Origin of the sequence: uncultured Sphingomonas sp., from assembly GCF_937871615.1 — a bacterium.
Taxonomy (GTDB): domain Bacteria; phylum Pseudomonadota; class Alphaproteobacteria; order Sphingomonadales; family Sphingomonadaceae; genus Sphingomonas.
On sequence record NZ_CALMPA010000038.1, the window covers coordinates 55,302 to 112,778 of the forward strand.

General features: G+C 60.6%; 55 protein-coding genes and 3 pseudogenes (2 of these 58 running past the window's edge). 14 read left to right on the plus strand and 44 right to left on the minus strand.

Annotated elements, in window-relative coordinates:
• The 14 genes from traU to Q0316_RS09590 all read right to left on the minus strand — a co-directional run.
• On the minus strand, positions 1-618 hold the 5' portion of the coding sequence (gene traU, locus Q0316_RS09525) for a conjugal transfer pilus assembly protein TraU (protein ID WP_238564980.1). 369 nt of this gene lie to the left of the window's left edge; the window shows 618 of its 987 coding nt (coding positions 1-618); the start codon lies at positions 616-618; its stop codon lies off the left edge, out of view.
• Positions 619-641: 23 nt separating this feature from the next.
• Positions 642-917: a hypothetical protein gene (locus tag Q0316_RS09530; protein WP_022684036.1), complete on the minus strand. Its 276-nt coding sequence runs from the start codon at positions 915-917 to the stop codon at positions 642-644.
• A complete protein-coding gene (gene traW / locus Q0316_RS09535; RefSeq protein WP_028056193.1) occupies positions 917-1,543 on the minus strand; it encodes a type-F conjugative transfer system protein TraW in 627 nt (208 codons plus the stop codon). The genes Q0316_RS09530 and traW overlap by 1 nt, the downstream gene beginning before the upstream one ends.
• A 17-nt stretch (positions 1,544-1,560) precedes the next feature.
• Positions 1,561-2,082: a S26 family signal peptidase gene (locus Q0316_RS09540; RefSeq protein ID WP_022684034.1), complete on the minus strand. Its 522-nt coding sequence runs from the start codon at positions 2,080-2,082 to the stop codon at positions 1,561-1,563.
• The gene (locus tag Q0316_RS09545; protein ID WP_022684033.1) at positions 2,066-2,635 is read right to left on the minus strand and encodes a TrbI F-type domain-containing protein; all 570 of its coding nucleotides are present in this window, start codon (positions 2,633-2,635) and stop codon (positions 2,066-2,068) included. Before Q0316_RS09545 ends, Q0316_RS09540 begins: the two co-directional genes overlap by 17 nt.
• Positions 2,632-2,991 carry a hypothetical protein gene (locus Q0316_RS09550; protein ID WP_022684032.1) on the minus strand — a complete coding sequence of 120 codons (360 nt, stop codon included), beginning with the start codon at positions 2,989-2,991 and terminating at the stop codon, positions 2,632-2,634. The genes Q0316_RS09545 and Q0316_RS09550 overlap by 4 nt, the downstream gene beginning before the upstream one ends.
• A 2-nt stretch (positions 2,992-2,993) precedes the next feature.
• Positions 2,994-5,579: a type IV secretion system protein TraC gene (gene traC, locus Q0316_RS09555; RefSeq protein ID WP_022684031.1), complete on the minus strand. Its 2,586-nt coding sequence runs from the start codon at positions 5,577-5,579 to the stop codon at positions 2,994-2,996.
• Complete coding sequence (locus Q0316_RS09560; protein ID WP_191229160.1) at positions 5,579-6,289, minus strand: TraV family lipoprotein; 711 nt, start codon at positions 6,287-6,289, stop codon at positions 5,579-5,581. The genes traC and Q0316_RS09560 overlap by 1 nt, the downstream gene beginning before the upstream one ends.
• Before the next feature lie 32 nt (positions 6,290-6,321).
• Positions 6,322-7,122 (minus strand): DsbC family protein, encoded by an 801-nt coding sequence (locus Q0316_RS09565; RefSeq protein ID WP_367179676.1) that lies wholly within the window; start codon positions 7,120-7,122, stop codon positions 6,322-6,324.
• A gap of 55 nt (positions 7,123-7,177) precedes the next feature.
• On the minus strand, positions 7,178-8,476 hold the full coding sequence (locus Q0316_RS09570; RefSeq protein WP_022684028.1) for a TrbI/VirB10 family protein: 1,299 nt from the start codon (positions 8,474-8,476) through the stop codon (positions 7,178-7,180).
• On the minus strand, positions 8,473-9,276 hold the full coding sequence (locus tag Q0316_RS09575; protein ID WP_022684027.1) for a type-F conjugative transfer system secretin TraK: 804 nt from the start codon (positions 9,274-9,276) through the stop codon (positions 8,473-8,475). Before Q0316_RS09575 ends, Q0316_RS09570 begins: the two co-directional genes overlap by 4 nt.
• Complete coding sequence (locus tag Q0316_RS09580) at positions 9,276-9,842, minus strand: type IV conjugative transfer system protein TraE (RefSeq protein WP_022684026.1); 567 nt, start codon at positions 9,840-9,842, stop codon at positions 9,276-9,278. The genes Q0316_RS09575 and Q0316_RS09580 overlap by 1 nt, the downstream gene beginning before the upstream one ends.
• Before the next feature lies 1 nt (position 9,843).
• Positions 9,844-10,134 carry a type IV conjugative transfer system protein TraL gene (gene traL, locus Q0316_RS09585; RefSeq protein WP_006960957.1) on the minus strand — a complete coding sequence of 97 codons (291 nt, stop codon included), beginning with the start codon at positions 10,132-10,134 and terminating at the stop codon, positions 9,844-9,846.
• A 63-nt stretch (positions 10,135-10,197) separates the two neighbouring features.
• Complete coding sequence (locus tag Q0316_RS09590) at positions 10,198-10,518, minus strand: TrbC/VirB2 family protein (RefSeq protein ID WP_022684025.1); 321 nt, start codon at positions 10,516-10,518, stop codon at positions 10,198-10,200.
• A 326-nt stretch (positions 10,519-10,844) separates the two neighbouring features.
• On the opposite strand from Q0316_RS09590, the gene Q0316_RS09595 reads away from it, so the two are divergent.
• Together Q0316_RS09595 and Q0316_RS09600 are read left to right on the plus strand one after the other, a co-directional pair.
• Positions 10,845-11,267 carry a hypothetical protein gene (locus Q0316_RS09595; protein WP_022684024.1) on the plus strand — a complete coding sequence of 141 codons (423 nt, stop codon included), beginning with the start codon at positions 10,845-10,847 and terminating at the stop codon, positions 11,265-11,267.
• Between the two features lie 222 nt (positions 11,268-11,489).
• Positions 11,490-11,918: a helix-turn-helix transcriptional regulator gene (locus tag Q0316_RS09600; RefSeq protein WP_298671702.1), complete on the plus strand. Its 429-nt coding sequence runs from the start codon at positions 11,490-11,492 to the stop codon at positions 11,916-11,918.
• A gap of 6 nt (positions 11,919-11,924) precedes the next feature.
• Here Q0316_RS09600 and Q0316_RS09605 read toward each other — a convergent pair whose 3' ends face one another.
• The 13 genes and pseudogenes from Q0316_RS09605 to Q0316_RS09665 all read right to left on the minus strand — a co-directional run bounded on the left by Q0316_RS09605 (position 11,925) and on the right by Q0316_RS09665 (position 24,552).
• Positions 11,925-12,818: a lytic transglycosylase domain-containing protein gene (locus Q0316_RS09605; protein ID WP_037504815.1), complete on the minus strand. Its 894-nt coding sequence runs from the start codon at positions 12,816-12,818 to the stop codon at positions 11,925-11,927.
• 103 nt (positions 12,819-12,921) lie between these two features.
• Positions 12,922-13,149, minus strand: a complete 228-nt coding sequence (locus Q0316_RS09610) for a hypothetical protein (RefSeq protein ID WP_022684021.1) — start codon at positions 13,147-13,149, stop codon at positions 12,922-12,924.
• Between the two features lie 348 nt (positions 13,150-13,497).
• Positions 13,498-14,315: pseudogene (locus Q0316_RS09615) on the minus strand (FAD-dependent oxidoreductase); the annotation flags it as partial.
• 29 nt (positions 14,316-14,344) lie between these two features.
• On the minus strand, positions 14,345-15,613 hold the full coding sequence (locus tag Q0316_RS09620) for a pyruvate dehydrogenase complex dihydrolipoamide acetyltransferase (protein WP_022684020.1): 1,269 nt from the start codon (positions 15,611-15,613) through the stop codon (positions 14,345-14,347).
• 18 nt (positions 15,614-15,631) lie between these two features.
• Positions 15,632-17,017, minus strand: a complete 1,386-nt coding sequence (locus Q0316_RS09625) for a pyruvate dehydrogenase complex E1 component subunit beta (protein WP_022684019.1) — start codon at positions 17,015-17,017, stop codon at positions 15,632-15,634.
• Positions 17,017-18,099, minus strand: a complete 1,083-nt coding sequence (gene pdhA / locus Q0316_RS09630; RefSeq protein ID WP_022684018.1) for a pyruvate dehydrogenase (acetyl-transferring) E1 component subunit alpha — start codon at positions 18,097-18,099, stop codon at positions 17,017-17,019. Before pdhA ends, Q0316_RS09625 begins: the two co-directional genes overlap by 1 nt.
• 108 nt (positions 18,100-18,207) lie before the next feature.
• Positions 18,208-19,179 (minus strand): aldo/keto reductase, encoded by a 972-nt coding sequence (locus tag Q0316_RS09635; protein ID WP_367179677.1) that lies wholly within the window; start codon positions 19,177-19,179, stop codon positions 18,208-18,210.
• An 11-nt stretch (positions 19,180-19,190) separates the two neighbouring features.
• Positions 19,191-20,147 (minus strand): Gfo/Idh/MocA family oxidoreductase, encoded by a 957-nt coding sequence (locus tag Q0316_RS09640; RefSeq protein ID WP_022684016.1) that lies wholly within the window; start codon positions 20,145-20,147, stop codon positions 19,191-19,193.
• A gap of 21 nt (positions 20,148-20,168) precedes the next feature.
• Positions 20,169-21,014 (minus strand): class III extradiol dioxygenase subunit beta, encoded by an 846-nt coding sequence (locus Q0316_RS09645; protein WP_022684015.1) that lies wholly within the window; start codon positions 21,012-21,014, stop codon positions 20,169-20,171.
• Entirely contained in the window at positions 21,014-21,418 is a 405-nt protein-coding gene (gene ligA, locus Q0316_RS09650) for a protocatechuate 4,5-dioxygenase subunit alpha (RefSeq protein WP_022684014.1), read from the minus strand. Before ligA ends, Q0316_RS09645 begins: the two co-directional genes overlap by 1 nt.
• Entirely contained in the window at positions 21,415-22,440 is a 1,026-nt protein-coding gene (locus Q0316_RS09655) for an amidohydrolase family protein (RefSeq protein WP_022684013.1), read from the minus strand. The genes ligA and Q0316_RS09655 overlap by 4 nt, the downstream gene beginning before the upstream one ends.
• A complete protein-coding gene (locus tag Q0316_RS09660; RefSeq protein WP_022684012.1) occupies positions 22,437-23,318 on the minus strand; it encodes an NAD(P)-dependent oxidoreductase in 882 nt (293 codons plus the stop codon). Before Q0316_RS09660 ends, Q0316_RS09655 begins: the two co-directional genes overlap by 4 nt.
• A gap of 64 nt (positions 23,319-23,382) precedes the next feature.
• Positions 23,383-24,552: a LysR family transcriptional regulator gene (locus tag Q0316_RS09665; protein ID WP_022684011.1), complete on the minus strand. Its 1,170-nt coding sequence runs from the start codon at positions 24,550-24,552 to the stop codon at positions 23,383-23,385.
• A 103-nt stretch (positions 24,553-24,655) separates the two neighbouring features.
• Between Q0316_RS09665 and ligK the strand changes: the two genes are divergently transcribed.
• The 3 genes from ligK to Q0316_RS09680 are packed head-to-tail and all read left to right on the plus strand — an operon-like array spanning position 24,656 to position 27,258.
• The gene (gene ligK / locus Q0316_RS09670) at positions 24,656-25,330 is read left to right on the plus strand and encodes a 4-carboxy-4-hydroxy-2-oxoadipate aldolase/oxaloacetate decarboxylase (RefSeq protein WP_022684010.1); all 675 of its coding nucleotides are present in this window, start codon (positions 24,656-24,658) and stop codon (positions 25,328-25,330) included.
• On the plus strand, positions 25,323-26,375 hold the full coding sequence (locus tag Q0316_RS09675; RefSeq protein ID WP_022684009.1) for a 4-oxalomesaconate tautomerase: 1,053 nt from the start codon (positions 25,323-25,325) through the stop codon (positions 26,373-26,375). Before ligK ends, Q0316_RS09675 begins: the two co-directional genes overlap by 8 nt.
• A 1-nt stretch (position 26,376) precedes the next feature.
• Positions 26,377-27,258 (plus strand): amidohydrolase family protein, encoded by an 882-nt coding sequence (locus Q0316_RS09680; RefSeq protein WP_022684008.1) that lies wholly within the window; start codon positions 26,377-26,379, stop codon positions 27,256-27,258.
• 201 nt (positions 27,259-27,459) lie between these two features.
• Here Q0316_RS09680 and Q0316_RS09685 read toward each other — a convergent pair whose 3' ends face one another.
• Both Q0316_RS09685 and Q0316_RS09690 read right to left on the minus strand, forming a co-directional pair.
• Positions 27,460-28,821 (minus strand): hypothetical protein, encoded by a 1,362-nt coding sequence (locus Q0316_RS09685; protein ID WP_119593179.1) that lies wholly within the window; start codon positions 28,819-28,821, stop codon positions 27,460-27,462.
• Entirely contained in the window at positions 28,818-29,423 is a 606-nt protein-coding gene (locus Q0316_RS09690; RefSeq protein ID WP_021226800.1) for a recombinase family protein, read from the minus strand. Before Q0316_RS09690 ends, Q0316_RS09685 begins: the two co-directional genes overlap by 4 nt.
• A 146-nt stretch (positions 29,424-29,569) precedes the next feature.
• On the opposite strand from Q0316_RS09690, the pseudogene Q0316_RS09695 reads away from it, so the two are divergent.
• The 4 genes and pseudogenes from Q0316_RS09695 to Q0316_RS09710 all read left to right on the plus strand — a co-directional run.
• A pseudogene (locus Q0316_RS09695) lies at positions 29,570-31,588 on the plus strand (Tn3 family transposase); the annotation flags it as partial.
• A gap of 124 nt (positions 31,589-31,712) precedes the next feature.
• Positions 31,713-34,622, plus strand: coding sequence for a Tn3 family transposase (locus Q0316_RS09700; RefSeq protein WP_006961814.1), 2,910 nt, complete (start codon positions 31,713-31,715; stop codon positions 34,620-34,622).
• 142 nt (positions 34,623-34,764) lie between these two features.
• Entirely contained in the window at positions 34,765-35,631 is an 867-nt protein-coding gene (locus tag Q0316_RS09705) for a recombinase family protein (RefSeq protein ID WP_006961816.1), read from the plus strand.
• Between the two features lie 41 nt (positions 35,632-35,672).
• Positions 35,673-36,612, plus strand: a pseudogene (locus tag Q0316_RS09710) (Tn3 family transposase); the annotation flags it as partial.
• Positions 36,613-37,021: 409 nt separating this feature from the next.
• On the opposite strand, the gene Q0316_RS09715 reads toward Q0316_RS09710, so the two are convergent.
• The 12 genes from Q0316_RS09715 to Q0316_RS09775 all read right to left on the minus strand — a co-directional run bounded on the left by Q0316_RS09715 (position 37,022) and on the right by Q0316_RS09775 (position 49,090).
• Positions 37,022-37,894, minus strand: coding sequence for an HAD hydrolase-like protein (locus Q0316_RS09715; RefSeq protein ID WP_006961053.1), 873 nt, complete (start codon positions 37,892-37,894; stop codon positions 37,022-37,024).
• Entirely contained in the window at positions 37,894-39,378 is a 1,485-nt protein-coding gene (locus Q0316_RS09720; protein ID WP_006961055.1) for a biotin carboxyl carrier protein, read from the minus strand. The genes Q0316_RS09715 and Q0316_RS09720 overlap by 1 nt, the downstream gene beginning before the upstream one ends.
• Positions 39,371-40,708: a biotin carboxylase N-terminal domain-containing protein gene (locus Q0316_RS09725; protein ID WP_006961056.1), complete on the minus strand. Its 1,338-nt coding sequence runs from the start codon at positions 40,706-40,708 to the stop codon at positions 39,371-39,373. Before Q0316_RS09725 ends, Q0316_RS09720 begins: the two co-directional genes overlap by 8 nt.
• Positions 40,705-41,145 carry an acetyl-CoA carboxylase gene (locus Q0316_RS09730; protein ID WP_022684415.1) on the minus strand — a complete coding sequence of 147 codons (441 nt, stop codon included), beginning with the start codon at positions 41,143-41,145 and terminating at the stop codon, positions 40,705-40,707. Before Q0316_RS09730 ends, Q0316_RS09725 begins: the two co-directional genes overlap by 4 nt.
• Before the next feature lie 29 nt (positions 41,146-41,174).
• Positions 41,175-42,407, minus strand: coding sequence for a Tm-1-like ATP-binding domain-containing protein (locus tag Q0316_RS09735; RefSeq protein ID WP_022684416.1), 1,233 nt, complete (start codon positions 42,405-42,407; stop codon positions 41,175-41,177).
• A gap of 56 nt (positions 42,408-42,463) precedes the next feature.
• Positions 42,464-43,351 carry a 3-keto-5-aminohexanoate cleavage protein gene (locus Q0316_RS09740; protein ID WP_022684417.1) on the minus strand — a complete coding sequence of 296 codons (888 nt, stop codon included), beginning with the start codon at positions 43,349-43,351 and terminating at the stop codon, positions 42,464-42,466.
• Positions 43,348-43,806, minus strand: coding sequence for a thioesterase family protein (locus tag Q0316_RS09745; protein ID WP_220474117.1), 459 nt, complete (start codon positions 43,804-43,806; stop codon positions 43,348-43,350). The genes Q0316_RS09740 and Q0316_RS09745 overlap by 4 nt, the downstream gene beginning before the upstream one ends.
• Positions 43,807-43,839: 33 nt before the next feature.
• A complete protein-coding gene (locus Q0316_RS09750) occupies positions 43,840-44,523 on the minus strand; it encodes a nuclear transport factor 2 family protein (RefSeq protein ID WP_022684419.1) in 684 nt (227 codons plus the stop codon).
• A 39-nt stretch (positions 44,524-44,562) separates the two neighbouring features.
• A complete protein-coding gene (locus Q0316_RS09755; protein ID WP_022684420.1) occupies positions 44,563-45,960 on the minus strand; it encodes an aldehyde dehydrogenase in 1,398 nt (465 codons plus the stop codon).
• Positions 45,961-46,020: 60 nt separating this feature from the next.
• The gene (locus Q0316_RS09760) at positions 46,021-46,365 is read right to left on the minus strand and encodes a hypothetical protein (RefSeq protein WP_147367397.1); all 345 of its coding nucleotides are present in this window, start codon (positions 46,363-46,365) and stop codon (positions 46,021-46,023) included.
• Positions 46,366-46,367: 2 nt separating this feature from the next.
• Positions 46,368-47,807, minus strand: coding sequence for a carotenoid oxygenase family protein (locus Q0316_RS09765; protein ID WP_022684422.1), 1,440 nt, complete (start codon positions 47,805-47,807; stop codon positions 46,368-46,370).
• Between the two features lie 917 nt (positions 47,808-48,724).
• Positions 48,725-49,090 carry a transposase gene (locus Q0316_RS09775; protein WP_216635596.1) on the minus strand — a complete coding sequence of 122 codons (366 nt, stop codon included), beginning with the start codon at positions 49,088-49,090 and terminating at the stop codon, positions 48,725-48,727.
• A 277-nt stretch (positions 49,091-49,367) separates the two neighbouring features.
• Here Q0316_RS09775 and Q0316_RS09780 point away from each other — a divergent pair, with 277 nt between their 5' ends.
• The gene (locus Q0316_RS09780) at positions 49,368-50,015 is read left to right on the plus strand and encodes a TetR/AcrR family transcriptional regulator (RefSeq protein WP_159368312.1); all 648 of its coding nucleotides are present in this window, start codon (positions 49,368-49,370) and stop codon (positions 50,013-50,015) included.
• A 199-nt stretch (positions 50,016-50,214) separates the two neighbouring features.
• Here Q0316_RS09780 and Q0316_RS09785 read toward each other — a convergent pair whose 3' ends face one another.
• Entirely contained in the window at positions 50,215-51,090 is an 876-nt protein-coding gene (locus Q0316_RS09785; protein WP_022684425.1) for a helix-turn-helix domain-containing protein, read from the minus strand.
• A 131-nt stretch (positions 51,091-51,221) separates the two neighbouring features.
• On the opposite strand from Q0316_RS09785, the gene pobA reads away from it, so the two are divergent.
• Positions 51,222-52,403, plus strand: coding sequence for a 4-hydroxybenzoate 3-monooxygenase (gene pobA / locus Q0316_RS09790; protein WP_022684426.1), 1,182 nt, complete (start codon positions 51,222-51,224; stop codon positions 52,401-52,403).
• Positions 52,404-53,265: 862 nt separating this feature from the next.
• Here pobA and Q0316_RS09795 read toward each other — a convergent pair.
• Complete coding sequence (locus Q0316_RS09795) at positions 53,266-54,414, minus strand: integrase (protein ID WP_022684427.1); 1,149 nt, start codon at positions 54,412-54,414, stop codon at positions 53,266-53,268.
• 167 nt (positions 54,415-54,581) lie between these two features.
• Here Q0316_RS09795 and Q0316_RS09800 point away from each other — a divergent pair, with 167 nt between their 5' ends.
• From Q0316_RS09800 to Q0316_RS09810, 3 genes are all read left to right on the plus strand, one after another.
• On the plus strand, positions 54,582-55,553 hold the full coding sequence (locus Q0316_RS09800) for a hypothetical protein (RefSeq protein ID WP_037504944.1): 972 nt from the start codon (positions 54,582-54,584) through the stop codon (positions 55,551-55,553).
• Between the two features lie 373 nt (positions 55,554-55,926).
• Positions 55,927-56,613 (plus strand): ParA family protein, encoded by a 687-nt coding sequence (locus Q0316_RS09805; protein ID WP_022684429.1) that lies wholly within the window; start codon positions 55,927-55,929, stop codon positions 56,611-56,613.
• Complete coding sequence (locus tag Q0316_RS09810) at positions 56,606-56,995, plus strand: hypothetical protein (protein WP_022684430.1); 390 nt, start codon at positions 56,606-56,608, stop codon at positions 56,993-56,995. The genes Q0316_RS09805 and Q0316_RS09810 overlap by 8 nt, the downstream gene beginning before the upstream one ends.
• A 40-nt stretch (positions 56,996-57,035) precedes the next feature.
• Here the strand turns inward: Q0316_RS09810 and Q0316_RS09815 are convergent, their stop codons facing one another.
• Positions 57,036-57,477, minus strand: the 3' portion of a protein-coding gene (locus Q0316_RS09815; protein ID WP_022684431.1) for a replication initiation protein. The gene runs 677 nt beyond the window's last position; only the last 442 of its 1,119 coding nucleotides appear in the window; its start codon lies beyond the right edge, outside the window; its stop codon occupies positions 57,036-57,038.

The window sequence follows — 57,477 nt, forward strand, 5'->3', positions numbered from 1 at the left end:
GTCGAGCGGCAAATTGACGGTCGAGGTGACGCAGTCGCCGGCACAGGCGGCGACTGCGAGTGGATTGGCAAACACCACCGCCTCGGGATTGATAAGCGCGGTCAGGGTATCGTCCTGCCAGAGCGGATCGATCTCCGTCATATAGGCGATATCGAACGACGCCTGCTCGAAGCAGAGGAAGTCCGTCAAAATCTCCATCCAGTAGAGCAGCGGGTAAACGTACCAGTGGACGTGCCACTTCGCCGTGTTCTGGCTCTTGCCGCCGACCTGGCTCGGTCCCGCAAGCATGCCCTGGCCGATGTCGAAGCCGGGCGCGATCTTCTTCCCGCCGAGGTTTACGAAGCACCATGGCTTCATAGTCACGTCCGCCAGCCTGACCGGCTCCCAGAACCCGACCGAAATCCCGATACGCGGCAAAGGATCGGCACACGCGCAGATTGGCGACGCTGGATTGTTGGTGTCGGGCCTGCCGCTCGGCCAGATCTTGAGGCCACCGACCGACAGCGGGAACAGGCAAGACCAGCAGACGTCCGTAACAGGATTGACGAACTTGCCCGAGCATCCGACCGCTTCCGCGCGGCCCGGCAGGAGCGCAACCGAGCCGAACAGGGCCAAGATGGCGGCAAGGAGACGGAGCGGTCTCACGGCTCGACCTCTCCATGTCGACCGGCAAGCCAGGCATCGTCGGCGGCGTTCTTTGCCCGGAAGTAGCGGATGCCACAGAGAAGTGCGGCGAGCAGCAGCACGGCGCAAACGAGGCCCGCGGCATTGCCCGCGAGCGCGCGAAGCGGTTGCAGGCAGAGGATCGAGGCCGCAAGCGCGATGCACAGGAGTTGCCACAAGTGGCGCCTGCGGCGGAGCATCCTTGTCTCGGGCGCTGCCATCGGTGTGCGCAGCATGTCGAGCCAGATCGGCATCACTTCGCCCCCTGCCGCGCTAGGACATGCTCGCGCACCTGCATGACCTTGCCTTGCTGGCTCACGACTGCCGGCGTGTGGCGAATGCCGAACCGCTCGGTCAGCACGCCGTTCTGATCGAAATAGAAGCGGCGCTTGCGGTTGGTCATTTCATCGATCGGAGAGCCGGCAACGAGGATGATCTTGGCGTCCGTTGCGTTCCAGCGCCCGGTCGCCCACGCCATCTGCCTGGCATCGTCGCCATCGACGAAGACGAGTGCCTGGCGCACCGTCACGAAATCGAGAGGGTTCACGCGCTGCCCAGCGGCTGCGATGAGATTGCCCTTCTGGTCGCGGATGTCCCGCTCGACGACCATCGCCGGATCGAATTGCCAGCTCCGCTCCCGGATCGCCGGGGTTATCCCGGCGACCGGCTTAGGCCGACGCACGGATTGCTCGACGCGGCGCGCGAACTGTTGATTGAGCGCGTCGATCTGGCCCGATGACTGGAGCCGGGCCAAGCGGGCCTCGATCGTCGCCAGCAGGTCTGGCTCGATTATCGGAAAGGCTTGTGCCTGCGTCCCATAGTCGCGCGCCTGGGTGGACGCGGTGGCGCCGACGGCGACGAGAAGGCCTGTCCCAACTATGCGAAGGACGGGAGCTCTCACAACACCGCCTCCCCGGTGCCGAGGATTTGCGGGCGGCAGATGAACCCGATTTCGCCGTAGCGGCTGTCAAAGCTGTCGGGATGCGGAGTTCCCACGAAATAGCAGCCCTCCGGCACCGTGCCGATCGGCCCAGGTGTCAGCTTCTCGCCGCGCCGCGTCACTTCCTTCATCGAGCCGACGAGATGCCCGTTCACCAGGACTTCTGCGCCTCGATGCTCGACGAGATCGCCGGGCATGCCATAGACGATCTTTCCGAATGCCCCTGGGTTCTCGCCGAAATGCGCGCGCACGAGCGCGTTCACGGGCGGGACGAAGAAGAGATAATCGCCGCGCTTGGGCGCTCTGCCCCGGTCGATGGTGAAGGCCCAGTTGGGCAGGGATTCAGAGGCGTTGATGAACAATGCGTGGTTCTCGCGCCAGGACGACAGCGCGCTCGCGGCGATGCCGCCAATCCCAATGAGGCCGAGCAGCAGCCAGCGCCGCCTAGCCGGTCCGCGGGTTTCAGTTGGCGGGGCCATCGGGCGCGCTCCCGAAAGGTGAGGCCGTTGCAGGTGCGGTCTGCGGTGCAGCCGGTGCGGGAGCGGGAGAGCCACCACCTATCCTGGCCTGGAGTTCGGCAGGTGAGGCAGGACGCGGAATAGCGATGCCACTCGCATAAACCGCCCTTCTCACTTCATCGGTGATATCCGGGACATTGCGCGTGAGGACCGCTTCCGCGACCAGGACCGTCTCGCCCTTGGCGGCGCGCACAGCCATCTGGCCATCAAGCGATGCCATGAAGGCACGCATCTCGTGCTCGACCTGATCGGGCGGCGACGCGCTACGGGCCTGTGCCTGGATATACTCGCCGACAAGGCCGGACAGCTTTACCGCAACGATGCGCTGTTGCGATGGCGGTGAGAGTAAGGAGCGCGTCACCCACATGCCCCAGGCGAGAGCGGCAAGGAGGATCGCCAGGGCTGCGAGCTGCAGCACCGACAGGCCTGCAAACGCGGTCCGGCGCTTGCGCGGCTGCTCCGTGCCGACAGGGCGTGGGAGATCGAGCTCAGGTTCGTGTGAAAGATCGGTCATGTCGTCTCTCCCCCCGATGATCCGGATTGCCGCAGGGCATGCCAGCGGAGCACACCGACGATCAGGAACAGAATGGCAACCAGCCCGACCAGCAGCAGTTGGAACGAGCCTTGCCGCTGTGCACCCGCCTCGAGATAGCGCGCCGAAAGATTGCTCAGCTGGAGGAAGAAGCCATCGAAGCTGAGATTGCCGAGCAGAGCCAGGAAGCAGACGAACAGGCCGAGGACTACGAGCATGTTGGTTGCAGCCCATCCCGCTGTGCGAAGCCCATGATAAATCACCGCTTGCCAGTTCAGTACACGGCGACGCCGTGGAGGACGGTGGCGGTGCAGCACGATGCGTTCGGGGACCGGCATGGCTATTCCGCCGCGAGCGTAACCTTGCCGCTCGCCTCCTGTCCGTTTGCTTCTATCGCCGGTTCGAGCAACCGTTCGATTGCTTCCTCGATCGTGAGTCCCTCGCGTACCCCCGCTTCGATCGCCGCGAAGGTGCGTGGGCTCGACGAATAGACCGCCGCCGAGAAGGGATCGAGCACGAGCCGGCCCAGCGCCAGCGTGTCAGGGCCTTTGATCAGAAGGTCGGAATATTCCGTGCCGTTGCGTTTCAATGATCGGAGCAGCGCGTCGGTATGGCTGTCCATGTCGAAACGGTCGTGTTTTTTGAAATCGGCGATGGTTTCCGGCTTCTGCTGAAGAATGACGAACCAATCGCTGTTCTCAAGCGCGGCCTTTGATCCGTCCGACTTGTAGTAGTCGTTCAATGACTGGGTCGCGGTGATGAGCGACGCGCCATATTTGCGGCATGTCCGGCTGTAGGTCTCGATGAAATCGGCCATCGCGCCGCCGCGCAGCATCTGCCAGGCTTCGTCGAGGAGCAGCGCCTTGGGGATCGCGCGGTCGATTCGGCGCATCGCCTGCGATGACATGAACATGATCGCGGTCAGCACGACCGAACGCAGTTCCTCGCGGGATGCAAGGTCGGAAAGCTCGAACACGGTGAAATCGGCCTCGAGACGGAAGCTCACGTCCCCGCTGAAGAAGCGGCCATAGGTGCCCGCGCTCGAAAATGGGCGCATGGCGATGGCGAGATCTCCGGCAAGCATGTTGCCGGTGGCATCGAGCGCGGCGATCACATCGTCGACGCTGCCCGCCCTGCCCTTCTCGTTCCAGATCTGGTTGACAGCGCCGTCGATCAGTCCCCGCTCGGTATCATTCAGCCGGTCCATATGGCGCGCCATCTGCGAGACGATCGCCTTCAGCATCGCCATGCAGTCGAGCAGATAATCCTCGTCCTCTTCCGCCCGCGTGCCGTCGATCATGGCAAAGGGATTGAGGCAGAAGCCGGACGACATGGTGAATTCGACGAAGGCACCGCCCTGGAGCCTTGCAGAGTGCTCAAAGGAACGTCCGTCGTCGATCACCACCACTTTCGCCCCGGCACCGCATAGCGATGCGCACAGTTCCTGAAGCGCAACCGATTTGCCTGAGCCCGACTTACCGAACACTGCGACATTATGATTGCCGGCGGCATTTTCGAACGGCGACCAGAAGAAGGGCTGTCCACGCCGGCCCACCAGCAGGAGATGCGGGATCGGACCGCCCAGATACTCGCCCTGCAAGGGCGCGAGATTGCAGGCCGTGGTCGTAAGCATCGTGCGCATGCGCTTCATGCGCTCGAGATCGCGTGAGAGACCATCGGCGAGTGTGATCGGCATGGCGCAGAGCAGGCCCATGATCTGCAGATAGCGATCGTCGTGAAGGTCCCAGCCTGCGGCGCGATAGACGGACTTCACTATTCTCTCATGGGCGTCGCCCTGCCCCTTGGGCGAGAACGACGTCAGCGAGTAGAAGCAGCGCACAAGCTTGCGGCCCTGTCGGAGCTCATCCTGGACATACTGCCATTCGCGCGACTGTTCGCGCAGCTGCGGCAGGAAGCGCGCCGATTTAGAATCGGCGAGGCTGGTGGTCCGCATGAACTTGTAGCCCGCCTTGCTCGCGGACGCCTGTTCGTCGGGATATTGAAGACAAAGCACGGTCGCAACCGGACAGGGCATCCGCAGCTTGTCCGTGAACAGGTCGCCGATTAGCCTCGCCACATCCCAGGGCGCCCAGCGGCTCGGCAGGTTGCGCACCGAGAAGGAGCGCAGGTCGAACGTGTCGGGATAGATTTCGCCGATCTCGGGCGCACCATCGACATCCGCACCCGTCGGACGGAAGCGCTCGGTACGCAGCAGGAGCCGGTCGGGCTCGATCCTGAGCTCGATGTCGCGCCGGACGGCCTGGTCGGCGATCGGGTCGAACGGACTGTAGCTGGTCGGATCGTCACCCGCTGCCGTTGTCGGAGACGTCATGTCGTCAATGAGCGCAATGAGTGCGACGGGATCGAGGACGCGGGTCGGCACATCGATCGACTGGAGCGTCGAGACGAGGCCCTCTCGTACCGAAACCAATGCGTCGGTCGTTACCGATGCAGTATCGGGGACGCTCACCGAAATCACGATACGGTGATTGCGAAGATGGAAGGGGGCATCGGCCGACAGCGACCGCCAGACGCCGGCGCTCAGATAATCGGCGCGGTGTCGTGCCATGCGCTCGTAGATGCCACGGGCCCGGTAGCGGGGCACGAACCATTGCGAAACCCGGTCCCCGATCCGGGGCGACATCCAGTGAAGGATCTGGACGCAGCATTGCGCTGGGATGGCCTCCGAGAGGAACTGGGTCAGGATCTCGGCCGTCCGCTCGTCTCCGCCGACCAGCGGCGCCGCCTCGATTGCAAAACCCCGCGACCCGCTGTTGAAGAACAGCGACGTTTTCTGGTCGAAACTGCGATAGGGCAACCAATGTGCGAGCATTGGGACTCCGTGACTGGGCGGGCGCGTATCGGGCTTGCCGTCCGCGCCAAGAACCCGCTCGACGATCCCGCTGAAAAGACCGGGTCCAGTCATCAATCTTCCTCCGGAGCGCCCGGCAATCCCGGCGCGCGTATGGGTACCGCGCCCGTAGCGCTGGCCTCGGGCGAAACGGCTTGCGAAGGAATGGAGGGGGACGGCTTCGAATCAGGGTCAGTATCGTGCTTGGGCCTTGCAAGCACCGCTTCGACTTTCGCGCGGACCTCTTCGACAGAAGTAGGTTGGCGCACAGCTTCCGTCGCGACCTGCCCCGGTATCTCGGCATCGGCGGCTGATAGGGTATTGCCGTACCGCAAGGGCGGAGCTGCCATCGCCGTGCCGGCGAGTGGTGCAGCGACGCGTGGTGTTGCACCACTTATGGCATCCGGGACGTGCGCCACCTCGCCTGCCGGCACCCAGTCTCCACTCTCGACGACGGTGTGAATCGCGCTCGCTTCATGGAGGCGGCCAAGGTCGTCGATATAGGACGGGAACATGATGCGCAGCACCTTTTCCCCGGAGCGGCGCTGCGGTGCGTTGACGGCTCTCGCCAGGGTGTTGCTGCACTGCCCACCGGCGCAGCGGGTGGCCGCCGGCTTGGCTTCTTCTGCGGTCTCTCCCACCAGCAGCGCGACTGCTGCATCATCGATGCGCGAGGTGGGCGCGCAGGTTCCGTCGGGCGCACGGCACGCGAAATTGCCCTTCACATTGCCGTTCAGTATCGAGCAGCCGCCAAGCAGGCCAAGCACCAGGATAGGCGCTGCCATGCGCGCCCGAAATGCGATCGATCGGCCTCGCATCACCGCGCTCCCTTCAACCAGGCGGCGAGCGCGTCTTTAGGGCGGTAGCCCTCGATCATCGCGCCGTCGCTGCGCACGATGACCGGTGTGCCTGCGATGCCGTTGGCGGCCGCGAACTTCTCGTTGGCATCAAGCCCCGAGGTATCGCAGTTCGCTGGTTCAAGCGTATCGCCGGCGTAGGCCCTGCGTAGTGCGCGGGCCGGGTCCTTCGCGCAGTAGACGCGCTCACTCAGCGCGCGGCTTCCAAGGATCGAGATCGGCCGTTCCACGACGCGAACATTGAGCTCGGAGAGTACGCTGCTGAGCGCCCGGCAATAGGCGCATGTGAAATCGCTGAACACGGTGACCGTCGGACCCGACATATTGCCCCAGATGATCGCTCCCGACTTGGGGAGCCCGGTGAGCGACAGGGCGCGGTCCGGCCGCGCGCGCATTGGCTCGCGCGCGGCCGCCGCTGGCGAAGCGACCGCGGGAGCTGGGAGATCTTCGCCATCGGAAGTCCCGCTGCTGGCCGCGCCGCCGAGCAGCATGGCAGGATTGAGTTCGAGGAGGCGCGCAGCCGTCAGATCCTGACGCGATTCCATGTCGTAGACACGGCCGATCACCAGATAGCGCGCGGACGCATCGACATAGAAGAGATTGCTGCCGGCAACGACCTCACAAAGGCCACCGATCCGTGCGCAGTCGACCTTGGTGATCTCCGTCTTGGGCAGCCGCGCCTTGAGGAGGGCTGTGACCTTGTTGCCATCGGGCCAGGCAATATCGTTCGCAAATGCGACGCCGACACCGGCAAGCAGCAATGCGCCGGCGACAAGTCCAGCGTGAATGGAATAGCGCCGTAGCGGGAACCGGGGCTCAGTTGCGGACATAGGCGCCCTCCAGGAAAACGATCTCGACATCGATGCCCGTCGGCATCTCGATTACCGGCTGATATTGTTCGGCACGCTCGATCAGATATTGCGAGACCATGTCGCCGGTTTGCGCGACCCCCTCGCCGAATCCGCCCTCAAGGATTTCTCCGGTTGAAAGCCGCTGGCGTTTACCATCCGTCGAAATGTTGGTTCCGGAGAGAAGGGAACTCGTATTGGCGCTGAAGCCGCGGCCGAACCCACCGACCAGCCCGGCGAGAAACGCCTGGGTGACAAGGGAGCCTTCCCGGCTCACGACACGTCCGCGTACGCCGGTCTTTCCAGCGAAGGCGATGAAACCCTTTACTTCGGACACAGCGACACGGCCGCCAGGCTGCTCGCAGGTCATTTTCTGGAGTTTCACGTAGACTTTCTCGGACGAAAGATCGCCGCGCGCCGCGCCATTGACCAGGCAGCCCTCAATCCGTGTCGTCAGCACACGTCCGTTCTGGACGACCGAACGTGCCGGGCCCGTGATGCGCAGGACTACCGGGAGCGGATCGGTCTGGCTGTTGACGCCAGCACCTGCATCGACGCCGACGATGACACGCGCCGAAGCGAAGCTGTTCGGCGGCAGATAGTCGGGACTGTCCGAATAGACCGTGTTGCCGCGCTCGACGCGCGCGGCTCCGCCTGTCTCAAAGGCCACCACCTTCACCTGAGACACAGGCGTGGCGGCAAGAGCCGCAGTTCCGGGAGGCTGCTGATAGGTGCCCGGCGAACCCGAACCGTACATCGCTGCGGGTCCAGGCGCGGGCGTCACTGGGGGGGCGGCCCTTGCCGCGTTTACTTGCGCGCGCAGCTGTTCGTTTTCCTGCTGATAGGCGCTGAGCACCCGCTGGCCGTCGGCGGCCATCGACTGGTTCTGGCTCTGGAGGGCTGATACCTGCTGTGCGAGCTGGTCAATCCGCTGCTGCTGCATCCCAACCGACTTCAGCTGGTTTTCGGTGGACTGGAAACGGTTTTCCGAGGCGGCCATCCATTCGCGCTCGGATATGTTGCGATTGACCATATCATCGGTGGCAATCTTTACGTCCTGCGCGCCGGAGGTTTCGGCGTCGGGCGTGTCACCATCGTCAAAGATCCAGAAGGCCGACGCGATCAGAAGGACACCGGAAGCGCCGCCCAACAGCAGGCGCTGCCTGCGGCGCACGGCCTCGTTGCCCGCAAGATCGTCACCAACCGGAGAAATGTCCGCGGCGTCGAGCGGCTTGCGCTCGCGTGAGAAAAGCGTGCGCAGGTTCATGGCCGTTCCCCGGTACGAGTGACGAGATAGGCAGTGGTCACCTGGCCGGGCGCCAGGCGCGGCTCGGCGACCGAAACGGCAACCGCACTCGCAGGCGCTATCGTTGCGCCGTCGAGTTCGACCGTCTCCTTTCCGCGATTTTCGATCCGCAGCACCCGGCCGTTGAGTTCGGCGCCGCGATACTCCGCGATCATCTGCACCCGCAGCGTGCCGACCTGCACCGGACTGCGCACCGACTGGCGCATCTGGTAGCCGTAGATGACCGATTGCGAATACATCGCTTGCACCAGAGCCGCAGCCTCTTCGCGCGGTTCCACGCGGGCACGCGTCGCGGCAGGAGCGCGCTCGCTCGCGATCGCCGGGTTGGAGATGAAGACCTGGACGGCATCCTCGCCTGCGATGCGGCAGACGAGCTTGTAGACATAGCCGCGCTTCGATGTGGCGAAGAAGGAGAGCGAGGGCCGCGAATAGCCTTCGGGAACCGAGAGATAGATATCGCCGCGCACCGGTTCGTTGACCACAGTGAAATCTTCGGCGGGATTGCCCGTCGAGACCTTCGAGACCGAGGCGAACTGGTCTTCCACGAGGCTGATGCGGGTGAGATCGCGCGACGATGCCGCACAATCGACCCGCGACCCGTCGGCCGCCATCACCGTCTGATCTGCCCATGCTGGCCCGGTAAAGGCCAGGCTCGCGCCGATCGCCAGCAGCACGGCACCTGCTCCGCGGCTCATCAGGCACCAGGACCGCGATGAAAGTGCAGTGCCTGCCGCAAGCGTGCCGATCGCCCACATGACCATCAGCTCTTCTCCCCCGGCTTGTCGGTGACCATGCCGAAGCCGACCAGCTTGAGGCTGAGTCCGGTATAGTCCCAGGTGTAACGGAACCGCCGGTTCTCGACCGAGATGACTCGGTTGCCGACGATCGTCTGCAACTCGCCTGCCACTTCGGAAACCAGCGCTTTGGGATCGACCTTCATCGACTGGATCGTGAAGGTTTGCGAAATACTCGAGCCGCGTTGCTCGTCGAGGATCTTCAGGAGTTCGCCCTTGACCGCGCCTTGCGAGCCGGGATGAGTGACCTCGAGTACCTCGTTCATCCAGTATTCGAGGTTACGTGGGCTGCGATTCAACGTGAGCACGGCGACGTCGCGCGTGATCATCTCTAGATAGTCCTTCGACACCCCGGCGCTGCTCACGGTCAGATTCGAGCGCAGGACGGGCTGGAGCACGATCTCGCGGTCGCGGGTCGAAGCGATGAGGAAGAGCACGATGACGAGGGCGCCGAGAAGCAGCGTGGCGAGCGCAAGGAGGTTGCGCTGCCTGAGTACGCGCTGGCCTTGGGCGTGGCTGTAGCCGAGCTCCATGTCAGCCCGCCATCAGCCGAAGGTAGGAGGGTGGTGTCGCCCGGAGACCCAGGAAGCCTGCCGGCAAATACCAGTAAGCCAGATGGATCAGCCAGGAGGCCGCGCGTCCGGACTTCGCCTTTCTCAACCCCCACCAGCCAGCAAACGCCAGAAATAGACCGATAAGGATATGCTGGGTCAGGACGCCCCACGCGAAGGGAATGACCATCGCGAGGAACTCGTCCAGCGTCCAGAGCCCGATCAATTCGGGATCATCCAGATGCGCCGGAATGACGTAAGTGTCGGCCGCCATACACCACCCCCCTGTTGACCGGCGCGCCGCGGCTGACGGCGACCGGCAACGGCTGTCAGTTGATCAGATCGTTGCGGTGACCGTGGAGGTGACGATCGGAATACCGGTGCCGGCACCGACGCCCACGCCGACCGGGATAGCCACCTGGCCGAGGCTGAAGCGCCCGGAAGCCAGGCCAACGATGCCGCCGGCAAGCGAAAGCACGGTGATGATCTTGCCGCCCGAGCCTTCGAGGAAGTCGGTGAACTTGGTCAGAGCCGTGTTGAAGGTCGTGTCGGCACCTGCATAGGCGGTGCTCGCCCAGAAGAACGTGAAGAGCACCAGCGCGAGCACCAGCAGGACGAACTCGGCGTGGCCTGATTTCTTGATTGCGGTCTCGGTCATATCGATCCCTTTCGAGGCATTGGGAGAGGCATGTTCGCCGCGCCCTCCATGAAGACTTGCGAGGATCGTGCACCGACGACAGCATCGGTTGCCGGAGAAGCGGACTTTCTTCCGATTTTGCGATGAATCGTTAATACTGTCCCGATATACCGGACATGGGGTAAGTGTGAGCGGGACAGATCGGTGAGCTTTTTGGGACAAGCTGTCCGGGATTTAGGGACACCGGCGAATCGGGTAATCTACTCTAATATGAGTCGCTTCGCCGGGACGGCCGATCGCTCGGCCAACTCCGTGACGGAAGCGTCCATTTCGGAGGGAAGCTGACGATGCCGGGCCGTTCTCGCAGCTATGCGCTCAATATATCGGCGGAGCTTTTCAAGCTCACCACCGAGAGCATAAGGCTGCATTCGAATGAAACGCTTCGCTACCAGACGCTCGCCCAGCTCCTGACGAAGCGTATCAACAACCCAGCGATAACCGATAGTCTCGATCCCGAGCAATTGCGCCAATACCTCGATGATCTGCCCACCCGCGGAAACGTTCGCATCCATCTCAATATCTCTCGGACCAGCGCGGATTCGCTGGTGGAAATCAAGAAACATCTCTCCCGCGAAATCGGTGGCAATTTGACCATCAGCGACGCGATCGCGCTCTTGATTTGCGACTACTTGGTCAAACAGAGTGCAACGCGCGTTCTTCCAAAAATCGGCCTTGGCGACTCGGGCCGTTCTGAGTCGCCCAAAAAATGATTGCCCTTCGCCGAACGTGAATCGCAATGCCAACGGCCGTAACTGGTGTCGTTGCGAAAGCCCGCTGCACCTTGCGAGAATCAGCAATTTATGATTTTGTTAGGAAGTTCTGACGGCGCGGCGAGGGGACCACGCATGTCCTCAACGGACGACCCGGATCACACAGCGATCGACACGAGAACGGCCGACGGTCGGAATGGATATGTTGAACTGATCCTTCGCATGATGCGTGTTCATCGGGTCAGCTTGCGCACGCTTGAGCGCCGAACAGGTATCGGGAAATCAAGGCTCGGACTGCTTCTGCACAGCGATCCGGCGCGCCGCCCGTCCATAACCTTCGACGAACTGAAGGCGCTATTCGCCGCACTCGACATTGACGTGTTTGAAGCTGTCATCTGCGTGGAGGCTTTCAACGATATCGACGTGCTCGATGCGCCGCGCCATCGCTCGGTAATCGCCTTGTTGCGAGTGGTGTTCCGCTATCTCCCAGTTGAGCTCCTTGCCGCGCTTGAAGAGTTTGACCACATTGATGGCTCCGATGTCCGCCCGGAATGGGCGGCCGGACTGCAGCGTGCTGTGGTCAGGAGATTGGTAAGCGAAATCACACGGATTGCAGCCGAGCGCGCGATCGGATGGGATCGCGAAATCTGACGAATGCTAGAAGATCTGTAGTGAGGCCACTCGCGCTGGCCTGGTTGGCACAATTGAGACCGCCGGGGAGCCAGCGAAGTCGCCAATCGCAAGAACCTGATGGCGGCCAGCCAGACGAGCCCACTTGTCCAGGACGTTGCGGACATAGGCTTTCGTCTCGGCGATCGGTGGGATTTGTCCGCCCTTTACACGTCCTGGTCCCGCATTATAGGCAGCAAGCGCAAGATGCACCTTGCCGAACCGGTCGAGCTGCGCGCGAAGATAACGCGCACCGCCGCGCAGGTTCTGGACCGGATCATAGCGGTCGACACCAAGATCCCCTGCTGTTCCTGGCATGAGTTGTGTAAGTCCATAAGCTTGCTTTGAGGAGATTGCTCTCGGATTGTAGGCGCTTTCGGTCAGGACCAATGCATCGAAAAGGCCGACGGGAATCCCAGCATCACAAGCCGCCGCACTCATCGCTGTGTAAGCGGCGCGACGACGATCCTCGATGTCGTGTGCTAGGAAGCCCACTGGGCGGTATGGAACGGTTATGCAGTCCGACGGGATATAGCGCCCCTCTTCCGGCCACATGGAAAGCAGGGGCGGCCTCATCCATGCTGGTACTGCGATATCGGAAAAAGGGGCGAGTGCATCCCGCCGTATCACGTCTCCACCCTCCACAGCCAACGCGCCGAAGCTTGCCAGCATGGCATCACTGGTCCGCGTCCTCGTGAGATCGAGCAGGTGAAAACCGCCTGCAGCGGTAGTCTGCTGTGAATTTTCTTCCTGTTCCTGCATTTCGTCGGCCGCGCTCGGACCCATGCGGACGATCTCAACGATACGCGTTGATCCGCCGCTGGCGAGCGCGGGAGCGGGAAGCGCAAGCGCGGCTATCACCGCCGGGATTATATGTTTCATCATATGGGAGAACCCTGTTTCGTCGGCGTGCCAGAGACAATGCTCGTGCTCACGGCAAGACTGTCAACCCCAGGGCATCGCGGGCTATCTGGGGACCGAGTGGTTATCCGCCAATAGAGGCTTCGGCGATGAAATAGAGCGCCTGGGTGGCACCAACCCAGGCTTCGACACGGATGAGAGGGTCAGAATCGGCGGCATCCTCGGGGAGATCCGCCTCCGCCCAATGGTCGTCGACATAGCGAACGAGCGCCTCCAGCGCCGCACTGTCGCTATCATGAAGCGAAAGATACTCGCGCTCCTGACGGGAGATGAACAAGAGGATGTGGCTCATCTGCGAGCTACGCCATAAAGAAAGGTGTCATCCGAGGTCTCGGAAGCCGCACCTGTCTTGGCTACATCGCCAATCATGGGTTCACCCAATCCTGGCCACGGGTTTCTACTGCTATCAGCGCGCATGCTCACCCGACTGGCTTTGACACAGTAATCTAATGGTCTGATCCCCGTGCGCACCCTCAAGCTATCGTAGGTCTGAATTTCGCAATTCGCGTATTTTCGTGTACGTTTGAAAACTTACTATGCTCGGCTTCATTCAATTCGCTAAGGCGGAGCGGGCATCTATCAGTGGCGGAGCAGATGCTTGGCACTATGGGATAGGTGCGATAGCATCTGCTCGCGAGCTTGATTTGGGCTGGATACCGATGGCGACGATGACATGGCTGTATTCGCTCGCCGCGACCTTGCCGTCCTTCCCCTTGATCTTCGCGCTGACGCCCTGGGCGCCGGCCTTGAGCTCTTCCACGCCGGCACCCGTCTGGATCGCGATGCCCTGCTTGGTAAGCGCCTTTTCGAGGAAGGCAGACACATCCTCCACCGGCACGATCCGGTCGAGCACTCGACCACGGTAACTTCGGCGCCCATATCGTTGTAGAAGCTGGCGAATTCGATGCCGATCGCGCCCGAGCCGATCACCAGCAGCTTGGTCGGCATTTCCGGTGGGACCATCGCATGGCGATAGGTCCACACCCGCTTGCCATCCGCCGGGGCGAACAGCAGGTCACGCGCCCGCACGCCGGTGGCGACGATAATGTGCTTCGCGCTGAGGGTTTCCGTGCCCTTCTCGCCCTTCACTTCCAGCGTGGTGGCGGTTTTCAGCGTCCCTTCGCCGATATGCACCGCGATCTTGTTCTTCTTCATCAGATGTGTGATGCCCTGGTTGAGCTGCTTCGCCACGCCCCGGCTGCGCTTCACCACCGCATCGAGATCTGCGCTGATCTTCTCCGCCGCCAGCCCGTAATCCTTGGCATGTTGCATGTAATGGAAGATCTCCGCCGAACGCAGCAGCGCCTTGGTGGGGATGCAGCCCCAGTTGAGGCAGATACCGCCCAGCAGCTCCCGCTCCACGATCGCGGCTTTGAGACCGAGCTGGCTCGCCCGGATCGCCGCCACATAGCCGCCGGGGCCGGAACCGAGAACGATGACGTCGTAGCTTTCGGACATTGAACCCTCCGATTGATCGTATTCGGGGCTCAGGCCAACAGACCCAGGGGCTTTTCCACCAGCTCGCGGAAAGCGGTCATGAGCTGGGCGCCATCCGCACCATCGATGGCGCGATGGTCGAAGCTGCCGGTGACGGACATGACGGTGGCGACACCGAGCTGGCCATCCTCCAACACCCAGGGCCGCTTCTCGCCCGCACCGATGGCCATGATCATGCCCTGCGGCGGGTTGATCACCGCTTCGAACTGCTTGATCCCCATCATGCCCATATTGGAAAGGCTGGCGGTTCCGCCCTGATATTCGTGCGGTTGCAGCTTTCCGTCCTTGGCCCGGGCGGCGAGATCGCCGATCTCGGCCGATATCTGGGCCAGCCCCTTGGCCGAGGGATCGGTGACGATCGGGGTGATGAGCCCGCCGGGAATGCTGACGGCCACCGAAATATCCGCGCGCTTGTACTGGCGCATGACATCGCCCGCGAAGGACACGTTGCAGGCCGGAACCTGCATCAGGGCCAAGCCCAACGCCTTGATCAGCATATCGTTGACCGAAAGCTTGACCCCGCGCGACGTCAAGGCGTCGTTGAGTTCCGCACGCAGTTTGAGTAGTGCATCGAGACGCACGTCCACGGTCAGGTAGATGTGCGGCACCTGCTGCTTCGATTCGGTCAGACGGCGCGCAATCACCTTGCGCATGCTGGACAGCTTCACATCCTCAAACGGAATGCCGAAATCGGGCACAGCTTCGGTCAGCGGCCTGGAAACGGCCTGCGCTTCGGCGGCAGGAGCGCCCGGCCTCGTCGCTTCGACGTCGGCCTTCACGATCCGGCCATTGGGGCCGCTGCCCTTCACTGCCGCAAGATCGACGCCTTTCTGCTCGGCGATGCGCCGCGCGAGCGGCGAGGCGACGATCCGGTCGCCTTTCTGCGCCGGTGCGGCTGCGGCTTTCGAAGCGGGTGCGGGCGTTGGGGCAGGAGCGGGTTCGGATTGCGCCTCGGCTTTCGTTTCCTTGGGGGCTGGCTTTTCCTTGGCTTTCGGTGCCGGAGCAGCGGCTTCCTCGCCTTCTTCCCCCAGCGTGGCGATCACCGTGCCGACCTTCACGTCTTCGCTGCCTTCGGGAATGGCGATGGACAGGATCGTGCCCTCGTCCACCGCTTCGAATTCCATTGTCGCCTTGTCGGTTTCGATTTCCGCCAGGATATCGCCTGCCGAGACCGTATCGCCTTCCTTGACCAGCCACTTGGCCAGAGTGCCTTGCTCCATGGTGGGAGAGAGCGCGGGCATCTTGATATCGATCGGCATTTGGGAACTCCGGAATCTTCAACGGTAACAGACTTTTTTCACCGCCTCGATGACATCCCCAGCCTTGAGGAGTGCTGCCTTTTCCAGGTTTGCGGCATAAGGCAGCGGCACATCCTCGTTGGTCACGCGCTGCACGGGTGCATCGAGATCATCGAACCCGTCCTCCATAGCGATCGCGGAAATCTCGGACGCGATCGAGCACACCGGCCAGCCTTCCTCGACCACCACCATGCGGTTGGTCTTTTTTAGGCTTTCCAGCACAGTTGCCTTGTCGAGCGGACGCAGCGTGCGCAGGTCGATGACTTCCGCCTCGATCCCATCGCTCGCTAGCGTCTCGGCGGCCTCCAGAGCGATCCCCACCCCTATAGAGTAGGATACGAGCGTCACGTCCCTGCCCTTTCGGACGATCCGCGCCTTGCCGATCGGCAGGACCCAGTCCTCCAGCTTCGGCACGTCGAAGACCCGGCCGTATGTCAGTTCGTTCTCGAGGAAAACCACTGGATCCTCGGACCGGATCGCAGCCTTGAGAAGCCCCTTGGCGTCAGCCGCGTCATAGGGTGCGATGACGATCAATCCAGGCACATTAGCGTACCAAGGGGCATAGTTCTGGCTGTGCTGCGCACCGACGCGGCTCGCCGCGCCATTGGGGCCGCGAAACACGATGGGGCAGCGCATCTGGCCGCCCGACATGTAGTTGGTCTTGGCAGCCGAATTTATGATGTGGTCGATCGCCTGCATGGCGAAGTTGAAGGTCATGAACTCCACGATGGGGCGTAGGCCGCCCATCGCCGCGCCGGTGCCGACGCCGGCAAAGCCGTATTCCGTGATCGGCGTGTCGATGACGCGCCGGTCGCCGAACTCGTCCAACAGGCCCTGCGTCACCTTGTAGGCACCCTGATATTGCGCCACTTCCTCGCCCATCACGAAAACGCGGTCGTCGGCCCGCATCTCCTCGGCCATCGCGTCGCGCAGCGCCTCGCGCACGGTGGTCTTGACCATCTCGGTGCCCGCGGGGATGTCCGGATCGGCGACGGTCGCCTGCGTCGGCGACACCACAAGCTGCTGGCCGCGGTTCTCCGCTCTTTGGGTTCCCGCGGATTCGGGTTTGGGTACGTCTCGCTTCTCCTCGTCGGCCGAAGCAGTTTCCGCGCCTTCTTCTGCGCCCTCGCCGGCGATCAGCGCGATTACCTCGCCCACCTTCACCCCGTCGGTGCCCTCAGCGACGACGATCTTCGCGACCGTGCCTTCGTCGACCGCCTCGAACTCCATCGTCGCCTTGTCGGTCTCGATCTCGGCCAGGATGTCGCCGGATTTAACCACGTCGCCTTCCGTGACCAGCCACTTGGTGAGCGTGCCTTCCTCCATGGTGGGAGAAAGCGCGGGCATCTTCAGTTCAATCGCCATCAATACTGTTCCACCAGCACGTCGGTATATAGTTCGAAAAGCTCCGGCTCCGGCGCCTGCTCGGCGAAATCGGCAGCGTCCTGCACGATCCGGCGAATGTCCTTCTCCAGCGTCTTCAGTTCGTCCTCGGAAACGCCGGCCGCCTCCAACTCTTTCTTGAGAAGCTCAATGGGGTCGGACTTTTCGCGCACCGCCTGCACCTCCTCGCGCGAGCGGTATTTGGCGGGATCAGACATGGAATGGCCGCGATAGCGGTAAGTCTTCAGTTCCAGGAGCACCGGCCCCTTGCCTCCCCGCACTCGTTCAAGCGCCACCTTGGCAGCGCCGTGCACCGCGAGCACGTCCATGCCGTCGACTTGCATCCCGGGGATGCGGAAGCTCTCGCCCCGGCGATACAACTGGTCCTCAGCTGAGGCGCGGTTGACGCTGGTGCCCATGGCGTACTGGTTGTTCTCGATCACGAAGATGATCGGCAGCTTCCATAGCTCGGCCATGTTGAAGCTCTCGTACACCTGGCCCTGGTTGGCCGCGCCGTCGCCAAAATAGGCCAGGCAGACTCCGCCATCCCCGGTATATTTGTGCTTGAACGCCAAACCGGTGCCGAGACTGACCTGCGCGCCGACTATGCCATGGCCGCCGTAGAAGCCATGCTCGACCGAGAACATGTGCATCGAGCCACCCTTGCCGCGCGAGATGCCGGCGGCACGACCGGTCAATTCGGCCATGATCACCTTCGGGTCGATGCCGTAAGCGAGCATGTGGCCATGATCGCGATAGCCGGTGATGACGCTGTCCTTGCCCACCGTCATCGCCGACTGGAGGCCAACCGCCACCGCTTCCTGTCCGATATAGAGATGGCAGAAGCCGCCGATGAGGCCGAGGCCGTAAAGCTGGCCGGCTCTTTCCTCGAAGCGCCGGATGAGGATCATCTGACGATAAAGATCGATCATTTCCTCTTTGCTTGCCTGGTAGCGTGCAACAGGCGGGAGATCTTCCTGGTTGGACGACGAGGGCGACGGGAGGAAATTCTTGCGAGATCGGCGTCGTGCAGGTTTTTCGTCGGTTGACTGAAGTTCAGACACAGGGATTTCTTCTCCTATGGTGCTCGCAGGCGGATTGGCGGACAATTGGACACCGTCTCGGTTCGATGGCCTTGCCGCAAAACGACGACCTTCCTCGAGAAGCGAAATCTAATTGAAATCTTCCGAATCCATGGTCTTTTGCATCGCGTCTGGATAGCGAGGGCCTGCCACCGTCCGCTGGTTGATCAGCCCGTCCAGCTCGTCGAGAACGGCCTGATCGGGACGCCAGCCCGGCCGCCCAATATTTTCCCCGAGATGTTCCAGCTTGGAAGTGCCGGGAATGGCGTGAACATGCTCTCCCCGCGAGAGGACCCACGCCAGCGCCAACTGGGCTGGCGATACCCCTTGTCTGGCGGCGACGAGATTGAAGCTTTCCGCCAGCGAGAGATTTATGGGCCAGTTCTGGGCACTGAAGCGCGGATGACCGCGGCGGATATCGTGCTCGCCGAGCGTGGATGGATCGCGCACGCCGTTGGCGAAGACGCCACGCCCAAGCGGTGAAAAAGCGACGAGGGCAACGCCAAGCTCGCGCGATGCGGACAGCATGGCGATCTCAGGATTGCGGGTCCACAGCGAGTATTCAACCTGCACGGCCGCCACCGGATGCACTGCGTGGGCTGTGCGGAGCGTTTCGGCGCTCATCTCCGAGAGGCCGTAACCGCCGATCTTGCCCTCGCGAACGAGTTCACCCATCGCGCCCGCCCATTCCTCGATTGGGACGGTGAAATCGCGACGGTGCAGGTAGTAGAGGTCGATAAAGTCGGTCCGGAGCGCCTTCAGGCTTTCTTCGCAGCTGCGCCTGATCGTTGCGGGGCTGCAATCGACCCAGCGTTTGGTCCCTTCGGCGAATAGCCCGGTCTTTGATGCGAGGAAGAACTCCGCGCGCCGTCCTTTCAGCGCCTCGCCAAGCAGCGTCTCGTTACCGCCATTCGCGTAAAGCCGCGCGGTGTCGAGATGCTCGTAGCCAAGGTCGAGCGCCCGATTGAGCAACCGCGCGGAGTCCTCCTGTGTTGGCGGTGCCGCATAGGCCCAGCTAAGGTTCATGCAGCCGAGGCCGATCGGCGAGATCGACCGGCCCACCAATGGTCGTTTCACGACCATCCGTCTCGCTTTTCAAAGCTGTCGGCGAGTTCTCCGAGCACACGATAGCAATCAAAAACCTGCCCGACCGAGCTGTTCGGCTCGCGCCCTTCGCGGATCGCTGCGATGAATTCGCGATCCTGCAGCTCAATCCCGTTCATGGAGACGTCGACATTCGAGACGTCGATCGCCTCCTCTCTGCCGTTCACCAGATCATCGTATCGCGCGATGTAGGTGCCGTTGTCACAGATATATCGAAAATAGGTGCCAAGCGGCCCATCGTTGTTGAAACTCAGCGAAAGGGTGCAGAGCGCGCCCGTCTCGCTCTTGAGCTGGATCGACATGTCCATGGCGATGCCCAGTTCGGGGTGGACCGGTCCCTGCATGGCATGGGCCTCGACGATCTTTCCCGCCTGATAGGCGAACAGGTCGACCGTATGCGCGGCATGGTGCCACAGCAGATGGTCCGTCCAGCTGCGGGGTTCGCCCTTGGCGTTGATGTTCGTGCGGCGGAAGAAATAGGTCTGAACATCCATCTGCTGGACGTTCAGCTCCCCTGCCCTGATACGCTTATGCACATATTGATGCGACGGGTTGAAGCGGCGCGTGTGCCCGACCATGCAAACGAGGCCGGTTTCCTTCTGTTTCGCCAGCACCGCTTGCGCATCGGCCCAACTGTCGGCCAGCGGAATCTCCACCTCGACATGCTTGCCCGCCTCCATGCAGGCAATGGCCTGCGCGGCGTGCATCTGCGTCGGCGTGGCCAGGATGACAGCGTCGACATCATCGCGAGCCAAAGTTTCATCCAGATCCGTCGTGACGTGACCGATGCCGTATTTCTCGGCGACCACCCTGGTTGGCGCGAGCTCACGACCGACGAGCGAGGTAACGGTGACGCCGTCGATATTCTTCAGGCCGTCGAGGTGCTTTTCACCAAAGGCGCCGGCACCGGCCATGGCAATGCGCATGAGAGGTCTCCTTGTCAGGGGTCAGGCCGCGGGCTCGAGTACCAGATGCCCGACCGCGGTGTTGGAAGCAGGAACATGGTAATGGCGGTGCAACGGCCGGACCTTGCGCCCCAGCGCGCCCCGCATGATCAGCCACATCACCATTTCGATGCCTTCCGACCCGGTTTCGCGCAGGTATTCGATATGCGAGATGGCGCGTAGCGCTTCGCCGTCATCCTCGCTCATTAGGTCGAGGAAGCGATTGTCCCATTCGGGGTTGATGAGCCCCGCACGCGGACCCTGCAGCTGGTGGCTCATGCCGCCCGTGCCCCAGACCTGCACGTTCAGATCCTCGGGGAAGCTTTCCACCGCCCGGGCAATCGCTTCGCCCAGCAGCCAGCAGCGATTGCCGGAGGGCGGCGGATAGGTGACCACGTTCACCGCGAGCGGAATGACCTTCACCGGCCATGCTTCAGGCTGGCCGAACAGCAGGCTCAGAGGCACAGTCAAGCCATGATCGACATCCATCTCATTGATGATCGTCATGTCGAACTCGTCGAGGATCAGGCTCTGCGCGATATGCCAGGCAAGGTCGGCATGGCCTTCCACATCCGGCACCGGACGCGGCCCCCAGCCCTCGTCGCAAATCCCGAAGCGATCCGCGCAACCGATGGCGAAGGTCGGGATGATCTTCATGTCGAAGGCGCTCGCGTGATCGTTGTAGACCAGGATCACGACATCGGGCTTTTCCCGCGCGATCCATTGTTTCGACCACTCATAGCCGGCAAACACCGGTTGCCAGTAGGGCTCAGCGGCCTTGCCATTGTCGATCGCCGCGCCGATGGCGGGAATATGGCTGGTCGTCAGCCCGGCGGTGATACGAGCCATCAGCGCTTCTCCTTTATGGAACGGACCCCTTCGGGCGAGCGGCCGCCTGCAAGCATCATTGCCTGATACTCGTCGACGCTCATGCCGGTCATGGTGCTGACCGCCTGGACGAAGGAAAGTCCGTCCGTCGAGAAGACCTTGGCCAGGAAATAGATGTTCGCGCCCAGGTCGAGCATGCGATTATAGTCGCGGTCGAGAATCGCCTGGCGCTGCTCCTCGGTCATCGGCCATTCGTCCAGATAGGCGCGTTCGTCGACCTTCCAGCGCTCCCGGTTTTCCGCCTTCATCAGGCTCATCGCGAACTGGTTCATCCAGTAACCCTTGCGCGCGCGCTTGGCCGTATAGACCCGGGTTCCGGGAATATCGTCGAACTCGGCGAGATAGGTGTGAATGTCCGTGCTCATAGCCCCCTCTCCTTCAACTGTCGGTCGAGCCTCGGGAAAACACGGCGCGCATTGCCTTCGAAGATCGCGTGGCGCTCCGCCTCGTTGATCTCGAGCGCGTCGATGTAACGCTTGGTGTCATCGAAGTAATGGCCGGTGGTCGGGTCGATTCCCCGCACCGCACCCACCATCTCGCTGCCGAACAGGATGTTCTTGTTCTCGATCACGTCCGCCATCAGGTCGATGCCCGGCTGGTGATAGACGCAGGTGTCGAAGAAGATGTTGTTCATCAGATGGGTGTCGAGCGACGGCTTCTTCAGCATGTCGGCGAGGCCCCGGTAGCGGCCCCAATGATAGGGCACCGCGCCGCCGCCATGCGGGATGATGAGGCGCAGGGTCGGGAAGTCCTTGAACAGGTCCCCTTCCAGCAATTGCATGAAGGCCACCGTGTCGGCCGCGATGTAATAGCCGCCCGTGGCGTGCATCGCCGGGTTGCAGCTTCCCGAGACGTGGATCATCGCCGGCACGTCCAGCTCCACCATCTTCTCGTAGAACGGATACCAGTAGCGGTCGGTCAGCGGCGGATGGGTGAAGTGACCGCCGCCCGGATCGGGGTTCAGGTTGCAGCCAATGAAGCCCAACTCCGTCACGCAACGTTCCAGCTCGGCGATCGAGTTGGCCATGTCTGCCTTGGGGCTCTGCGGCAGCATGCACACGCCGACGAAGGTTTCGGGGAACAGGCCGACCACGCGGGCGATCAGGTCGTTGCAGCGGATCGCCCATTCCTTCGCCACTGCCTCGTCGCCGACATGCGGCGCCATGGCCGAGGCGCGGGGAGAGAAGATGGTGAGGTCCGCGCCACGCTCCTTGATGAGGCGGAGCTGGTTCGCCTCGATCGTCTCGCGAATCTCATCGTCGGAAATATCGGGATAGGGCGGACAGGGCGTTCCGGCCTTGAATGCGGCCTTCTGTTCTTCGCGCCAGGCGTCGTGCCCCTTGGGAAGCACCGTGTAATGGCCGTGGCAGTCGATAATCAGCGTCATGCGGCATTTGCCTTTCCGTCCTTGTCCATCTCGCTTGCGATGCGGTCGATCTTGGCCGTCAGGCCCTCGGGCGGCATGACAATGTCGAGCAGGCCGATGCGCCGGTGCAGCGCGATGGCTGCCTGGGTCATTCCGCTGCCCGTGCCCAAGGCATCCAGCGTGGCGGCCACCTCCTCCATCTCCGCGGCGCGGCGCAGGCCGTGGATCATCATTCGGTCGAGATTATAGTCGGCCTTGGTTTCCCAGTCGGGGCCGAGCGAACCGAGCACTTCCGCGGTGACTCCGGCTTCCTCCGCCGCCAGAACGCATTCGGCGGTCAGCGCCTCGATACCCTTGACCATTACCGAGCGGATCATCTTAATTGCGGAGGCCTGACCGATCTCCTCGCCCACCACCCGGATGTTGGTGAAGCCAAGCCCTGCGAGGGCGGTTGCCGCCTGATCCGCTGCCGCCCCACTCAGCAGCAGCGGCGCGCCGAGCCTCCCCGGCTCGACGGGAGACATGATTGCTACGTCGACATAACGACCGCCGGCGCCTTCGACCGCCTCAGCAGCGCTCCGCTTGGTAGCAGGCGCAACACTGTTCATGTCGCAGAAAATGGCGCCGCTCTCGATTAGCGGCGCGACCGCGCGTGCGGCGGCCAGTGCCTGATCGGCCGTGACCAGAGACAGCACCAGCCTCGCGCCTGCGACCGCCTCGGCCAGCGTATTGCATCCCCTGATGCCCGCTACCGCATAGTCGACGCGCTTGTCGTTCGCGTGGACCGGGTCATCGGTCGCCACATCGAAGACGCGCGCGGAGGCAAACCACAGTCCAGCTTTCGCAAAGCTGCGGCCTGCTTCTCCAAAACCAATGACGGTGACGCCATGCTGATCCATGGGCCAACTCTAGTGCCGACGCCAGCGGCGCGGCCAATCGGATTGGCTCTCGTTTCATTAGAATTTACGAAGTCTCGTGATCGCCTAGCAATCTGGCCTGTCCCTCGATCAGGTTGATCATCGTGGCCTGGGCTGGCGTGGGGCGCCAATCCGCGCGGAGCGTAAGGCCGATGGTGCGTGACGGGAGCGATGCCGCGCTCTCTATCTTCACGAGCCAACCTGCTTCGAGTTCTACGCTGACCTGGTCGGGAGACAGCAAGGTCAGGAAATCGCTTTCAATAAGAATCTGCCTCACCATCATCACGGATCCGCATTCGATGGGAACGCGAGGGGGCTCTACGCCCGCTGTCTCGAATATCGACCGCCAATGGTTCCGCAGCGGCGTGCCTGCGGCCGCGACAATCCAGGGGAAGCGCGCCAGGTCGGCGATAGTTGGCGCTTCCGCTGCTCTTGCGAGCGGATGATGGGCTGCGGCAAGAACAATAAGCGGATCGTCGAACAAGGCCGTTTGCGTGATGTCCGCCGAAACCCGCGGCCTGACGGCGCCGACCATCATGTCGATCTCACCGTCATGCAGAGGCCCCGCAAGCTCAGCGTAGGATCCCTCGACAACCACCACGTCTATGTCGGACTTAACGCGATGAAAGGCCGCGATCGCGCTGGGCAGGACGCGGGCGCGTGACAGTGGCATCGCCCCGATCGTGATCCGTCCGGTCTCCTGTCCCCGCAGAGCCGCCAATTCCACGTCGGCCGAACGCAGTTCCGCCAGCGCCAACCGGAAGTTACGGGCAAGCGCAAACCCCCGCGCCGTGAGAACTACCCCCCTTCCCCGCCGCTCGACGAGGGTCTGTCCTAAGGCAAGCGAAAGATCGCTGACGGCACGGTGCACCGACGCCTCGCTCAAATCCATGGCCGTGGCCGCGCCCGCGTAGCCGCCGGCGCGCGCGAGCGCGAGGAAAGCGGACACCTGCGCTGCGGTAGCCCGCGCTTGTCCCACGAGCCGCATGATCGGCGCGGCGCGATATGCCAGAAGCTCCGCCGCCGGCGTGGGTATCATCTGGCCAGGTTGCCGCTCGAACAGCGACGCTTCGAACCGCCGCTCGAGCTTTGCGATGCCCTGCGTGACGGCGGGCTGCGTAAGATGGACGGCGCGTGCGGCGGCCGTGACGCTGCCCGTCTCCATGATCGCAAGGAAAGCGCGCAGGTGGCGGAGATTGACGTTGAACCGTTCCATGGACGTGACTTAGCAAATTCTTATCAGACAGGCATAGAACCCATTTGCGGCTTGGCGCGCCATGGGGTCATTCTTTCGACTGTTCTGTCAAAGGAGAAACACCTTGTCCGGTATCGTCGTTCAGTCGATCGAGCGTGCGGAAGCATCCGTGGTTGACGGTCTGGCCCTGTGCGGGGTTGCGACCGTCCATGAGGCGCAGGGCCGCACCGGGCTGATGGCGCCGCATATGCGTCCCATTTACGCAGGCGCGCGCATCGCGGGCAGCGCGGTCACCATCTCGGCGCCCCCGGGCGATAACTGGATGGTGCATGTCGCGATCGAGCAGCTTCAGGCGGGGGACGTTCTCGTGCTGGCGCCGACCAGCCCCTGCACCGACGGCTATTTCGGCGACCTGCTGGCGACCTCGGCGCAGGCGCGGGGCTGCCGCGGCCTCATCATCGACGCCGGCGTGCGCGACGTGCGCGATCTCACCCAGATGAACTTCCCGGTCTGGTCAAAGGCGGTTCATGCGCAGGGCACGGTCAAGGCGACGCTGGGTTCAGTAAACGTCCCGGTGGTCTGCGCCAATGCTCTGGTCAATCCCGGAGACGTCGTCATCGCCGACGACGACGGCGTGTGCGTCGTGCCGCGAGCCGATGCCGCCGCAGTATTGAAAATGGCCCAGACGCGCGAAGCCAATGAGGAGGCCAAACGTCAGCGGCTCGCCTCGGGCGAGCTCGGTCTAGACATATACGAGATGCGCGGCCGCCTTGCCGAGATGGGGCTGAAATATGTCTGACGGCACGCACGTCATGTGGATGCGCGGCGGCACCTCGAAGGGCGGCTATTTCCTGAAGGAAGATTTGCCCGCCGAGACCGCCGCGCGCGACGCGCTGCTGCTGCGGATCATGGGGTCCCCTGATCCGCAGCAGATCGACGGCATGGGCGGCGCCGATCCGCTGACCAGCAAGGTCGCAGTGGTCGGCAAATCGGCGCGCGAGGGCGTCGACGTCGATTATCTCTTCCTGCAGGTATTCGTCGACCAGGCGATCGTCACCGATGCGCAGAATTGCGGCAACATCCTTGCCGGGATTGGCCCATTCGCGATCGAACGCGGGCTCGTCCCCGCGCAGGACGGCGAAACCAAGGTCACCATCTTCATGGAGAATACCGGCCAGATCGCGGTCGCGACCGTGTGCACGCCGGGTGGCAAGGTCACCTATGCAGGCAAGGCGCGCATCGACGGCGTGCCGGGCACCCATGCGCCGGTGCCGTTGGAATTCCGCGACACCGCCGGTTCGTCCTGCGGCGCGCTGCTGCCGACCGGCAACGCCTCTGACGAGGTGAACGGCGTGTGCGTCACGCTGATCGACAATGGCATGCCCTGCGTGGTGATGAAGGCCGAAGATGTCGGCGCCACTGGCTATGAAAGCCGGGAGGAACTCGACAATGCAGCCGACCTCAAGGCGAGGATTGAGGCGATCCGCCTTGCCGTGGGCGAGCGCATGAACCTCGGCGACGTCCGGGAAAAGTCGGTGCCGAAGATGATGCTGGTCGCCCCGCCGCGCGAGGGCGGCGCCGTCACCGTGCGCAGCTTCATTCCGCACCGCGCCCATGCGTCGGTCGGCGTGCTGGGCGCGGTCAGCGTCGCCACCGCTTGCCTGATCGAAGGCTCGCCCGCCGCCGAGGTCGCCTCGATCCCCGAAGGGCAGCGCAAGACCCTTTCGGTCGAGCATCCCACCGGCGAGATGACCTGCGTCATGGATTTGGACGAAGCGGGACAGGTCAAGACCGCCGCGCTGCTCCGCACCGCGCGCAAACTGATGGACGGAGAGATTTTCTGATATGAGCGACACGCAGGACCGTATCATCAGCTGGCACCCCAGCCCGTCCAGACCTGCCTACACCCCTCCGCCTGGCGCAGTGGACGCCCATTGCCATGTCTTCGGACCGATGGCCGATTTCCCGTTCAGCGCGAAAGCGAAATATCTGCCTGGAGATGCCGGGCCGGACATGCTGTTTGCCCTACGGGACCGCTTGGGCTTTTCGCGCAACGTGATCGTGCAGGCCAGTTGTCACGGAACCGACAATAGCGCGACGCTGAACGCGATCGCCAGGTCGGAGGGCAAGGCCCGCGGCGTCGCCGTGGTCGATCCCGCGATTTCCGACGCGGAGCTGGAAAGGCTGCACGAAGGCGGCATTCGCGGCGTGCGGTTCAATTTCCTCAAGCGCCTCGTCGACGACGCGCCAAAGGACAGGTTTCTGGAGGTAGCGCAGCGCATTAAGGGGCTGGGCTGGCATGTCGTCATCTATTTCGAAGCGGACATTCTTGAAGAGCTTCGCCCTTTCCTCGATGCGATCCCTACCTTGATCGTGGTCGACCATATGGGGCGGCCGAATGTGGCGCCGGGACCGGAGGGACCCGATATGCTCGCCTTGCGCGGGCTGCTCGACAGTCGCGAGGATATCTGGACGAAAGTGACATGCCCCGACAGGCTTGATCCCAACGGGCCACCATGGAATGACTTCGCGCGCGCCGTCCGCCCTCTGGTGGAGGATTATCCGGATCGGGTGCTGTGGGGCACCGACTGGCCGCATCCGAACATGCAGGATGCCATCCCGGACGATGGCGCGCTGGTCGACATCATCCCTCGTATCGCCCCGACGGTTGATCTGCAGCGCCGCCTGCTGGTGGACAATCCGATGAGGCTCTACTGGCCGGATTGACGCTTCTCGAAGTCTTGCCATTCACAAAGATGAATGGATAGGCAAAGGAGCCTGAGGCCCTCAGCTATGCAAACGCGATCGCGTGAATGCACTCCATCGGCTGCTTACCCGGACCGATCCCGTCAAAGTCATCAACGAATTGGCCCCTGTGCATTGTAGGGACACAGATTCACGGTAGGCATCGACGTCAGGGGTAGCCAACTATTTGCGCAGGTTCTCGATGCCAAGTTCGCGCCACATCCAGGTGAAGTCGTAGGTGGCCATCGGGTCGTTCGCGTCGAGTTGGCTGCTGCTGCGGTTTTCGAGATGCTTGAGCCACCCGGCTACTCGGTGCCGGCCTGCGGCCGTTTGAACGGCTGCGCGCGGGGTGATGTCGCCGAGTATGCCGATGGGTTCATCGAGCGTCGCGCGGTACTGACGGTCGAGCATGGCATGGATGAGCGGGGTTGCCACCTCTGGCGCAATGGCGGGTGCCGGTTCGGACATTGTCAGTCCCTCGGCCCGCGCCGCCATGGCCTGTTCGACCGTCTCGATCGTGGTCAGCGGCGAGCCGACCAACCCGGCTAGCGCATCGGTCATGAGCGCGGTGCCGCGTTTCGCCCGCTCGGCCGAGGTGACGGCGAGAATCAGGGCGCGGCCTTTCAATTCGACATTGCCGAGCACCGGGGTGCCGTCCGCCATCGTCACACCCCACGCCATACGCCCGGTGCTCTTCGCTATTCCGTTCGGTTCCTCGCCCAGCCAGTTCCAGAAGTGCGTGGTTTCCCGCTGAAGCGCAGGGATAGTATCGAGCCGCTCACCGACCAGCGCCTGGGTCACGCCGCGTGCGAAGGGAAAGCGCACGCGGTGGAACACCACTTCCTCGCCATCACTGTTGTGCAGCGTAGGGATCGACGCCGGTCCCATGGTCTTGGGAACGACATCGAACAGCCATGCCATGCTGATGAGGGCTGGAAGCGCAGCAAGATCGTCGGCGTCTAGGTTCAACGCGGTGCGCGGGCTGCGCTTGCCCTTCGAGCGCCGCAGATCGGCGACGAGCGCCTCGGCCGCCTCCATCGTGAACGACAGCACGCCGCCCGACAGGAGGTGCTTGCCTCCGACCTGCACGACGCGGGCACCGATCCTGTCCCATTGCTTCAGCGTCTGCGAGGCGCTGCGCTCGGATACTCGAAGTGGCTCGTCGCCCTGGATCAGGTCGCGCACAAGGAAGCCGCTCCCGGGCTCGACCTCGCTGACTTCGTAGAGGCTCATCACCGACGATCGAAGGGCACGCAGGTAGATTTTGGTCGAGCCGCTCTCGTTCCAACCCCGGCGCCGAATATAGTCATCAACAATGTTCCGGTCCCCGGGTTCGATGGTGCGCGTGAGCAGATCCTCGAACGCGCATCCCCACAACACGCCGGCCCAATGATCGCCGACGATGTCTGCCAGCTCGTCCGCTTCGAAGTCGAACTCCTCCATCGCCAGACCGAGATGATCGCCGAGCGCCTCGCCCAGATGCTCGCCCCAGGCCGGCGAGGTGGCGAACTTCATGACGCCGGACAGATCGTGACCACGCTTCATGCCTGTTCCCTCTGCTGCTGACTGAATTGCTGGCGGTGCGCGGCGACGATGCGCGAGACCGTGGGTTCGCTGACGCCGTACAACCGTGCCATCTCGGCACCGGACTTGCGACCGGAGGTGACGGATTCGGCGATTTCGCGACGCTGCTTGTCGCCGAGCTTGCGCCGTCGTCCGCCGATCCGCCCTTCGGCACGTGCCTGGGCAAGGCCGGCGCTGGTGCGTTCGCGGATCATGGCCCGCTCGAACTCGGCGAAGCTTCCCACCATTTGCATCATCATCCGCCCTGCCGCGGTGGTGGTGTCGATCGCTTCGGTCAACGAACGAAAGCCCGCTCCCGCGAGCTCGATCCGCTCCATGATGTGCAGCATGTCCTTCAGGCTGCGCGACAGCCGGTCGAGCTTCCAGACGACGACGACATCTCCCTCGCGCAACTGCCCGATCATCTCCAGGAGCTTGGGTCGGTCCCATCGCCCGCCGCTAGCGGTCTCCTCGAATACACGTTTGCAGCCGAGCGCGTCGAGCGCGCGCCGCTGCGTGGCGTTCGACTGGTCGTCGCCCTTCGACACGCGGGCATAGCCGATCAGATAGGATTCGCGCGTCATCCAGCTTCTTTCACAAACGGCCGTATCCGGAGGTGGAAACAGGATGCACCAATTTCCGCAGCCTTGGGCCTTTCACAATCCTCTTTCATTAAGCGGGCAAAAGGCAAGAGGTTTTTGAAGGATGAAACATGCCCGCACGTATTCCGATGACCCAGCGGCAGCGCGCCGCATTGCTTGCTTTGCCCGACAGCGAGGCGGCGGTGGTGCGACACTATGGCCTCGATGCCGAGGACCTTGCTGCAATCGGCACCGCGCGCACTCCGGCAACCCGGTTGAGCTACGCCCTGCAACTCTGTTGCCTCCGCTTTCCGGGGCGGCATCTGCGCGCAGGCGAGCTGTTGCCTGCGATCATGCTCGACCATATCGCCGAGCAGGTCGGGGTGGATGCAGGCGCCATCGCCGACTTCGCGCGGCGAGCGCCGACCCGCTACGATCAGCTTGCCGCCATCAAGGCGCGCTTCGGCTTCACCGATCTGAGCCGGCCAGCGCGCGGTATCATGATGACCTGGCTGGAAATCGAAGCCATGCCCATCGTGGACGGGCGTATTCTGCTCGATCGACTGCTCGACGAGCTGCGCACGCGGCGCATCGTTATCCCCGGCATCAGCGTAGTCGAGCGGATGGCGGCCGAGGCGATGCTGCGGGTGGAAACCGATCTGGTCGCTGCAATCCATGATAAACTCGATGCGGATATGCGTCAGCGCCTCGATACGCTGGTCGATGAGAAGGTGCATGATCGACAGAGCCGCTTGTCGTGGCTGCGCGAACCACAGCCCCGCGTCGCGTCAGCCTCGCTCGCCGAAATCCTTGAGAAGGTCGCTCTGATCCGCAGGACCGGAATTTCCTGTGTTCCGGTCGATCCCCTGCACGAGCCACGCATGACGCAGTTCGCCCGCGAAGGCGTGCGCTATACCGCCCAGGCCTTCCAACAGATGCGCGCCTCCCGCAGGCGGGTCATCCTGCTTGCTACGCTGCGCGAGATGGAAGCCACGCTTACCGACGCGGCGATCGCCATGTTCGGCGCCTTGATGGGACGCGCTCACCTTCGTGCCCGCAAACGCCTGGAACAGGGAATCGCGATTTCGGGACGCGAAGGCCGTGACCGACTGATGCGCATCGCCACCGTGCTGGAAACAGTTAGCCGGGTAGCACGCACCGGTGAAGATATCGGCGCGGCCCTCAGGGATATCGTGCCTCTCGACATGCTCGATGCCGATGCCGCGATCATCCGTCGTACCGCGGCACCTCACAGGGACGATGTGTTGAGCGAGATCGCAGCCGAATACCGGACCTTCAAACGAATAGGACCTCTATTCCTGCAAACGCTCGATTTCCACGGCCGGGCCGGCACCGCGGCGTTGCGCAATGCGATGACGGTCCTGTCGGATCTTGATGGCGACTGGCGCAAGCCGCTCCCTGCCGACGTTCCGCTCGGTCATGTCGAGCGGCGCTGGCACCGCCATGTCGTGGTCGCCGGCAAGATCGACCGGACGCATTGGGAGATGGCCACCTACGGGGCGCTCGCCAATGCACTGGCATCGGGTGATATCTGGGTGCCGAGGTCACGGCTGCACAGGTCGCTGGAGGTGCTGCTCGCGCCATCAAGTGGCGCAGCGCTGCAACCGGTGTTCTCGCTCGGTGATCCACACGCATGGCTCGATCAGCGCGCCGCGCAACTCGACAAAGCCTTGTGCGACGTCGCCCAGAATCTGGCCGGACGTGATGCTGCCCTGTTCGCTGGCGAGCGATTGCGCTTCCCCAAGGAACTGAAGGACGATGATGCCGGGCACGACGAAGGACGGCATCTGACGCTTGCCTGCTACGGTATGCTGCCTGCCACGCGTATCACCGACGTGCTGTCGCAGGTCGAACGATGGACCGGCTTCACCCAGCACTTCGGGCACGTCTCGACCGGGTTGCCGCCTGGCGATGAGCAGGCCTTCCTCGCCACTCTGATTGCCGAAGCGACCAATCTTGGGCTGTCGCGCATGGCCGAGGTATGCGGCGCAGGGTCACGCCGCGCGCTGCTGCGCATGCAGACATGGCACATGCGCGAGGAAACCTTTCGGGCGGCGCTCGCCTGTCTGACCGACGCCATCCACGCCGAGCCGATCGCCGCCTGGTTTGGGCAAGGACACCGGGCTTCCGCGGATGGCCAGGCCTTCTAGGCCCAGTCGGCCCGAAGCTGCGATTTTGGTCATCTTGGAGAACACGTCGGGAACGGGCTGGTTGTTGTTGACGATCGCCCATGCGAGGAACGACGTTCCGCTCCGATAAGGGAGCGGCGTTATGAGCCTTGGCGTTTCGAGTGGGGATCTGATCGGCTCCTGGAGCCTGAGTTTTTCGGACATCGCGTTCGTGACCGGCAAAGCGGAGACGGCACGACTGGGATTGGCGGTTCAGCTTAGATTTTTCGCCGGGCATGGCTTCTTTGTGCCGGATCATGCGTCGATACCCTCCGACGGTGTCTTGTATCTGGCGGAGCAACTTGGTCTCGATGCCAAATCCGTGAACCACTATGATTTTTCCGGGCGCACCGCCCGCCGGCATTGCGCGGAGATTTTGCGGCATCTCGGGTTCCGCCGTATGACGCAGACGGATCGCAGGGCGTTGTCGAGGTGGATTTCCGACGATCTTTGTGCGGGCGGGCAGCCGATCAATGCCATGCTCGAGCATGTTTTCCTGTGGTGCCGCGACCGCCGTATCTATGGGCCGTCGCGCAAGGAGCTGGAACGCCTCGTCCGTTCGCAACGACACCTCTATCTGGAGGCCCTGTTGGCCCGAGTCCGCGATCGGCTTGCGCCGGATGCGGTCGCCTTGCTGGAAGCCTCGCTCGCCGATCCCGATGGCCCGACCGGCTTCAACACGATGAAGGGGGATGCAGGTCAGGCGACGCTCGAAAACATTCTTGGCGTGACCGCCAAACTCGCCTTTATCCAACGGCTTGCTCTTCCCCGAGATTTCCTATCGGTCACGGGCAAGGCATGGGTCGATCAGATCGTTCGCCGGGTTGCCGGCGAGAAAGCCTCGGAGATGCGCCGGCATGTACCGGCGCGCCAGCTCGGGCTCTATGCCGTTTATCTGATGGCGCGGGAAGCTCAGCTTACGGATGCGATGGTCGACCTGCTGATCGAGACGGTCCATAAGATCGGATCGCGCTCGAAACGCAAGGTGGTGGGCGATATCGCGAAAGACATCGAGCGGGTCTATGGCAAGGAGCGACTCCTGGTCGAGATTGCCAGCGCTTCGATCGACGATCCATCCGGGCGCATCTGCGATGTCATTTTCCCAATCGCCGGCAAGGACAAACTGGCGGCGATCATCAAGGAAAGCCAGGCAAAGGGCGCCTTGGATCGGCGGATCTACAAGGTGATGCGGAGGTCATGGGCCAATCATTATCGCCGTATGCTGCCAAGCCTGCTTTCGGCACTGGAGTTCCGGTCGAACAACGCCGTGTGGCGTCCGGTGCTGGCGGCCCTGGACTGGATCAGAAGCAAAGTGGATGATGGATGCCGCTACGTGCCGCCGCACGCAGTGCCGGTCGACGAGGTCATTCCGGCGAGATGGCGCAGTTCCGTCATTGATGAAGAGGGGCGCGTAAACCGGATCAGTTATGAGCTTTGTGTCCTCGCGCAACTGCGCGATCGCATCCGTTCTAAGGAAATCTGGGTTGTCGGGGCGGACCGATACCGCAATCCCGATGACGATCTTCCCAAGGACTTCGATGCGCGGCGAGAAGCATATTACACAGGATTGAACCTGACGGCGGATGCGCGTGCATTTTCAAGCGCCATCCGGGAAGAGCTTGCTCAGGAACTGTTGCTCCTCAATGCCAATATTCCCCGGAACGACAAGGTTCGGCTGCTGTGGCGCGGCGAGAACCGTATATCTCTCACCCCGTTCAAACCCTTGCCCGAACCCAGGGGTCTCGCCTCGATCAAGACCGAGATCGGCCAACGCTGGCCGATGACCGGGCTGCTCGACGTACTGAAGGAGGCTGCCCTTGATACGGGACTTCTCGAAGCGTTCGAAACATCGGCCTCGCGTGTTGCACTGCCGAAAACCGCGCTGGATCAACGTCTCCTGCTATGCCTCTACGGCCTGGGAACGAATGCCGGGCTCAAGCGGATCGCCGGCGCCACCCCCGATGTCAGCTATGAAGAGCTGCTGCATGTCCATCGCCGCTTCGTTCATGCCGCGGCGCTCAAGGAGGCGTGTGCCAGGGTTGCGAATGCGACCCTGGCAATCCGCAATGCTGCAGTCTGGGGGGACGCCGGCACGGCCTGTGCGTCAGATTCCACAAAGTTCGGAGCCTGGGATCGCAACCTGATGACGGAATGGCATGCGCGTTATGGTGGACGGGGCGTCATGATCTACTGGCATGTCGAACGACGCGCGACATGCGTCTATTCCCAGCTCAAGCGCTGCTCTTCCTCCGAGGTCGCCTCCATGATCGAGGGCGTGCTGCGCCATTGCACCGACATGGAAATCCAGCGACAATATGTTGATAGTCATGGCCAAAGCGCGGTTGGCTTTGCATTTTGCCGGCTTCTCGGATTTGAGCTTGCACCCCGCCTGAAAGCGATCGCTCGCCAGAAGCTGGCTCTTCCCGATGTCGGCATGCGAACGCGGCTTCCCCACTTGCAGCCGATCCTCTCCAGTCCGATCAACTGGGATGAGATCGAGCAGCAATATGACGAGATGGTCAAATATGCAGCCGCGATGCAGACAAAAACCGCCGACCCGGAGGCGATCCTGCGCCGGTTTAGCCGCTCCGAGGTGATGCACCCGACCTACAAGGCGTTGAGTGAGCTGGGCCGCGCGGTCAAGACGATCTTCCTGTGCCGGTATCTGCGCGAGGAGTCCTTCCGCCGCGAAATTCATGAAGGCCTGAATGTCGTTGAAAACTGGAACAGTGCCAATGGGTTCGTTTTCTTCGGCAAGGGCGGCGAGATCGCCACTAACCGCATCGATGAGCAGCAGCTCTCGGTCCTGGCGCTACATTTGCTGCAAGCGTCGCTTGTCTATGTGAACACCCGAATGCTTCAGAGCGTGCTGGTGGAACCGAAATGGACGGGCCGGATGACGCCGGATGATTATCGCGGCCTCACACCGCTGATTTACAGCCACGTCAATCCTTATGGCCGCTTCGACCTCGATCTGAATAGCCGGATCGATTTTGGGCGGCTTGCTGCCTGACCGGGGCCTTTCCGCTCGCACCATTTGGGTGCACCCGAACGTGACGATCGGAAGTGACATATACGACATGTCACAAAAGGGTGGTTCCGTCACCAATGTTACTGTACGAGGGCAAAGCCACCCTAATGTGACGGATTTGCCCATGACCCGCGTCGGCTACGCCCGCGTCAGCACCATCGACCAGGATCTCGACATCCAGGTTGCCCGGTTGAAGGCAGCGGGCTGTGAAATCCTCCGCTCCGAAACAGGCTCGGGCGCATCGCGCACTGGACGCACGGAGCTTGAGACGATCATGCAGTTCCTGCGCGCCGATGACGAACTCGTCGTCCTGCGTCTCGATCGGCTCGGTCGCTCCACACGCGATGTTCTCAATCTGGTTCATGAACTCGACCAGAAGGGAGCCTCATTGCGGGTGCTTGAGCCGGAGGTGACGACGGCCGGAAGCATGGGGCGGATGGTGATCACCATTCTGGGCATGGTCGCGGACATGGAACTGACGTTCATCAAGGACCGGCAGCGCGCCGGGATCGAGGCGGCGCGCGCCGAAGGCGTCTACAAAGGCCGGAAGAAAAACATCGATGACGATGAAATCCGACGCCGGATCACCGCCGGCGCGAGCAAGGCCAGCGTCGCGCGCGACCTCAAGATCTCAAGAATGACCGTCTATCGGGCGCTTGACGTCATTCCTTCAAGGATCGGGCTGCCGGAAAAGCCGCCTTCTGTCACCATCGCCCTGCATCTGACCATCGAGAACTTCAACAAGCATGGTCGTGGCAGAAAGCCCGCTCGCGAGCGCATTGAGGCGATGCTGGAGCGGGATTACCAGATGCAAAAGACCGGGAACTGCGATTACACGCTGACCGTCGCCTATGATCAGGGTGCCGATGGCGTCAGCCTCGATGATGAGATCGCATCTCTCCAGACAGAGATGTTCAACATCGCAGAGAGCTACAGGTGCTCGATCGAGACCGATGTTTACGAGATTGGAGGACAAGAGCGAGCCTGGTAGATCGCCATGTTCAATCTTTGTTCTTCAACATGGCCAAAATCGCAGCTTCGGGCCGACTGGGCCTTCTACCTGGGCGGGCCGGGCGAAGCCGGCGGAGCGGTCAACGCCCATTATGGTCGCGACCCAGTGGTCAAGATCTACACCACCATCACCGACCGCTACGCGCCGCTGCACCAGACGGTGATCGCCGGCACGGCAGGAGAAGCCATCCATGCGCTCGATGGGCTCCTCGGCCATGACAGCAACGCCGATCTGACCGCGCTGCACGTCGATGGAGGCGGCGTTTCCGACATCGTGTTCGCAACGATGCATCTCCTCGGGCTCGATTTCGAGCCGCGCATTCCTCGCCTGTCCGACCGGCGCCTCTACGCATTCGAACCTTCGAAGCGCTATGGCAGGCTTGCGCCACTGTTCGGTCACAGGCTCAACCGGGATCTGATCGTCAGCCACTGGCCGGATATCGAACGCGTCATCGGCGCGATGCGTGATCGCACCGTTACGCCCTCGCTGATCCTCAAAAAGCTATCCGCCTACCGCCAGCAGAACAGCCTCGCCGCGGCGCTCCGCGAGGTAGGACGGATCGAGCGCACGCTGTTCACGTTGCGCTGGTTCGACGATCCGGCGCTACGCCGCACGGTCACCGCCGAGTTGAACAAGGGCGAGGCGCGCAACAGCCTGGCGCGAGCGGTCGCCTTCCATCGGCTCGGTCGCTTTCGCGACCGTGGCTTGGAGAACCAGCAAACCCGCGCGGCTGCCCTCAACCTCGTCACCGCAGCGATCATCCTGTTCAACTGTCGCTATCTTGGGCACGCCGTCGAAGAAATGCGCCGCCGCGGAAGCCAGATCGATCCGGCTATGCTGTCTCGGCTCTCACCATTGGGTTGGGATCGCATCAATCTCACCGGCGATTATGTCTGGTCCGATCACCTCGATCTCGACGCCAATGGCCTCATGCCGCTGCTCATCAAACCGCTACCGTGAATCTGTGTCCGCATAATGCACAGGGGCCGAATTGCAGAAGATCGCGGCCATGCCCTGGCCGCCACCGGCCAACGGCGAGAGTTCTGGATGAACGCCCTGCGGCTAGCCGGGCACTGCCAATTTATGAACCTAGCACGAGAAGTCGCATGAAAGCTTCCGCAAGCCGACCACGACCGATCTGGACTATGCGATCCAAACGGTTGCCGAGCGGCCCGGGATTGATGCCAATGGGGCAAAGTCGCCAGCGCGCACCAGCGTAACCTTCCCAATCTTTCGCTGCTAACCCGGCCCGATTTGCGGAACCATCATCATCAATGTCGTCTCATTGTGATTGTGCACACCAAGAAGCGCAGCGAAGCACCGTCAACGTAGGATTACTCTAGTCCTGATTGCGCAGCTTCCGAAAGCCTCATACTGCGTCAATTCTTTCGCCTAACCGCACGCACAATTCGTCGAGCGATCTGACGACGAAATCTGCCTGCTCATCGGCATGTGCGCCAAAGTCGGTTGCATCTGAGAGACCAGTCGTCACACCAATGCTCGCGGCGGACGCGGCCCGCGCCATTCTCATTTCTAGCCCTGGGTCGTCACCCACGACGATCAATTTATGCGTCGCATCAGTCGGCAGACCCATCAAAGATCGGGCGCAATGCAGTGCTGCGAGCGATGGCTTGCCGAGTATGACAGGCTCGATCCCCGTCATCGCGGTGATGGCCGCATTAATCGCGAAGCTAGTTCCGATCTTGCGCCCGCCCTCCGAAGCGAAAAAGGGAACATTGGACGCCGTTGTGAGCTGCGCGCCGTCTTCGAGGTCCGCGAGCACCGCCTCCAGATCGTCGAACGTGAATGCGCGGTGATAGGCGACATAGACAGCCTCAACCGCGCAAGAAGGAGCGGCATTTTCGACGACTTCGATACCAGCGGCACGCAGCGGCACGAATGATTCGCTACGCCCCAGCGCCCTGACTTTGCGGATCCCCCGTTCAGAAAACCAATATGCAGCGGCCGTCGTCGGCGTCATCACAGCACTGTCAGGCACCTTCAACCCGGCAACGCGCAGGTTATACGCATATTGAGCCGGGGCTATGGCAGACCCATTGGTGAAAATCCTAAAGGGCATGCCGCGCGCTGTAAGTTCTTCCAGCAGCACTTCTGCGCCCGGAAGCGGGCGATATCCAGAACTGGCGCTGTCGCCAAGTACAAGCGTGCCGTCCATGTCGAAAATGAAACCCGATGCACCAGCAAGCCGGGCAGCCAAGCCGTCAAGCGATTCACTGACCATTACATTTTGCCCGCGGAAGCGCCAGAATGAAGTGCCAATCGTAAACCTTTTCTGTCGATTACGACATCTTTCAGGGTCGGGTTAGCAATAAGTTCTCGTAGCAATTTCATCAACGGCGCAGCCTCCGGAGTATAGGTTGCGCGGCTGGGTCCCATCGCAAGCATTGCGTCGACCTGATCCGCCGGCATCACGGCGCGCAACAGAAATTCCTCATCGTCCAGATGCGCGCCAAACTTGCGACGGAGATCCGAATAGTCAGGGAAATCCGGTTCACCAGCTATCTCCTTTGCCCGCGGTCGATCCATGATGACATCCAGGATCACCGGATCGATTGGGCTCGTCGGACGCCCAAGCTTGCCCATTGCATAGCGCAAAATCTGATCCGATACCTGAACGTACCGCTGGCCGCTGACGATATTTGTTGTCGCCTGCGTCATCACCATCTGGGGAAAGGGCGTTACCATGATAGGATATCCAAGTTCAGCACGAACACGCTCCGTCTCTTCGACTACCGCGCCAAAAAGGTGCTCGAGCTTCAGTTCACTCAGTTGTCGACGAGTGGTGGTCATCACCCCTCCCGCGATCTGGTGACGCAGAAAACTGGCATCGAAGGCTTGAGGCGTGCCCGGTTGGAGGCCTTCCGCCTTAGCCAGACGCCACCAATAATCGGTAACGTTTGCTAGAGCCCTGTCATCGATCGGCACACTATGGCCTGCTTCCCGCAAATTCGCGACAAGCCTACCGGCCTCGGGCAACGAACTGCCATCCCCGAGGGGGCCGATACCGACATGAATGCCATCGACAGCTCCGCAATCGGCGGCCGCCAAAGCGGTAAGTGGACCATAACCGATCGTGCAGTGCGGGTGGACTTCCAGCGATTTCCCGCCGATCACCGCCTTGATCGCCGGTGCGAGTGTCTTCACGCGATCTGGAGATAGCAGGCCGCCCGGATCTTTGATGTAGAACAGGTCGATATGGGGCGATCTGGCGAGTTTCGCTGCGAAATCTGCATAGAATGCATCATCGTGCACGGCAGAGAGGGTGAATGTCAGCGCCGCCATAACTTGCGCATCACCCTCTTCTTTGATGAGCTGAGCTGCTTCAAGAACCGCATCTATGTCATGCATGGGATCAAGAACAATGAAGCGGCCGATGCCATTATGTTGGAGCCGGCGATAGACGATTCGCATAAATTCGGGACCAGCCTGCTGCCAAGCAATGAATCGTAGGCCGGTGGTGATAAATTGAAGCGGTGTGTTGGGCATGGCAGCCCGGACACGCCTGATACGCTCCCAGGGATTGTTACGGAAATAACGCACTGCTACGGCCATGTGGGTCGATGATGTGAAATCGATTGCTCTAAAGCCTACGCGATCCATCTGGCCGGCGACCTGGAGGATCTTTGCTGTATCGAGGCCTGTCGCGCCCCACAGCGACTGGTTGCCATCGCGCACCGAAACGTCGACGAGATTTATTTCAGCCATTGTTCAAATTTCCGAAGAAGCGGGTGTCGACGTCGCCGGCACGGAATCGCGGATCAGCCGCGATAATGGCGTGAAGCCCAGCTGTTGAATCCATGCCTTCTAGCTCGAATACCGATAAGGCAGCAGTCAGGCGCTCAATAGCCTCGGCTCGGTCGTTGCCATGGACAATGAGCTTCCCGGCGAGGGAGTCGTAAAAGGGCGGGACGAGGCCGCCATTGAATATATGGGTATCGACGCGTATGCCTTCGCCCGCCGGCCACTTGGCCGATGCGGCGCGCCCGGGCGAGGGCTGGAAATCTTCGCGCCAGTTTTCGGCGTTGATGCGCACCTCAATGGCATGACCGCGAGGCCGTATCATCTCCTGTGTCAGCGCCAATTTGCTACCGGCTGCTACTAACAGCTGTTGCTCAATCAGATCGACGCCGGTGATCGCTTCCGTTACGGGATGCTCTACCTGGATACGCGCATTCATCTCTAGGAAATAAAAATCGAAAGTAACGGCATCTACCAGAAATTCGACCGTACCTGCTCCTCGATATGCCAGAAACTTGGCCAAATCGACCGCCGCCTGCTCGATAGCCGTGCGCTTGTCATCGGGAAGAAGGGCTGCTGGAGCTTCCTCGACCAGCTTCTGGAAGCGGCGCTGTATCGAACAGTCGCGCGTGCCCAGATGAATCGCATTCACACCATCGCCAAGCACCTGCACTTCGATATGCCGGCCGCTCGTGATAAAGCGCTCGACGTAGATGCGTGGATCCCCGAAGGAAGCCTGCGCTTCAGCCATGGCAAGATCGATCTGACCATCTAGCTGCGATTCATTATCGACTCTTTTCATTCCCTTACCGCCGCCCCCGGACACAGCTTTGAGCAATAGCGGATAGCCCGTTTCCTGCGCGCGCCTTCGCGCTTCCTCCTTATCGCCTGCCTCACCGCCCGGGACCACCGGGAGGCCCGCTTCGATGCCGACCTTACGCGCCATCAGCTTGTCACCCATTGCCTCGAGGCTGGATGAGGAAGGGCCGACGAAAGCGATCCCCGCTTCCGCGCAAGCACGGGCAAGGCCCACATTTTCGGAGAGAAAGCCATAGCCGGGGTGCAGCGCATCCGCCCCACTTAGTTTGGTCGCGGCGATCACCTTGGCAACGTCGAGATAGCTTTGCGCCGAGGGAGCCGGACCGACCTTTACGATATGATCCGCCAGCCATGCGGCCGCGCTATTCAGATCCGCTTCGGACGCCCCAAGGACAGTCTCGATGCCCAGACGCTTTGCTGTGCGAATAACTCTAAAAGCGATTTCGCCGCGATTGGCAATGAGGAGACGCCTGATCATTTGACGAGCATCAAAATGGCGCCGGCATCTACCATCGCGCCATTCTCGACTAAGATTTCCGCGATCTCGCCTGCACAAGCTGCGGGGACGGGATTGAAGAGCTTCATGGTCTCGATGATACCGACATTGGATTCTGCCTCGACGCTGCTGCCGACCTCAACGAAGTATGCAGTTCCAGGAGCTGGGGAGCGGTAAAAGACGCCAGGCAAAGGTGCGCGAATGGCATGCATGCCTTCGGGAACCGGGATTTCTTCCTGACCCGACTGGGCAGTCGCCCCGGCAGGCGACGCTTCGTCTTCGAGCGACCACGCCTGGCTCCAGCCTTCCCCTTGACCTTCTCCTGCATCGGCCCTGCTGACGCGAAGCCGATAGCGATCGGTTCGGATGTCCAACCGATCATATTGACTGCCTTTCAGGATTGTGACGATTTCGTTCACATCCTCAGGACTTAGAGGCAGATCACCTTTCACGCATGCACTCCGATCTTGAGATAATCGCGGGCCGCGAGAATGATGCGGTCAGCAAACACTTCATCATTAAAGTGAGCATCCACCGCTTCGACCGGAATAGCGCTGGGAATGACTTTGCGAAGATATTCGGCGAAGGGGCCGGGCACATTGATATCGTGGAGATGCCCTTCCGGGCTGTCATGGCTGGAAAAGCCGCCCAACGGTACGAAAAAGCGTACAGGTCCTTTCGCTTCAATGACCATTTTGGCATAGTGATCGGCCAGATTTCGTAGCTCCTGCATCTGTGTGCGAACAGCAGTCAGCGCAGCATTATGCATGTGATAGCGCGTGCCTGGGAACCGCTTCTTAGCCTCCGCTAACGGCCCGCCGATGATGAAATCGGCATTGCCGGGAGCCAAGATCGTCGGAATGCCCTTTCGCAGCGCCGCCATCGCACGCTCAGGACCACCATCTGTAAGGCCGCCGTGAAGATGGTCGACGATTTCTGTTGCCGACAAATCGAGCACTAGAGCGACATCACGTCCTTCAACGATCGCATCGAGGGTTCCGCCGCCGCCGCCAGCACAATGGAACACCATGACTTCGTTGCCGTCGTCCTGAAGCGCTTCCCTTACACGTCGAACTGATGCTTCGGTAGTACCCAATGTGGTCATAAGAACGAGAGGTCGATCTTCCCTCTGTGCGGCAGGGTCATAACCCTTCGCCATGCCAGCAATAGCGAGCGCGGCGTTGCGATAGACATCGCGGCTGATCGAATTGATGCCTGAGACATCCGTGACGGCATTGGACATTATGATGTCCTTCGCCCCTACGAATGGTGCAGTGAACCCCGACGCCATGGTGGAGACCATCAACTTGGGAAGACCATAGGGAAAGGCCTTCATGACCGCTGTGCCAAGCGTTGTTCCCATCGACCCGCCGATAGAGATAATGCCGGAGAAGGGTTGCGCCTCATGATGATGAAGGGCAACTCGGATAGCACCCTCGATCATCACAGCCTGGCATTTGCCCTCATGACCAAGCGCACGCACTCTCTCAATGCTCCACCCCGCCGCTTCAGCAACCTCTTCGGGTGGAATCTCGGGGCTTCCGACCGTACGCCGCACGCTTGGATCGAGATGGACTATTTCGCATCCAGCTTCTTCAAGGCAGGTTCTGAGAAAACGTCCCTCGAATTCTTTCGTGTCGTGGGTGACGATCATCAGAACAAGTGGCTTCTTTCCAACCATCCTCTTCTCCATTATAGCCCGCTGATTTGCGCACGCTGATAGACCGGCTCCATCATTCAAGAATTCGGGGTACTCAGGCCGAGGATCTCACGCGCCTCTGCGGAAGATGCGATGTCAATCCCCAGTTCCGTCGCGATGCGGCGGGTTCGAGCCACGAGCTGTTCATTGGTCGCTAACTGCCCGCGGCTATAGTAAAGATTGTCCTCTAGGCCGACGCGCACGTGTCCGCCCAACAGCATAGCCTGTGTGGTCGCGGGCAGCTGCGCCGCCCCAATCGCCGACACACAGAAAATCGACTGCGGCGGCAAAGCCGCGATCATTGCCGCTAGGATATCGTGACTATAGGGCATGGCGCCTTGAAAGCCCTTGTCTGCGCCCAGGACCATATTGATGTAGTAGGGAGGCTTGTCATAGCCTTTCTGAATGAGTCGTGTTACATCCTGCAATATATGGGTTGGTGAAAATACCTCCCATTCAGGCTTGATGCCCCTGTCCGTCATACGCTGCACCAGCGTTTCGCAGCGGCTGGGCGGCGTGATTACGCATATTTCCCGTCCGCCATGGACGTCGACGAAGGTCATGCCATCGAAGGTCGCCATCTCCGCACCGGCTTCGCAGCCCTTTAGTCGTTCCTCGAAGCTTGATTCGAACAATCCGTCCGGCCTCTCGACAAGCATGTCACCGCTTGATCCGCCCCCGGTGGAATTGTTTATAATGATGTCGCAGCAATCGCGAATACGTCCGTTAATATCACGGTAAATATCCGCGTTACAAGTTGCGCCATCATCCGGCCTACGAGCGTGAAGCGCAGCAACTGCTGCCCCTTCCTTGTAAGATGCGTATACGGAAGCTGCAATTTCATCGGGTTGCGTGGGAAGAAGCGAACTCTGCTTCTTGGATGCCATGCCGCCCGTAGGAGCAACGGTGATAATCAGCTTGCTCACGACGAAACACCTTCATGGATGGAGGGAGTGGAAAGCGCGGACACGATTTCAGGGGGCAATGGAATGCCTCGCAATCTTCCGCTCTCCTGGTCGATGGCAGACCAAACGCGCTTTTCGAATGCCTCGATCGCCAGATCCTCACCTCTGAAGACGCGATGTGACACCTCAAAACTACTACGGCCAATCTTGGGAACGGAGGTATGCACCTGAATTTCTTCACCAAACCGACTGGGAATATAAAAACGGGCTCCGGTATCCACCATCGGAAAACCAACAATCCCGTACCTCTCAATCATAGCGCGCTTGTCAATACCGGTCACCATGCGAAAAATCGCGGCGGTGCAGCTGTCAAACATTCGGAAATACTGGGGATAATAAACTATCCCGGCGGGATCGCAATCACCCCAACTTATCTCAACGGAGATTTTATTTACAAACATGAGGGCATGTCTCACGCTATGCCGGACGCCGGACGTGTCGGCGCCGAATTAAACCAGTTCGAATTGAGATATTAGACCGTTTTGCAGGCCTAGTCTCATCAGACGCCCGCCTGCATCTAGCAACAGTTCATCGTCCCTCGCGTCCTTCAACGTCGCCGTGGCCACGCCAGCCTCTCTAAGCGAGCCAATCGCGTCTTCATGCGAACTGGAACGCGTCCCACCGGTGCTGCCCATTTGCAATTGAGCGGCAAGATACTGCCTTGCATTTGCGCCATGCTCATGGGCCAGCGCTGCTTGGAAAGCCTGAAACGCGGCTCGCTGAGTAACGTGAGCGCCCAAGCGCGGTAATTTACTCGTTCCATAGTTGACAGGCCAAGTCGCTGCTTTCAGGCGACGAATCCGATTACCTTCACACTCATATATGATAAAGAACTTCACCGTCATCATGTCGCCTGGCGCCAACGGTCCAAACGGAAAGTCTGGCCGCGACTTTAGTGCATGAAAATCCATGTCGATCTCACGAAAATGACCCGACGGGCCATCAAAGCCTGTGATAGGCCGAAATATCTCACGGATACCATTTCGAACGAAATGGAACAAATTCAACCATTCATCGCGGCCCGTCACCGTTTGACCGCCATCCTCCCAGACCACATCCTCCGTAAACCATTGATCCACGAGATTAACGTAATCCCCGGAATTGAATGCATCTATATATGTGGTGAAATCCATTGTTTTAATTCCCAACTGGTAAGTTTGATTAGACTTGGTTTAAATCGGAAACTGTCCTGGCAGGGTTTCAACTGTAATCCAGCGAGTTTCAGTAAAACTATCGATCCCCTGTTTGCCTCCGAACCGGCCATAGCCAGACGCTCCGGTACCCCCGAAAGGCATCTGCGGCTCGTCATGAACCGTGGGCCCATTGATATGACAGATGCCTGATTTGATCCTCTTCGCGAGCATCAACCCCTTTGCGATATCGCGTGTGAAGATAGCCGCAGAAAGCCCGTATTGGCTGTCATTGGCAATCTCCACCGCTTGGTCGGCATCGCGAGCACGGATTAAGGCCACGACCGGGCCGAAGCTCTCGTCGCGATAGAGATCCATTGCGGGAGTTACGCCATCAAGCACGATGGCAGACATCACCACATTGTCCCCTTTTCCGCCCGTCAAGATCTTGGCACCTTTCTCGATCGCATCGTCAACCAACTCGTTGACGCGGTTCACAGTGCTCATGTCGACCACCGAACCCAGCGGCGCCTTCCCTTCACGCGGGTCGCTCGCGACAAGGGTCGCCGTCTTTGATGCAAACTTTTCCGCAAAAGCCTCTGCGACTGCGTCAACCACGATAATTCGCTCGGTGCTCATGCAAATTTGGCCTTGGTTCATAAACGCACCAAAAGCTGCCGCCTTGACGGCTTCGTCGAGATCGGCATCTTCCAGAATCAGGAGCGGCGCCTTACCGCCAAGCTCGAGCAGGCAAGGTTTAAGATTTTCCGCCGCCCGACGAGCGATAATCCGACCGACATGGGTGCTGCCAGTAAAGTTGATACGCTTGATCTCTGGCGCGTCGATCAGCGCGCCGACTACTTCTGCAGCATCTTCTGGCGCATTAGTCACGATATTTACTACCGACTCGGGAAACCCCGCGTCAGCGAAGGCCTCGACGATAAGCGCGTGGGTATTTGGACATAATTCACTAGCTTTGAGGATCACCGAGTTCCCACAGGCAAGCGGCACCGCGATAGCACGAACGCCGAGAATAATCGGTGCGTTCCAAGGTGCTATCCCAAGCACGACCCCGACAGGTTCCTTCATCACAAGGGCCAGACAGCCGGGCTTGTCCGAAGGAATTACTTCACCGCATATTTGAGTAGTCAGCGCTGCCGCTTCTCGGACTATACCGGCAGCAAGTTCCAGATTGAACAATGCCCAACCACGTGTGGACCCAGTCTCTTGCATCATCGAAGCAACAAACTGGTCCTTGCGGGCCTCCAAGGCCGATGCCGCCCGCAGCAGAACCATGCGACGAGTGTTGGGACCCAGCGCTGCCCAGACCTTTTGACCTTCGGCAGCCCTATTGCCTAAGTTCGGAATGTCAGCGGCCTGCATAGCCTCAGCCGAGGATGCTACTTCGCCAGTGAGTGGATTGATTCGTTCAAACCGCATGTTTCCACCTCTTTAGTGGTAAATAGAAGATCAATGGAGAAAGCAGGCCGTCCCTACGAATCAGAAATTAAATCTAGCTCGAATTCCGTAAGTCCGAGGAGCTTCAAGTGTAACTACAGGAAGACCGACGATTGGTTGTACAAACGAGGTCGCCTTTAACGTCTCGTTCTCGATATTATCGATATACACAGCAACAGAGTAGCGGTTTTCAGGGCCGCGCCATGTCAAACTCGCATTCGACATCATATATCCTTGCTGAGCGAGATCGTCCAGCGGGTAGGCGTCGTTATAGGCTGTCAGTCGTTCGTTTTCGGGACCAAAGAACCATTCGTTCCCGACGATCGCGGAAAATTCCGTGAGTGCTGCGCGCATTGACGCCTCAGTCACGCCGTTAGGCAATATCATGGTCATACTCCCGGAACCCAAGTCGTGTGAAAGGCGCTCCTGAGACGAATCGGCAATCGGGCCGTTGCAAGCGGCCCCTCGGAGATGGCGCGCGCGTCGAAGATCAGCAGATCGGAACGGTTTTGGTCATGTCGATCGGCGATATTGATATACCAACCTTCATCTTCGCCAGGCCCGCGCGGGATGAACGCGCCCTCCTGGAAGCTAGTCTCGTCAGTCCCGTGATAGGTTTGGACTTCGCCGGTCGTCAGATCGATTTTGCCGATCATGTTAGCGCCCATGTAGGTAGGGCCGGCCATCAATATCCGCCTCTCCGGATCCACCATTGAGATATAGGCGTAGCGATAATCCCGACCGACGCATCGCGGATCGATGAGCGGCAGCTCACCGCCATATGGGGCCAAACTCTTCGATGAGAATCCTCCATCGACGGCGTTCGACGTCATGTCGAAAGACCAACGCGTGGGATAGGGGACGCCATCCTGAGGATCCGCGGCCGATCCTGCGATGTCGCCGATGTAGGGGAAGCCATTCCGCTTGGAGATCATCATATCGAGATGGACTATTGTGCCTTCGTTAAAGCCGTTGATGACGTGAAAGCCACACGACGTAGGCACTTTGAACCATCGGATATCGGTCGTACTGCCGGCTCGCGGCATAATGCCAACCCAACTAGGCAAACTCCCGTCCCACTTCCAATGATCCCCACCTGCCTTCAAGCGCTCGGGATCCATTGTCGTCGGAAAGATTGGAAAGATCACGTAATCAGTCGTGATCGCGAAGTCATGGACCATCCCGACATATGGGGGATCGAACCACTCTTCTTTAACAAGATTCCCACTTTTGTCCTCGATCAGGAAGCACATTGGCGACGAACCATCACCTTCACATTCATAGCTAAACAGAAGAAGCTCACCCGTAACGGGGTCTATCTTCGGGTGGGCTGTAACTGTTTTACTTTTAAGCTGCCCATTCCAAGTGAAATCGCCCAAGGTGGCTAGAGTGTCCGGATCGACAGCCATCGGCACATGGTCCTCCTTGAGCACCAGGAGACGGCCAGCGTGCCAAATTGGCGCGGTATTTGCGGTCCCTCGGCTTTTCCCGGCGACTTCAGGTTTATCAGTCCACGGATTGCGATATTTCCCATAGAGAGAACGTCGGGCAGCCCGCTCAGCTTTCCATCTTTCGGTCTGAATATAGCGCATCTTGAAATCGACATGGCCGTTCTCGAAGTTAAACATCGAGATCATCCCGTCCCCATTCACGTAAATGTCGTCTCCCAGATATGGCGGATATTGGGGATCCGGGCCGGAGCGATACCATCTACCATTAAGATCCGGGGGAACATCACCCTCCACCTCAAGATCATATATATCGCATTCAATTCTACTTGGAGTGTTGTATCCACTGAAAGAGAGACCGTCAGGAAATAGCTTAGTCATGAACGCATGCCTTTTTAAGTGTTACGCGCCTGCGCTTTGCTGCAGGAACATATTCAGCGAATAAAACATTATGAAGTTTGACTAGCGGCGCGAATAATCGTGTATCGGTTGGGATTGAGGACTCGCCTATATTCGATGGCCGCCCGTCGCTCCCACTATGAGGCACCTTCAGACGAGATCGGCACGAGTCCGCCATTTCACGACGCGTACGCGTAGCGTTGCCGCGTTCGCATCGCGGCGCTCCTATCACCATACATCCTCTCCTAACTTCCCAAACCGCTGCGTCCCTTCATCGGGATCATGCAAGCTATGAGCGATGTTGTCGGCGCATACATTGCAGGCGAGATTTACGATGTCAAGTGGAGAAGCGAGGCGGGTAGCCGTAGTTCGTGAGACCTCAATCGAACGCGCCACCTTCGGCTTCCAGATTGGGGAAGGGCCTGAAATAAAGTTTCGCGCAGTTCAGCGGCCAACTAAGTCGTGATCTGTAATTTGCGATCGCTTGGCGGTTGTCCCTTGAGGGTCTCAAGGATCTGCCCGCACTCGCCGACCCTGAGGCCGGTGGTGCTGTATCGGGTCTCACAAGGCCGGACGTTGCATTGACTTGAAGCGAGCTCGGCGGCCCATCCCTCGACCTTCGCAGATCATCCGACCCTGCGTTCCCTCGCGGGACACCGAAGTCGACAAGCTTTCTCACCGCAATCGGGAGGCAGGGGCGCAGATGCTCGCGAATGTCCGACAGATCGACAAAACCGGTCAATCGAGCGCAGCAGATGATCCGCCGGCACATGCCGCTCCAGGCTGAAGGTGTAGAACAGCGCCTCCTGCGCCACTGTCAGCTCGCCCATCATCGACCCGTCTCCGCCACTCGCGCAGACTGAATCAGGACACCGGCGCTACTTCAAGGCCGAGTCTTTTTAACGGATAGGGACGATAGCCGAATGTGGCGCACAGGCCGCGGATCGTGTTGTCGAGAAGCCGGTGTACGCCAGTTGGGCAAGGCTGGCCGCATCATGCGGATCGGTCTTGTTCGCCTTCATCGCCTTCAGGCTCTGGTGGGCCTGACGCGCGTCGATGCAGATGATCGCGACACCAAGTTCGCGCAGCCCGAGCGCAACCGACGGACTCATCCGGCCCGTTTCGATCACAGCGCGCTCAATGGGACCATAGCGCTCCAGCACCGCGGCGATCGCCTCTGACGTGCTGTCTACGCATTGCATTCCAACCTTGCGCCCATCGGCATCGACGACGCAGACGTGCGACGTTTCCATCGACAGGTCCAATCCGGCATAATTTCGGATCGAACGGTTCCGCAGCATAGCCACCTACTACGACAGGTACCCCAAGAACAATCTCGTCGCCATCAAGCTCGTCTGTACCCACATCTGCGCTGTGAAATCCGCAGCCCAGGCGGAGATACGACCTTTGAAATTTATGAATATGCCTGCGCACCTCCAATCTGACCCATACACATTCGATCGGGTATTTGGCTGCTGCGGATTTATCGACCGCTTGTCCGTAATCATTGAGAATACCCGAGGTTTCTGCCAAACTCCTCGCATGAGCAAAGATCGTCCCTACCACCATGGAGAGCTTCAGAGTGCGCTCCTTGACCTTGCCGTTGTTGAAATCGAACGGGTTGGCTACGGTAACCTTTCCCTTCGGGAAATGGCCGCCGCAACCGGGGTGTCTCGGGGAGCGCCTTATCGACATTTTGCTAACAGACGCCGTTTCCTGGAAGCCCTGATCTCTCATGGATTAAGGATGATTAATGACGGCTTGGCCCAAGCAGCCGAGCCTTATGAAGCGCCTATCGAAAAGGTACGTTCCGTATTTGATAGATACCTTCGGTTTTCCGAGGAGCATCCGCAATTATATCAACTATGTTTTGCAGCAGATATATTTATAGATCTCCCGGCGAGCGACGATTATATGCGAGACGTACAGAATAAGTTTAATATATTTTCTAATTATATATCTCTTTTGGTGCCGAAACATGATGAGCATTATTTAGAGGCTCTTGCAATTTCTTGCTGGTCTCTCCTGCACGGATTTGCGATGCTTTCGACCACCCGCCGCCTTCAACACATTTTGCACGATAAAAAGTACGATACTCTATGCAGATCATTTGTGATTGAAAAATGCCTTTCTTTGCCAAATGTTATGCCACGAGTGCGGCATGGAACTATGGTTATCGGCGCCGATTAGACCCCGATTACGAAGTACGCCTAGAAAGTTATGTAGATTATATATGGTGAGTTCCGCTATTCGTGATTTGGATAATTAGGCGTGCAATTTTCGACTTGATCATCTGTCATCCAACTCTGGATAAGTCATAGGAATTTAATGACATACAAGTCATATGCATTTTTGAGGGGAATAAAACTGACGAAGCCGTGATGACGCGCTATGACGAACGAGAGCTACGGAAGTCCGTTGGAGACAGCCCCACATGGCGGCTAAAGAACCGGGAAAAATAGGCCGGGTCCGGAAACCCGAGCGAGTAGCCGACTTCAGCGACCGTTAGATTTGTATAAAGTAGCGAGCGCCGTGCTTCGAGCAGAGCGCGCTGATTAAGCACTTGGGTCGGGGACATGCCGGCAACTTTCGAGCAGGCCAGGCGTAGGGTCGTTTCGCTCACCCCCAGCGTTTCGGCGTAGACAGAGACGGGCTCTCGTTCCCGGAACCTGTGCTCGATCCTCTCCCTAAGACGCGCGACGATTCCGGCATAATAGCCTGGTCTTCTAATCGGCCTGTCGTCTAGCGTAGCGTTGCGCAGAACAACGACGAGAAGCGAGAGAAGAGTTGCATCGACGGCTGCCCGGTGGCCCGGTGCCGACCATGCCAGTTCGCGCATAAGTTCCTGCACAAGACGCTCAGCTGTCTCCTTTTCGAAATGCGACAACGTTAGCGCTCTTGCGGCGTCAAATATCCGTGCAAGCGCGTGATCATGGCGCGCGAGGTCGCTAATGTATCGCGTCGCCATCGTGACGACCGTTCCCGATGAATCCTCATCCCAGGAAAAGCCATGCACCACCGTCGCCGGTACGACCAGAAGGGATGGCGCTATAAAACGCAGCACCTGGCCATCGGCACGCATACTCCCTCCACCGGCCCAGATCAGGAAAATATGGCAAAGCTCGGCGTGAGCATGTGGCTTGATCGTCCACTCACTTGGCCGGGATCGATCGTCTAACGACTCGACATGTGTAAAGCAATCTTCGACGAGTCTATGTGGCTCCCCATAGAGGTAAAAGGTTGGGATCTGCTGCCGTGCGGTCATGGTCCGACTATAATTTTTGCCGTTGAATCGTCCAATCTTTTTATCGGCCGTGACATGGTGCGTAGCGTATTGCCAGCTAATTTGGGGCGTGGGGTGGCCATGCGAGCCCGCCGTACCAATAAGAGGATTAGATGCGAACCCAAGTCGCAATCATTGGCGCCGGTCCGGCCGGCATGCTCCTTGCACATCTGCTTGCCGCTGAAAACATTGAAGCGATAGTCCTCGAGCGGCGTGATCGCCATTATGTGGAAGGGCGCGTTCGCGCCGGCGTGCTGGAGCAGGTGACCGTGGACTTGATGCGTCGCCTCAAATTGTCGTCTCGACTGGACCAGGACGGCTTAGTTCATAGCGGGACCAATCTGTCATTGGACGGTCAAATCATTCATATCGATTTGGCGAATTTGACCGGTGGCTCCACCGTAACCGTCTACGGACAACAGGAGGTAATGCGGGATCTGTTCGACGCGGCCGAGCCACGCGGAGTGCATGTGATCTGGGATGCGGATGAGACCATGTTGCATGATGTCGATAGCGAACGGCCCTTCCTGACTTGGAAAAAGAATGGAACTGAGCATAGGCTCGATTGCGATTTTGTGGCGGGGTGCGATGGTTTTCACGGCCCTAGTCGGATGGCAATTCCCAACAACGTGCTTAAGACCTTTGAGCGCGTTTATCCCTTTGGGTGGCTGGGAATTCTGGCGGACGTACCGCCTGCCGGACATGAGCTGATTTATGCCAACCATGAGCGTGGTTTTGCACTCGCCTCCATGCGCTCGGCCACACGTAGCCGTTATTATATCCAATGTTCGCTGAACGACCGGGTAGAGGATTGGCCCGATGAGCGGTTCTGGGATGAAGCGTGCCTACGGCTCGGACGAGATGTTGCCACCAAAGTGACGCGAGGTCCATCATTCGAAAAAAGCATCGCGCCGCTGCGCTCCTTTGTATCCGAGCCGATGCGTTGGGGCCGTTTGTTTCTGGCGGGCGATGCAGCGCATATCGTGCCTCCCACCGGCGCCAAGGGCTTAAATCTGGCAGCGTCGGATGTGATCATGCTTAGTCAAGCCCTGCGCGAATTTTATCGCGACCATTCTTCCGCAGGCATCGACAGCTACTCTGAACGCGCACTGTCGAGGGTCTGGAAGGCGGAGCGCTTTTCGTGGTGGTTTACGTCTATCACGCACCGCTTTCCCAACATGGATGGGTTCGATCGTCGCATCCAGATGGCGGAGCTGGATTACATCCGCGGCTCGATAACAGCGCAGCGATCGTTGGCCGAAAATTATGTCGGCCTACCTTTGGAGACGATATAAGCACTAAGATTTACGATAACCGCACGTCGGCGCTAAGGGGCGAGTTGTTCGACAGAATGACTATTATGTGGGCGTCTTCGGTTTATCCGGCATGACGTGCTTCCCTGATTGTTACCAGTCCGAGGCAGCGTCCGGCTCCTTCATAAACTACACCCGATCATAATTGGAATTTTCCAGCTCAAAACGGTCCAGAATTCGGGATGCAGTCACCGCTCTCTTCTATCGCAGGGAAACGCCATCTCAAACGGGACTCAGCGCATCTGCCGTCACTCGAGGCGCCCGCAGCGCTGCCGTCCGCGCTCAGAAGCTTCGTACTGCCGGAGCCCGATGAAAAGGCTACCACTCGAGGCTGGCCTGCTCAATCGTCGTCGTGTTTTGGGCGACGAATGGGTGGACCGCTCGCTCGCCAATTGCACATCGTGCAATAGCGATTTCTAGGCGATGATTACACGTATCGCCTGGAATGAAATCCAGGCCGCACCGGGCTCGATGACCATATCCGGCGCCTACTTGTGCTGGCGTTTGCCGCCAGCCTCGGCCGTTGGGAAGAGTCTGCACTCCATGTCCGCGCCGGCTTGACCGGTGGCGGCTTCACGCGCGACGAGTTGACGTAAGTGCCCATGCAAATCGCTATCTAAGCCAGCGTGCCCGCCGCCAATACTGCCTTTGCAGAAGCCGGGAAAATCATTTCTGATATCGATGCAAACCAGTAATCGACGTGAAACGAACACCTTCCATAGCTCGCTATCCAGCGGCGCTCTGGTATCAAATATCTCCGATCGCCAGAATGAACCGAACCGTCATTCGGATAGTCCAGCTAGATGTGTCCAAACCCAACCAACACCCTGAGCATGGCGGATTTCTATGCAGTCGCAAAGCGCTTCGCCATGCGGGCGCCTGCTCCACCTTTTGCGGCAAGCTTCGCGCCATATCGCATGACGGTCTTGGGATCACGCCAGCGATAGGCCTGCATGATCGCCGGCAGACTTTCAGCGGCAGCAAAGTTGTCCTGTGCCACCCCGACCCGGATCGAATGCGACGACACCGCCGTCACCCAGCGCTCAAGCTCGGCGTTCGACATCTCGCCGAGCAGCTTCTTCGCATGGGCCGCGCGGATCAACCGCCTGTAAATGAGCGTGATGCTGTTGGGATGCAGCGCCCTGCGCCCGATCGCCGCGACCGTCCCGTCAAAATGCGTCTCGACGCGCCGGAACAACGGCCCCTTGTCGATATGCGCGGCCGCGCGCCAGCGCGCGATCGCCTGCATCGTCGGGGGCGCAAGATAGGCCCAGGCCCCCTCCCCTTCGCGATCTGTCTTGCTTGTCGGAATGAACAAGGCCCCTGCCCCGTCCGCATCCGGCCCGTGGATATGGTCGACGGCGATCGCCACCAACTCCGAGCGGCGCCCAGCGCTGTCATAGGCCACGCGCAGCAGCGCCGCGTCGCGATAGCCCAGCAGATCGCGCCGGACAGCCTTGAGAAGATGGGCGAGGCACACGCCGGAGGGCGGTGAATCAAAATCGGCAATGTCGCCCTTGAAGCGGATCGCGCGGGCCTGCTTCTGGCGCACGCCCACTGTCTTGCGCGCCGCTTTCATTTCGAGCGTGACCAGCTCCCCGGCGGTGGGATCGGGCAGGCCCGCCATACGATAGGCCCAGCCAATGTTGACGATGTAGCGTTCGATCGTCGCCATCGCGCGGACCTTTTCGGCCGAGGCGTCAATCCCGGCGATCTGGCGGATATAGGCCGCCACGGCGCTGACCTCCGCCTTCGGCGGATCGAGACGCCGGCGACGGCACCACGCTCCCCAAATTTTCAGATCCGAGCGGAAGGCGCGACGCGTGTTGTGCGACCAGGCCCGCACGGCCGCCTCGATCAGCTCAGCCTTGATCTCCCGCACGGTTCCGGCGAGCGCGCGCACATCGTCGACAACCTCCCCGACATCGGCCGAGGGGGGCGGCAAGGCCGCTGGCGGCCCGGAAGGAAGAGTTTCAGGCGGGAGCGCGCTCATGCGCCGAGGGATAGCGCGCCCACTTTCCAATGTATAGGGTGTTGATAACGATCCATTATCAACACTATGCGTCCGGGCATGCTTTACCGAGAGGTCGTTTCAGTTCACTATTGGCTATGGAAAACCGGCCCTCGCCCATCCGATACGGTCCCGACTATACCCCAAAAATGGTCACGGCGATAGCGGCCGCGACAGCCGCGATTGCCCGTCTCGATGCCCGGATTATCGTCAGTCCGGTGGCCAAAGCATGGTCCACGCGCGCCGCGTGGAGCGGCTATGCGCGGGCCTTGCAATTGCAGTCGGCCGAGGTTGAGGAAATTGACGTATTTTCGTGGGGCTGCGACCTCAAAATCCCTGGTCGTCCTCCCCTCCCCAGCCATCTCGACCTGTTCGACCGCTTCGCGGAATGGCGAGCAGCGTTGCAGGATGACGATCGGCTTCGCTGGCGCGACCGCCTGCCGACCGCGATCGGAGATCCAGCAACGGCGACCGAGCACGCCCCCCTTGTCCGCGCGCTCGATACCGTCCGCCAGCTCGCGCGGATCGACCACAGCATCATGGCCTGGCTGTCCTTGCCATTCGCGTTGCGCGACCGCGGCCTTGTGGCTAGCCCCCTCCCCTGCCTTGCCGGCGGCGCCAAGGCGTTCCGGCTGAAGCCCCGGCCCAATGACGATGATTGGCTGGCCGTGCTGCGCGCCCTCGAAAGCGCGGCGACGATCGCGCTGCAGCGGCTGCACAGCCTCGAGCGGCACTATCGCGACGCTCAGCGCGCGATCGCCGCCGAATACCGCCCTGGCGCCCTCCCTGCGCTGCTGGCGCTGATCCAATATCGCCCTTTGCTCTCCCCGCAATCGGCTGCAGAGTTACTTTGCATGAGTATCGCCGGAGCGAGCAAGCTGTTCGAGCGCGCCGCGACGGCCGGTCTGCTCGTGGAAATTACGCAGCGGCGAAGCTGGCGCCAATTTCTGACGCCGGACCTGGCCGCAGATTTTGGCTATGTGCGGCCAAAGCGGGGACGGCCTGCTAAAGAGCCCCCTCCCCTTCCCGTCGATCGCGATCTGGCTGCGGTATTCGATGCGTTCGACACCGAAATGGCTGCATTAGACAATCTCCTCGCTAGGAAATGCGAGCTCAATTAATTCCAAAGCGCGCTTCTCCCTTCCAGGAAATATGCGTTTTATCAGCCACTTATATTTGTGCAGCGTTATGTGCCGCATATCGTGCGGCGTCTTGTAGCGCAATGTATAACGCGCTGTGTGCTGCGCGGGCGTATTCGCATGTGCGTGCGACTGCGCGGCTACGCGCGCGCTCTAACGCGCCGCTACAGTGTGATGGTGATGTGCATGCAGCATCGCGTGGCCCAGCACGTTCGAGTGCGGACGCGCGGCATACTTGCACAGCGCCTATACCCGCGTTATCACATCCGCATACGGTTGGTGCTGCGCATCCTTACGCACGGTCGGCCTGTGCCGCGCAGGTGAACGCGCGGCCTTATATTAGAGGAGCTAACGAATGCCGGTCATCACCATCGCGCAGAGCAAAGGAGGCGCGGGTAAAACCACACTCGCTCTCGCGCTCGCGTCTGAATTCGAGGCACTAGGCGGCTCCGTATTCATGCTCGATGCTGACCGCCAGAACAGCCTGCTAAACTGGCACCGCGATCGCCGCGAAGAGGGAAGGGGAGGTGACTCCCTCATCACTGTGGAGGATGCCTCCCAGATCCGCGACGCCGAGATCGGCGCAGCTATCAAAAGGGCGAGGGAAAGTGCACAACTGGTGATCGTGGATTCTGAAGGGACGTCCAACTTCAAGACCGCATATGCCGCGATGGACTCTGACTTTGTCGTGATACCAACCCGCTCCTCGCGCCTCGACCTCGAAAGAACCGTGGAAACCAGCGAAATGCTGCAGAAGATGGGTGGCGGGGTGCCATACCGAGTCCTCATTACCCAAACCGGACAGGTCGCGCGCTCGCGCGCCGAGTGGGAAATCGATGCCCAAATCAGCAGTGCATTGCCGATATTCAAGGAGCAAATGCACACACTCGATGCATTCCGCGCCATGTCGAATTTCCGCATGACCCTCGCGGAAGTGGAGCAAGCTGGTCTCGCCAAAACGGAGAAAGCCCGGCGCATAGCCCAGAGCATCCTCGCCGACGTCCTCGGCGAAATTCAGAACAAGGAAGCATCCAATGGCTGAACCCAAACCCGCAACTCCGGCCATGGGTGACATCATCGGCAAAACCCGGCAGCGCCTCGAAACGAATGACGATCCAACCGCTCGCCTCAAAAGCCTGATCGCGTCTACACCGCCGGCGGGTGCCGCGGTCGACCCATCCCCAACCCGGGAACCGCTCCGGCCAACGCCCCCGGCGAATTATTTTCCGCAGGTCCAAGCCGAAACCGCCGCAATTCCCAAGCGCAAACCAATGCGCGGGCCAGCGCGGACCAAACATATCACTATGCGCCTGTCGCAGCCCGAGCGTGACCGACTAGTCCTCTGGTGCGAGGCCAGAAACCTCAGCCTACCCGACGGCATCATCGCCTTGCTCGATCTCGCCGAAGGGGAGGGGCCGGTCTGACGCCCAGGATGCGTTTATGTGAGTAATTGGGGGCAGGGGCCTATGCACGCCCACGTTGCTGCACGAAGGATTTACAAAACCCCTCCCACGACTTGTAAAGTGCATCCCCAACCAGGTTATCCAATCGAGACCCCATCGTCTTGCGATACCCGCTCGCAATGAGATCCTTGTCCCAACCACCGCCATAATCCGCAACGATCGTCAACAAACGCGTGTCGGGGCAGAAGTGCAGGGAATCGCGGGGAAACGGCTTACGCTCGATAATCTTCGGCCGATCCGCGATCGCGATCGTCTCCACCGTGCCCTCACGCCGCGCGCGCCGACCAACCCTAGGACGATCCAATTCGCGCGCGGTTTCCTTCTGATCCTCAAGATCCTTGGGGTGAAACATCAGTTTCACGGCCTCGACCGGCCGACCGCGGCCCGATCCCCGGATTTCCTCCCATTCAACCGTGAAATCCGCCAGTTGATCGATCTCCGCC

Coding starts and splice junctions, on each gene's coding strand:
- Q0316_RS09590 (WP_022684025.1), bottom strand. CDS start 10,518: ATGACCGAGACCGCAATCAAGAAATCAGGCCACGCCGAGTTCGTCCTG.
- Q0316_RS09760 (WP_147367397.1), bottom strand. CDS start 46,365: ATGATATTGCCTAACGGCGTGACTGAGGCGTCAATGCGCGCAGCACTC.
- Q0316_RS09765 (WP_022684422.1), bottom strand. CDS start 47,807: ATGACTAAGCTATTTCCTGACGGTCTCTCTTTCAGTGGATACAACACT.
- traC (WP_022684031.1), bottom strand. CDS start 5,579: ATGACTGGACCCGGTCTTTTCAGCGGGATCGTCGAGCGGGTTCTTGGC.
- traL (WP_006960957.1), bottom strand. CDS start 10,134: ATGGCGGCCGACACTTACGTCATTCCGGCGCATCTGGATGATCCCGAA.
- Q0316_RS09560 (WP_191229160.1), bottom strand. CDS start 6,289: ATGGCAGCGCCTATCCTGGTGCTTGGCCTGCTTGGCGGCTGCTCGATA.
- Q0316_RS09605 (WP_037504815.1), bottom strand. CDS start 12,818: ATGAAACATATAATCCCGGCGGTGATAGCCGCGCTTGCGCTTCCCGCT.
- Q0316_RS09545 (WP_022684033.1), bottom strand. CDS start 2,635: ATGACCGATCTTTCACACGAACCTGAGCTCGATCTCCCACGCCCTGTC.
- pobA (WP_022684426.1), top strand. CDS start 51,222: ATGCGAACCCAAGTCGCAATCATTGGCGCCGGTCCGGCCGGCATGCTC.
- Q0316_RS09665 (WP_022684011.1), bottom strand. CDS start 24,552: ATGGAACGGTTCAACGTCAATCTCCGCCACCTGCGCGCTTTCCTTGCG.
- Q0316_RS09795 (WP_022684427.1), bottom strand. CDS start 54,414: ATGAGCGCGCTCCCGCCTGAAACTCTTCCTTCCGGGCCGCCAGCGGCC.
- Q0316_RS09755 (WP_022684420.1), bottom strand. CDS start 45,960: ATGCGGTTTGAACGAATCAATCCACTCACTGGCGAAGTAGCATCCTCG.
- Q0316_RS09540 (WP_022684034.1), bottom strand. CDS start 2,082: ATGGCCCCGCCAACTGAAACCCGCGGACCGGCTAGGCGGCGCTGGCTG.
- Q0316_RS09735 (WP_022684416.1), bottom strand. CDS start 42,407: ATGGTTGGAAAGAAGCCACTTGTTCTGATGATCGTCACCCACGACACG.
- Q0316_RS09580 (WP_022684026.1), bottom strand. CDS start 9,842: ATGGAGCTCGGCTACAGCCACGCCCAAGGCCAGCGCGTACTCAGGCAG.
- ligA (WP_022684014.1), bottom strand. CDS start 21,418: ATGAGCACGGACATTCACACCTATCTCGCCGAGTTCGACGATATTCCC.
- Q0316_RS09640 (WP_022684016.1), bottom strand. CDS start 20,147: ATGCGCATTGCCATGGCCGGTGCCGGCGCCTTTGGTGAAAAGCACCTC.
- Q0316_RS09575 (WP_022684027.1), bottom strand. CDS start 9,276: ATGGTCATGTGGGCGATCGGCACGCTTGCGGCAGGCACTGCACTTTCA.
- Q0316_RS09600 (WP_298671702.1), top strand. CDS start 11,490: ATGATGCGTGTTCATCGGGTCAGCTTGCGCACGCTTGAGCGCCGAACA.
- Q0316_RS09700 (WP_006961814.1), top strand. CDS start 31,713: ATGAGCCTTGGCGTTTCGAGTGGGGATCTGATCGGCTCCTGGAGCCTG.
- Q0316_RS09785 (WP_022684425.1), bottom strand. CDS start 51,090: ATGACCGCACGGCAGCAGATCCCAACCTTTTACCTCTATGGGGAGCCA.
- Q0316_RS09610 (WP_022684021.1), bottom strand. CDS start 13,149: ATGAGCCACATCCTCTTGTTCATCTCCCGTCAGGAGCGCGAGTATCTT.
- Q0316_RS09810 (WP_022684430.1), top strand. CDS start 56,606: ATGGCTGAACCCAAACCCGCAACTCCGGCCATGGGTGACATCATCGGC.
- Q0316_RS09720 (WP_006961055.1), bottom strand. CDS start 39,378: ATGGCTGAAATAAATCTCGTCGACGTTTCGGTGCGCGATGGCAACCAG.
- Q0316_RS09570 (WP_022684028.1), bottom strand. CDS start 8,476: ATGAACCTGCGCACGCTTTTCTCACGCGAGCGCAAGCCGCTCGACGCC.
- Q0316_RS09780 (WP_159368312.1), top strand. CDS start 49,368: ATGAGCAAAGATCGTCCCTACCACCATGGAGAGCTTCAGAGTGCGCTC.
- Q0316_RS09685 (WP_119593179.1), bottom strand. CDS start 28,821: ATGAAGCGTGGTCACGATCTGTCCGGCGTCATGAAGTTCGCCACCTCG.
- Q0316_RS09550 (WP_022684032.1), bottom strand. CDS start 2,991: ATGCCGGTCCCCGAACGCATCGTGCTGCACCGCCACCGTCCTCCACGG.
- Q0316_RS09805 (WP_022684429.1), top strand. CDS start 55,927: ATGCCGGTCATCACCATCGCGCAGAGCAAAGGAGGCGCGGGTAAAACC.
- Q0316_RS09645 (WP_022684015.1), bottom strand. CDS start 21,014: ATGGCTCGTATCACCGCCGGGCTGACGACCAGCCATATTCCCGCCATC.
- Q0316_RS09705 (WP_006961816.1), top strand. CDS start 34,765: ATGACCCGCGTCGGCTACGCCCGCGTCAGCACCATCGACCAGGATCTC.
- Q0316_RS09660 (WP_022684012.1), bottom strand. CDS start 23,318: ATGGATCAGCATGGCGTCACCGTCATTGGTTTTGGAGAAGCAGGCCGC.
- Q0316_RS09715 (WP_006961053.1), bottom strand. CDS start 37,894: ATGGTCAGTGAATCGCTTGACGGCTTGGCTGCCCGGCTTGCTGGTGCA.
- Q0316_RS09595 (WP_022684024.1), top strand. CDS start 10,845: ATGCCGGGCCGTTCTCGCAGCTATGCGCTCAATATATCGGCGGAGCTT.
- Q0316_RS09680 (WP_022684008.1), top strand. CDS start 26,377: ATGAGCGACACGCAGGACCGTATCATCAGCTGGCACCCCAGCCCGTCC.
- Q0316_RS09655 (WP_022684013.1), bottom strand. CDS start 22,440: ATGACGCTGATTATCGACTGCCACGGCCATTACACGGTGCTTCCCAAG.
- Q0316_RS09620 (WP_022684020.1), bottom strand. CDS start 15,613: ATGCCGATCGATATCAAGATGCCCGCGCTCTCTCCCACCATGGAGCAA.
- Q0316_RS09800 (WP_037504944.1), top strand. CDS start 54,582: ATGGTCACGGCGATAGCGGCCGCGACAGCCGCGATTGCCCGTCTCGAT.
- Q0316_RS09750 (WP_022684419.1), bottom strand. CDS start 44,523: ATGGATTTCACCACATATATAGATGCATTCAATTCCGGGGATTACGTT.
- Q0316_RS09690 (WP_021226800.1), bottom strand. CDS start 29,423: ATGACGCGCGAATCCTATCTGATCGGCTATGCCCGCGTGTCGAAGGGC.
- Q0316_RS09725 (WP_006961056.1), bottom strand. CDS start 40,708: ATGATCAGGCGTCTCCTCATTGCCAATCGCGGCGAAATCGCTTTTAGA.
- Q0316_RS09530 (WP_022684036.1), bottom strand. CDS start 917: ATGCCGATCTGGCTCGACATGCTGCGCACACCGATGGCAGCGCCCGAG.
- Q0316_RS09625 (WP_022684019.1), bottom strand. CDS start 17,017: ATGGCGATTGAACTGAAGATGCCCGCGCTTTCTCCCACCATGGAGGAA.
- Q0316_RS09675 (WP_022684009.1), top strand. CDS start 25,323: ATGTCTGACGGCACGCACGTCATGTGGATGCGCGGCGGCACCTCGAAG.